This window comes from Streptomyces coelicoflavus, from assembly GCF_045041415.1.
Lineage (GTDB): Bacteria > Actinomycetota > Actinomycetes > Streptomycetales > Streptomycetaceae > Streptomyces > Streptomyces coelicoflavus.
This window is the reverse complement of sequence record NZ_CP108218.1, coordinates 1,939,748-1,997,418: the sequence shown is the minus strand read 5'-3', so window position 1 is coordinate 1,997,418 and position 57,671 is coordinate 1,939,748. Positions and strand designations below refer to the sequence as shown.

Below are 57,671 nucleotides of genomic sequence, written 5' to 3'. Positions count from 1 at the left end.
CGTGGCCCGCGGCGGACCGGCGCACGGCGGCGCACCCACCGTCGCCTTCCTCTTCGGCGGCCAGGGCACCCAGTACCCGGGCATGGGCCGCGAACTGTACGACAATCACCCCGCCTTCGCCCGCACCCTGCGGCGCGCCGACGAGGTGCTGCGCGGCCTGGGCGAGATCGCTGTGACCGACCTGCTCTTCGACCCGGGGCACGCCGAGGACCTGGCCCGCACCCGCTACTGCCAGCCCGCCCTGGTCGCCCTCGAAGTCGCCCTCGCCAACCTGTGGGAGAGCTGCGGAGTGCGCCCGGCCGCCGTGCTCGGGCACAGCGTCGGAGCCTTCGCCGCCGCGTGCGTCGCCGGCGTCCTCTCCCTGGAGGACGCCCTCACGCTCGCCGTCGTCCGCGGACGGGCCATGGACGAACAGCCCGGCGAGGGCGCGATGATCGCCTGCGTCGGCGACCCCGACACGGTGCGGGGCGCCGCGGCCGGTCACGGCCGGGTGGCCGTCGCCGCCGTCAACGCGCCCCGGCACCTGGTGCTCTCCGGCCCGGTGGACCGGATCGCGGAGCTGCGCGGGGACCTCGAGCGCGAGGGCGTCACCGTACGGCCGCTCGCCGTCTCGCACGCCTTCCACTCACCGCTGATGGCCGGCGCCGCCGAACCGCTGCTCGAGGCCGCCCGCGCCGTCGAGTTCCACGCCCCGCGCGTCCCCTGGATCTCCGACGCCACGGGTGAACCGGTGGAGCGGGTGGACGCGGAGTACTGGGTCCGGCACCTGCTCGGCACCGTGCGCTTCGCCGAGGGCTTCGCCCGCCTGCGCGACCGGAACACGGAGGACGGGCCGTTCTGCGACGCCTTCGTCGAGATCGGCCCGCACCCGACCCTGCTGAACCTCGGCCGCTCCGCCGTCGCCGACGCCCCGGCGGGCGACGCGCGCCCGACGCTGTGGCTGCCCTCGCTGCGCCGCGGCGCCCCCGACCGGCGCACGCTGCTCCGGTCGCTCGGCGCCCACCACTGCGCCGGCGGAACCGTGGACTGGTCCGCCCTGGACGGCGAACGCCCGCCCGCCCGGGTTCCGCTGCCGCACACGCCCTTCGAGCGCCGGACCTACCGGTTCCAGGCCCCCACTCCCCACCAGGAAGGCGATCCCATGCCGCCCCAGCCCACGGCGACGGGCACGGCCCTGCCGGACCCGGCGGGCGAGGTCTCCCGCACCGTGCTCGACACCGTCGCCCGCGTCTGCGGTTTCCCCGTGGCCGATCTGCCGGTGCACGCCCGGCTGGGTCTCGACCTGGGGTTCGACTCGCTGATGCGGACCGACCTCCACCGCCGGCTCACCGCCCGCTACCCCCAACGCATCCACAGCTTCCAGGACTTGCCGGAGGACCCCACGGTGCAGGACATCATCGGCCGGCTCTCCGCCGGCGACGACCGCGACGGCGCCCCCACCGTCGGCGCCCCCACTGGCGGAGTCCACACCGTCGGTGCCGGCACCGACGCGGGTGCGCCGACGGCCCACCCCGCGGCCGCAGCGGCGGTACCGCCCGCCCCGGCACCGCAGTACGGGCCCTACGGCGCCTTCCCGGCCCCGCCCCACGGCTACGCCGTCGCCGCCCCGGTCCCGCAGCCCGGCGTGCCGTACCCGTACCCGTACGGCTACCCGCCGCACGGCGCCCCCGCGTACGCCTACTACGTCCCCCAGCCGTATCCGCCGCAGCCGTACCCGCCGCAGGCGTTCCCGGCCCAGGCGGCCCCCGCCGCCGTACCGTCTGCCCCTGCCCCTGCTCTCGTACCGGCTGCCCCCGCCCCCGACCCGGCCCCGGCGCCCGCCGCCCCCGTGCGGCAGGAGCGCGCCTTCGAGGACTGGGCGGAGTACGCCGAACTCCAGGGCAGGCTCCGGCAGACCGAGTCCAGCGGCTCCAACCCCTACGGACGCACCCACGAGGGCTTCAACTCCGCGCTCGCCACGGTCGACGGCACCAAGGTCGTCAACTTCGCCGCCTTCAACTACCTCGCCCTCTCCCACCACCCGCGGGTGCGCCAGGCCGCCAAGGACGCCGTGGACCGCTACGGCACCTCGGCCTCCGCCACCCCGCTGCTGTTCGGCGAGACCCCGCTGCACCACGAACTCGAGGCGGAGATCGCCGGGTTCGTCGGCGCCGAGGCGGCCATCGTGTTCTCCGGCGGCCACGCCACCAACGTCGCCACCGTCGGCCACCTGTTCGGCCCGGAGGACCTGGTCGTGCACGACGCCTGGATCCACGACAGCACCGTGCGCGGCTGCATCCTCTCCGGCGCCCGGCGCCGGTCCTTCCCGCACAACGACTGGGCCGCGCTCGACCGCATCCTGACCGGCGCGCGGGCCTCGCACCGCCGGGCGCTGGTCGTCATCGAGGGTGCCTACAGCCAGGACGGCGACATCCCCGACCTGCCGCGCTTCATCGAGGTCAAGAAGCGGCACGGCGCCATGCTGATGATCGACGAGGCGCACTCCATCGGCGTCCTGGGCCGCACCGGGCGCGGCGTGGGCGAGCACTACGGCACCGACCCGGCCGACGTCGACCTGTGGATGGGCACCCTCAGCAAGGCGCTGGGCAGCCTCGGCGGCTACATCGCGGCCCGCCGCCCGATCATCGAGTACCTCAAGTTCACCGCGCCGCTGCACATCTTCTCCACCGGCATCTCCCCGGCGAACGCCGCCGCCGCGCTGGAGGCGCTGCGCGTCGTCCAGGACGAGCCCGAGCGGGTCGCACGGGTGCAGGAGCTGGCCGAGTTCTTCCGGGCCGGCGCCCGCGCCCGCGGCCTCGACGTCGGCGTCTCCCGCCTCTCCGCGGTGATCCCCGTGATCACCGGCGACTGGGAGAAGACGATGGCGCTCTCCAACTCGCTCCTTGAGCGCGGCGTCAACGTCATGCCGATCGGCTACCCCGCCGTCCCGCGCGACCAGTGCCGGCTCCGCTTCTTCATCAACGCGGACCACAGCGAAGCAGACCTCGAACACTCCCTCGACCTCCTGGTGTGATCCATGTCCTCACTCAGCCAAGACAGCCCGTCCGCCGCCGCCCCCGACATCCTGGTCACCGGCGCCAGCGGCTTCATCGGCGGTCACCTGGTGCACCGCCTGGCCGAGCGCGGGCACCGCGTCCGCGTCCTGGCGCGCTCCACCAGCGACCGCGCCGCCTTCGCCGGCGCCGCCGCCCAGGTCACCATCGGCGACCTCGGTGACACCGACAGCCTGCGCCGCGCCACCAGCGGAGTCCGCCACGTCTACAACTGCGCCGGGCTGTCGGCCGACTGGGGCCCCTGGGACCGGTTCCGCGCGGTCAACGTGGACGGCGCCAAGAACCTCGTGGACGCCGCCCACGAGGCCGGGACGGTCGAGCGCCTGGTCCACCTCAGCACCACCGACGTCTACGGCTACCCCGAGCGGCCCTGCGACGAGACCACCGCCCCGCGCGACATCGGCCTGCCCTACAACCGCAGCAAGATGCTCGGCGAGCGCGCCGTGTGGGCCGCCGCGGAGCGCACCGGCCTGCCGGTCACCGTGGTCCGCCCCGTCTCCGTCTACGGCCCCGGCAGCAAGGACTTCGTGATCGAGATCGCGAACCTGCTGCTGGGCAAGCAGATGGTCTACATCCGCGGCGGCCGGGTGCCCGCCGGACTGCTCTACGTCTCCAACGCCGTGGACGGCATCATCGCCGCCGCGACCGGCGAGCACACCGCGGGCCGCGCCTACAACCTGCGCGACCCGCACGACACCACCTGGCGCGCGTACGTCGAGGCGCTCGCCGAGGGCCTGGGCGTGAAGGCCCCCCGGCTGAGCCTGCCCACCCCCGTCGCGACCGCCGTCGCCACCGTCTCCGAGAAGCTGTGGAGCGTCCTGCGCATCGACTCCCGGCCCGTGCTGACCCGGCACGCCGTCCACCTCTTCGACCGCGACCAGTCCTACCCGATCGGGCGCGCCCAGGAGGAGCTGGGCTTCAAGGGCGAGGTGGACTTCCAGGAGGGCATGCGGCGCACCGTCGCCTGGCTCGACTCGGCCGAGGGGCGCGCCCATGTCGCCCGCTGACCTGCTCTCCCAGCGGTCCGCCTGGTTCCCCCGCCCCGTCGCGTCACCGGCCGCCGGGCCGCCCGACCCGGCGACCGCACCGCTGCGCCTGGTCTGCTTCTCCTACGCCGGGGGCACGGTCTCCGCGTTCCGCGGCTGGCAGGAGCACCTGGGCGACACCGTCGCCGTCGTCCCCGTACAACTGCCCGGCCGCGGACTGCGCCTGCGCGAGCGCCCGTACGACACCATGGAACCCCTCGCCGAAGCGGTCGCGGACGCCCTGGACGAGCACCGGCTGGCCCACGACTACGCCCTGTTCGGGCACAGCATGGGCGCCCTGCTCGCCTACGAGGTGGCCTGCGTGCTGCGCCGGCGCGGACTGCCGCCGCCCCGGCACCTGTTCGTCTCCGGCAGCCGGGCCCCGCACCTGTACGGCGACCGCGCCGACCACACCCTGCCCGACGCCGCGCTGCGCGAGGTGATCCGGGACCTGGGCGGACTCGGCGACGCGGACACCCTCGGCGCCGCCTACTTCGACCGCAGGCTCCCGGTGCTCCGCGCCGACCTGCAAGCCTGCGAGCGCTACGGCTGGCACCCCCGGCCGCCGCTGGACTGCCCGACGACGGCGTTCTCCGCCACCGAGGACCCGATCGCCACGCCGGAGATGGTCGAGGCCTGGCGGCCCCACACCACCGGCTCGTTCCTGCGGCGCCACCTGCCGGGCAACCACTTCTTCCTGAACGGCGGCCCGTCCCGCGACCGGCTGCTCGCCCACCTGGGCACCGAACTCGACGCCCTCGGCACCACCCCGCACAGGAAGGCAACAAGGGAAGCAACATGGACATTCTGAGCCTGGCCAAGAGCGTCGGCAGCCGCGTGGAGGCGCCGCTGACCGACCTGCGCACCGTGACCAAGGTGCTCGGCAACCCGCACATGCCGCTGCTCCTGGCCCTGTCCAAGGGCTTCGTGGAACCGGTGTACCGGGCCGCCTTCCTGGCCTCGGCGGCGAGTTCGGGCGTGCTCGCCGCCCTCGCCGTACGCCCCTGCGACCTGGAGTCGCTGGCGGAACGGCTCGGCGTCGCGGACGAGGACCTGCCGCGCCTCAAGGAGTGGCTGGACATGGGCATCCGCCTCGGCGACCTCGCCAAGCGCGAGGGCTGCTACAAGCTGCGCAGCCTGCCCGCCAAGGCGCTCGCCCAGCCCGGCAACGACGCCATCGCCGCCGCGCTGGAGGAGGTCCTGCGCTTCCACGTGCCCGCCCTGCTCAACGGGCCCCGCATGCTGCGCGAGGGCCGCCGCTTCTCCCTCGACGACCAGGACGGCCTCGTCATCGCCCGCTCCACCCGGGTGATCCAGCCGCTGGTCGAGGAGGCCATCGCCCGAACCCTGGACCGGGACGCGCCCGTCCGGCTCCTGGAGGTCGGCTGCGGCAGCGGCGCCTACGTCCGCTACGCCGCCGGACTCAACCCCCGCCTGTCGGCACTCGCCGTCGACCTCCAGCAGGACGTGGCGGACAGCGCCGCCGCGAACATGGCCGAGTGGGGGCTGACCGACCGGGTCGAGACCCGCCAGGCCGACCTGCGCACCCTCGACGCGCAGCCCCAGTTCGACCTCGTCACCCTGCACAACAACATCTACTACTTCCCCGAGGCCGAGCGCGTCGACGCCCTGCGCCGGGCCCACGACCTGCTGGCACCCGGCGGCAGGCTGCTGCTCACCACCTCCTGCAAGGGCGGCAACGTCGGCCTCGAGGCGCTCAACCTCTGGTTCACCTACGCCGACTTCGGCGGCCCGCTGCCGCAGGCCGACGCGCTGGCGGACCAGCTCCGCCAGGCCGGGTTCGACGACGTCGAGGCCACCCGGATCGTCCCGGGCGAGCAGTTCCACGCCTTCACGGGCACCAGCAAGCGCGTCGCGCACGCCTGACCGCCGAGGAGACACACCCGCCATGGACACGCACGTCAGCGACTCGACGACCCCCACGGAGACCGGCACCCCGGTCACCGGCCCGACCGGCCAGACCGGCCACGCCGCCTGTGTCGTCACCCTGGGCGCGGGCGCCCCGGCCGGAGGCCACCGCGGGGAACTCGGCGGCAAGGGCACCCGCCTCGCCGAGCTCTCCGCCGCCGGACTGCCCGTCCCGCCCGCGTTCTGCCTGACCACCGCCCTCTTCGACGCCTACCTCCGGGAGACCGGGATCGCCGCCGAGGCCCCGGGCGCCGACCCCCGCACGATGCGCGAGCGCATCCTGGGCACCCGGATGCCCGCCCCGATCGCGGACGCCGTCCTCGACGCCTACGGCAGCATGGGCCGCCCCCGCGTGGCGGTGCGCTCCTCCGGACTGCGGGAGGACTCCGCGGCCCAGTCCTTCGCCGGCCAGCACGACACGGTCCTCGACGTCTGCGGCGACGAGGACGTCCTCGACGCGGTCCTGCGCTGCTGGGCCTCCCTGTGGTCCGACCGCGCCACCGTCTACCGGGACACCGACGCGCCCGACTCCCTCGCCGTGGTCGTCCAGGAGATGATCCACACCGACGTCAGCGGCGTGATGTTCACCGTCGACCCGGTCAACCCCCGCCCGCACCGCCTCGTCGTGGAGGCCTGCCAGGGCCTGGGCGAAGGACTGGTCTCCGGTCAGGTCTCCAGCGACTTCTTCGTCGTCGACGACGAGAAACTGGAGGTCGTCGAGGAGCGGGTGCGCTACAAGGTCACCAAGTGCGCGCCGCTGGAGCCCGGCCGCATCGGCATGACGAAGGTCGACGCCGCGTCCCGCAGCGTCCCCTGCCTCACCCACGACCAGCTGCGCGAACTCGGCGCCCTCGCCGTCCGCATCCGCGACCTCTACGGCAGCGAGCAGGACATCGAGTGGGGCGTGCGCGACGGCGTCTTCCACCTGTTCCAGACCCGGCCCATCACCACCCGCCCCGTCGCCCCCGCCGCCCCGTCCGGCGCGCTCAGCCCCTACGTCGCCCCGCAGCCGGAGCCGGTCCTGAACGGCACCCTGTGGTCGCGCATGGACATCGGGGAGATCTTCGTCGGCCTGATGTCCCCGCTCGGCCTCAGCTTCGCCCGCTACTACCAGCGCAACGTCCACACGGACTGCGCCGGCGCCCTCGGCGTGCGCGACACCGGCGACGCCGACCTGCACATGGGCTTCTACCAGGGGCACGTCTACCTCAACATCTCCTACAGCTCCTACCTGCTGGCCCAGTGCCTGCCCACCCGCGACCAGCGCCACTTCACCAGCCGCTTCGTCAGCGAGGAGGTGGACCTCGCCTCCTACGAGAACCCGTTCGGCACCTTCCCCGGCGGCATGGAGGACCTGCGGTCCGCCCTCCACTGGCTCCAGCACACGGCCCGCGAGATGACGCAGATGAAGTCCCGCTCGCAGCAGATGGTCGACGCCCGGCTCTACGAGTTCGACCGCGCCCGCGGCCTCGACCTCACCCGGATGAGCCGGCGCGAGCTGCACGGCGAACTCCACCGCGACCTCGCCTGGTTCCACGACATGCACGTCGGCTACATGCCGTACTACATCAACGCGTTCGCGTTCTACGGCCTGCTCACCGAGCTGTGCGCCCGCTGGCTCGGCAGCGACGGCACCGGCCTCCAGAACCGCGTCAAGACCGACATGTCCAGCCTGCGCACCGTCGAGTCGGCGAAGGAGGTCTGGGCGGTCGCCCAGGCCGCCAAGAACGACCCGGCCGTCCTGAGGATCATCAAGGACGAGCCGCTGGAGGACATCGCCCGGCTGCTGCGCGAGGACCCCGCCGGACAGCGCTTCTGGGACCGGCACATGGAGCCCTTCCTGCGCGCCAACGGCACCCGCGGCCACCAGGAGATGGAGATCACCCACCCGCGGTGGATCGACGACCCCTCGTACATCTTCCAGATGATCCGGCGCTACGTCGCCGACGGCTTCTCCATCGACGACATCCTGCGGCGCAGCAGTGCCTGGTCCGACGACTCCCGCGAGGTGCTGGACCGGCTGCCGATGCCCAAGCGCCAGATCCTGGACACCGTCATCTCCCTGTACGCCCTGTGCAGCGAGCTGCGGGAGACCACCCGGATGTCCATGATCACGTCCATCTGGCTGGTGCGGAACGTGGTCTACGAGGTCGGCCGGCGCCTGGTCGCCGACGGTGTCCTGCACTCCCTGGACGAGGTCGCCCACCTGGACTTCGAGGACGTCCGCCGCTACCTCGCCGGCGACGAGGACGCCGTACGGGTCTTCGACCGGGCCCGCGTCGACGCCGCCCGCCGGCTGCACGAGCACAACAAGCGGCTGCCGGAACCGCCGTTGACCTTCGTCGGCGTGCACGACATCACCGCCTCGGTCCGGCCCGCCGCCGACGGCGCCCGGCTCGAGGGCCTGGCCGCCAGCCCCGGACGCATCGTGGGCCGCGCCCGCATCGTCGAGGACCTGGTGTGGCAGGCCGACGAGTTCGAGGCCGGGGAGATCCTCGTGACCCGGTACACGGACGCCTCCTGGACGCCGCTGTTCGCCATCGCGGGCGGCGTCGTCACCGACATCGGGTCGATGCTCTCGCACAGCTCCATCGTGGCCCGCGAGTTCCACGTGCCGTCGGTGGTGAACACCAAGGACGCCACCCAGCGCATCCACACCGGCGACCTGATCGTCGTCGACGGCGACGCGGGCACGGTCGAGGTCGTCGAGAACGCGGACGCCGAGGCGGGCGGGAGCGCCGACACCGACCCGCGGAGCACGCCCGGAGCCGAGGCCCCGGCCGCCGGCGACTGAGCGCCGCCCCCACCGCAACGCAGACCACGGCCGCCCCGCACGGGGCGGATTCAAGGAATCCCACCCAGACGGGAGACGACCCGATGATCCCCAATCAGTGGTACCCCATCGTCGAGACGCAGGAGGTGCGCAACGACAAGCCGCTCGGTGTGCGCCGCATGGGCCAGGACCTCGTGCTCTGGCGCGACATCGACGGCAACCTCGTCTGCCAGGGCGCCCGCTGCCCCCACAAGGGCGCCAACCTCGGCGACGGCCGCATGAAGGGCAACACCATCGAGTGCCCGTACCACGGCTTCCGCTACGGAGCCGACGGCGCCTGCCGCGTGATCCCCGCCATGGGCGCGCAGGCCCGCATCCCCGGCTCGCTGCGCGTGGCCACGTACCCGGTCCGGGAACAGTTCGGACTGGTGTGGATGTGGTGGGGCGACGAGCGACCCGCGGCGGACCTGCCGCCGGTCCAGGCGCCGCCCGAGGTGACGGACAACCAGAAGCTGTACGCCACCAAGCGCTGGACCCGCCCGGTGCACTACACCCGTTACATCGAGAGCCTGCTCGAGTTCTACCACGTGACCTACGTGCACCGGGACCACTGGTTCAACTACATCGACTACCTGCTCCTGTACGGCACGCCGAGCAAGCTCGGCCTCGACGGCCGCGAGCGCTACCTCGCCGCCACCCGGATCACCAACCACCACGTGGAGACGGAGGCGGAGGGGCAGACCATCCGCTACTCCTTCGACCACTGCCAGGAGGACGACCCCGCCAACACCACCCACTACGTCATCACGTTCACCTTCCCGTGCATGGTGCACGTGCAGACCGAGCAGTTCGAGACCACCTCCTGGCTGGTCCCGATCGACGACGAGAACACGGAACACATCCTGCGCTGGTACGAGTACGAGCAGGTCAAGCCGGTCCTGCGGATCGAACCGCTGCGCCGGCTGCTGCCGTGGGCGTCCCTCTACATGGAGAAGTGGGTACAGGACCCCCAGGACGTGCGCATCATGGAACACCAGGAGCCCAAGATCAGCGCCGGCGGCGTGAACAAGTTCATCCCCGTCGACGAGATGAACGCCAAGTACGTCTCGATGCGCGCCAAGCTGATCGCGGACGCCGCCGCGGCACGGGAGCCGGCACCGGCGCCGACGACCACCTCGGCCGGGGAAGCGGCCCGGGAACCGGCGCCCGCACCGGACGAGGCCGGGCGGGAGGGGGCACCGGCCCGTGCCACGGCCGCGGGCCGGGGAACCGGCGGCGGACGGCGCGGCACGAAGCCCAGGGAGGACGCCGCCGCGCGCCCGTAGACCCGAAGACGGGGGACGGACAAGAGAGAGCGAGAGTGAGAGATGTACGGCGGATACGACGCGTCGACCGGCCCCAAGACGCTGGTGACGACCTTCAACACCGTCGCCGTGGCCGGCGCGGTGTGGTTCCTCTTCGGCGGTGCGGACACCGTGGCCGACTGGTTCGGCACCGACTTCGACGAGGCGGCGACCCTGCGCCGGGCCCTGCTGGCCGCGTTGTCGGTGCTCTACCTGTTGCGCTTCATCGCCACGAACTTCGTGATGCTGCAACGGAAGATGGACTGGTCGGAGGCGTCCACCATCGGCGTCTGGGTCCTGGTGATCCACGGCACGATGGCGTACTTCGGCGGCACCAACGACGCCGGCGTGAGCGTCTTCACCTGGCTGGGCGTCGTGCTGTACCTCCTCGGCTCCTACCTGAACACGGGGTCGGAGTACCAGCGCAAGCTCTGGAAGAAGCGCCCGGAGAACAAGGGCAAGCTCTACACCGAGGGCCTGTTCAAGCACTCCATGCACATCAACTACTTCGGTGACGCGGTGCTCTTCTCCGGGTTCGCGCTGGTGACCGGCACGGTGTGGGCGTTCGCCATCCCCTTGATCATGGTCTGCATGTTCGTCTTCCTGAACATCCCCATGCTCGACAAGTACCTCGCCGAGCGCTACGGCGAGGCGTTCGACGCGTACGCGGCACGGACGGCGAAGTTCGTCCCCTACGTGTACTGACACCACCCGCACACCCGTCGCACGGGTACGGCGGCCCGCCCCGGGCGAGGCGGGCCGCCGTACCGGGCGCGACACCCGACCCCACCCACAGATCCGAGACGAGGCACGCATGACCGGAGACATCCCCTTCGGAGAGGCCGAGGCGTCCCTGACCGCCGAGGTGCTGCGCGAGGTCCTGGCCGGCGGCGCGGACGCGTTCGCCCGGCTGACCTCCGACGAGGGCGCCGTCGACGACTTCGGCTTCGACCCGGAGCTGACGGACGACTACCTGCTCCCCGCCCTGCGGCTGCTGTACGAGAAGTACTTCCGGGTCGACCTGGAGGGCCTGGAGCACGTGCCCGCCGACGGGGGAGCGCTCCTGGTCGCCAACCACTCCGGCACCCTGCCGCTGGACGCCCTCATGCTCCAGGTGGCCCTGCGCGACCACCACGGCGCACACCGCAGGCTGCGGCTGCTCGCCGCCGACCTGGCCTTCGACCTCCCCGTCGTCCGCGACCTCGCGCGCAAGGCGGGCCATGTCCGGGCGTGCCCCGAGAACGCGCTGCGGCTGCTCGGCTCCGGCGAACTGGTCGGCGTGATGCCGGAGGGGTACAAGGGGCTCGGCAAGCCCTTCGAGGAGCGCTACCGGCTCCAGCGCTTCGGCCGGGGCGGCTTCGCCGCGGTCGCGCTGCGCTCGCGGCGCCCGATCGTGCCGTGCTCGATCGTCGGCGCCGAGGAGATCTACCCCATGATCGGCTCGGCCCCGACCCTGGCCCGGATGCTGAAGCTGCCGTACTTCCCGATCACTCCGACGTTCCCGCTGCTCGGCGTGCTCGGCCTGATCCCGATGCCGACCAAGTGGACCATCCGCTTCGGCGCCCCGATCCACACGGACGTCTTCCCCGAGGACGCCGCGGAGGACCCGCTGGTGGTCGAGAAGCTCGCGGGCGAGGTGAAGGACACCATCCAGCACACGCTGAACGAGATGCTGGAGGGCCGCGACTCCCCGTTCGCCTGAGCCGCCCGCCTGAGCCGCGCGCCTGAGCCGCTCGCCTGAGCCGCCCGTGTGAGCCGCTCGCGTCAGCCCTCCGCCGACGATCCCCGCCGGCCGATGCTGCGCACGCTGGCGAAGGCCAGGATGCCGAGACCGACGAGCGTGACCACGCCGCCGATCAGCTCCGCGGACAGATGCATGGGATCTCCCTCACAGGGCGACGGGCGGTGTTCGTCATATAGCCATGCGAACGCCGCCGCCCGCTCCATCCGCTGCCGCACCGCCCCGGGAATTCACCCGGAGAGCAGACGGAGGGCGGGCGAAGAGCGGACGGAGGGCGGGCGAAGGACGGTACGGGGGTGGCGGTTGGGCGGTCGCCCGTTCGAGCCCTTACGATCCTCTGTTGTGTCCAAACTGACCGACGTGCCCAAGCGGATCCTCATCGGGCGCGCACTGCGCAGCGACCGGCTGGGGGAAACGCTCCTGCCGAAGCGCATCGCCCTGCCCGTCTTCGCGTCCGACCCGCTGTCCTCAGTGGCGTACGCCCCCGGTGAGGTGCTGCTCGTCCTGTCCATCGCGGGCGCGTCGGCGTACCACTTCAGCCCCTGGATCGCGGTCGCGGTCGTCGTCCTCATGTTCACCGTGGTCGCCTCCTACCGGCAGAACGTGCACGCCTACCCGAGCGGCGGCGGCGACTACGAGGTGGCCACCACCAACCTGGGCCCGAAGGCCGGTCTGACCGTGGCCAGCGCCCTGCTGGTGGACTACGTCCTGACGGTCGCGGTCTCCATCTCCTCCGGCATCGAGAACCTCGGCTCGGCGATCCCGTTCGTCGTCGAGCACAAGGTCCTGTGCGCCGTCGCCGTCATCCTGCTGCTGACGCTGATGAACCTGCGCGGGGTCAGGGAGTCGGGCACCCTGTTCGCGATCCCGACGTACGTGTTCGTCGCGGGCGTCTTCATCATGATCGTGTGGGGCGCGTTCCGCGGTCTGGTCCTGGGCGACAGCATGCGCGCCCCGACCGCGGACTTCGAGATCAAACCGGAGCACGGCGGCCTGGCCGGCTTCGCCCTGATCTTCCTCCTGCTGCGCGCCTTCTCCTCCGGCTGCGCCGCCCTCACCGGCGTCGAGGCGATCTCCAACGGCGTCCCGGCCTTCCGCAAGCCCAAGTCGAAGAACGCGGGCAACACCCTCGCGATGATGGGCCTGCTCGCCGTCACCATGTTCTGCGGCATCATCGCGCTCGCCTCCGCCACCGACGTGCGCATGTCCGAGAACCCGGCCACCGACCTCTTCCACAACGGCGTCGCCGTCGGCGCGGACTACGTCCAGCACCCGGTGATCTCCCAGGTCGCCGAGGCGGTCTTCGGCGAGGGCAGCTTCCTGTTCGTCGTCCTGGCCGCCGCCACCGCCCTGGTCCTCTTCCTCGCGGCCAACACCGCCTACAACGGCTTCCCGCTGCTCGGCTCGATCCTCGCCCAGGACCGCTACCTGCCCCGCCAGCTGCACACCCGCGGCGACCGCCTGGCCTTCTCCAACGGCATCGTGCTCCTCGCCGGTGCCGCCATGCTCCTGGTCGTCGTCTACGGCGCCGACTCGACCCGGCTGATCCAGCTCTACATCGTCGGCGTCTTCGTGTCCTTCACGCTCAGCCAGATCGGCATGGTCCGCCACTGGAACCGCAACCTGGCCGGTGAACGCGACCAGGCCAAGCGCCGCCACATGATCCGCTCCCGTGCGATCAACACCTTCGGCGCCTTCTTCACCGGACTCGTGCTGGTCGTGGTCCTGGCCACGAAGTTCACCCACGGCGCCTGGGTCGCCCTGCTCGGCATGTGCATCTTCTTCGCGACGATGACGGCGATCCGCAAGCACTACGACCGCGTCGCCGAGGAGATCGCGGCCCCCGAGGACCCCGAGGAGGCCCAGAGCGACGACATGGTGCGCCCCTCCCGCGTCCACTCGGTGGTCCTCATCTCCAAGATCCACCGCCCCACGCTGCGCGCCCTCGCCTACGCCAAGCTGATGCGCTCCGACAGCCTGGAGGCGCTCAGCGTCAACGTCGACCCGGCCGAGACCAAGGCCCTGCGCGAGGAGTGGGAGCGCCGCGGCATCGCCGTACCCCTCAAGGTCCTGGACTCGCCGTACCGCGAGATCACGCGGCCGGTCATCGAGTACGTCAAGAGCCTGCGCAAGGAGTCACCGCGCGACGCGGTCTCGGTGATCATCCCCGAGTACGTGGTGGGCCACTGGTACGAGCACCTGCTGCACAACCAGAGCGCACTGCGCCTCAAGGGCCGCCTGCTGTTCACGCCGGGCGTCATGGTCACGTCCGTCCCGTACCAGCTCGAGTCCTCCGAGGCGGCCCGGCGCCGGGCCCGCAAGCGCCAGAACTGGAACGCCCCCGGCGCGGTCCGGCGCGGCCCGGCCCACCACCCCCACCAGGACCGTCCGAAGGACTCCTCCTCGTCCACGTAGACTGGACGGCTGTTGTCCTTTGTCGCCCCCGTTCTCTGGAGTCACCCCGCCATGCAGGCAGAACCGAAGAAGTCGCAGGCGGAGTCGCGAGCGGCAGCGCCGTCGGTCTCGCAGCCGGTCTCGCTGGTGGGGGAGGAGTACGAGGTCGAGGTCGGCCCCGTCGCCCACGGCGGACACTGCATCGCCCGTACGTCCGAGGGGCAGGTGCTGTTCGTCCGGCACACGTTGCCCGGCGAGCGGGTCGTGGCCCGGGTCACGGAGGGCGAGGAGGGCGCCCGCTTCCTGCGCGCGGACGCCGTCGAGATCCTGGACGCCTCCAAGGACCGCATCGAGGCCCCCTGCCCCTTCTCGGGCCCCGGCCGCTGCGGCGGCTGCGACTGGCAGCACGCCAAGCCGGGCGCGCAGCGCCGTCTGAAGGGCGAGGTCGTCGCCGAACAGCTTCAGCGTCTGGCGGGCCTCACCCCCGAGGAGGCCGGCTGGGACGGCACGGTGATGCCGGCCGAGGGCGACAAGGTGCCCGCCGGCCAGGTCCCGTCGTGGCGCACCCGCGTGCAGTACGCCGTGGACGCGGACGGCCGCGCCGGTCTGCGCCGCCACCGCTCCCACGAGGTCGAGCCGATCGACCAGTGCATGATCGCGGCGGAGGGCGTCAGCGAGCTGGGCATCGAGGCGCGCGACTGGCCCGGCATGGCGTCCATCGAGGCGATCGCGGCGACGGGCTCCCAGGACCGCCAGGTCATCCTGACCCCGCGCCCCGGCGCCCGCCTGCCCATCGTCGAGCTGGACCGCCCGGTCTCCGTCATGCGCGTCGAGGAGAAGGACGGCGGCGTCCACCGCGTCCACGGCCGCCCCTTCGTCCGCGAACGCGCCGACGGCCGCACCTACCGGGTCGGCTCCGGCGGCTTCTGGCAGGTCCACCCGCAGGCCGCCGACACCCTGATGAAGGCGGTCATGCAGGGCCTGCTGCCCCGCAAGGGCGACATGGCCCTCGACCTCTACTGCGGCGTCGGCCTCTTCGCCGGAGCCCTGGCCGACCGCGTCGGCGACCAGGGCGCGGTCCTCGGCATCGAGTCCGGCAAGCGCGCCGTCGAGGACGCCCGCCACAACCTCGCCGCCTTCGACCGCGTCCGCGTCGAGCACGGCAAGGTCGAGTCCGTCCTGCCCCGCACCGGCATCGACGAGGTCGACCTCATCGTCCTCGACCCGCCCCGCGCGGGCGCCGGCCGCAAGACGGTCCAGCACCTGTCGTCCCTGGGCGCCCGCAGGATCGCGTACGTGGCCTGCGACCCGGCGGCACTGGCCCGCGACCTCGGGTACTTCCGGGACGGGGGGTACCGGGTGCGGACGCTTCGGGTGTTCGATCTGTTTCCGATGACCCATCATGTGGAGTGTGTCGCGATCCTTGAACCGGTCGCAAAGGGCGCCTGACCTGCGGTTTCGTGCGTGCGCATTATATGCGGTGTGGGCGTTACGGGCGATATCTTGACGCTGAAATGACGCTCGTGACGCTCAAATGACGCTCGTTCTGACGGGGTGTCACCTGACTGATCGCGTAGGTCGTGCCAGTTGGAGGGCGCGTTCCCGCGGGCTGTCTTTGCAGAGACTTGAAGACATTAAGCCGAGTTCCTGCATGCCGTAGTTCGGCGGGCCGGACGTTGGCGGAGCGGGCGCTCAAGAGGTCGGTCCGTAAGGGCTCCAGCGCCCGAGGAAGGGCCTTAGGTCGTCGGCTCGCGGTTCGGGGACGTCGGGCAACCGGGGTGGTGAGCTCAGCGGGTCGAGGTGCTCGACGGTGGTCGCTGCCCAGCTGATCCATGCTTCAGCGTCGGTTCTGGCCTGCCCCGGCGGCATGGCCTCGACTCGCGCGCACAGCGTTCACGTACTCGGTCAATCGGGTGGCGTGGTGCCAAGCCGCTTCCTGCGCTTCGAGGTGCCTGATGCGGTACACCTCCGCGTACTGGATGCGGGCTTCTTCCATGGCGGCTTCCCAGCGGATGCGCTTCTGGCGTGCCGCTTCGATCTCGTCCTGGCGTCTGCGTTCAGCGGCCTCGCCGCGAAGAGTGACCTCTTGGGCGATCTCGGCGAGCTGCTCTTCGAGGGAGTGGCCGGGGGTGTCGGCCCATTCGCTCGCCCGGTGCGGCTGGCCGCCGCTGAGGACGAAGCGGAGCCGTTCGGACGGGGTGTGGTCGAAGCGGGGGATCCTGACCCAGGAGTCCTTCTTGGCCGTGGCGAGTTCCTTCTGGGGGGCGACGTGGGGCCTTGACCCCTGATGTTGAACACACGAGACACTGGATCCTGAGGATCTGAGAACGGACATCTCGTGGTGATGAAGAACTACCCGCCGGAGTTCAAGGCGGACGCGGTCGCGCTGTACGAGTCGCGGCCGGAAGCGACGATCAGGTCGGTCGCAGCCGATCTGGGGATCAACCCGGAGACGCTTCGGAACTGGGTTCGGGCGGCCGGCGCGAGTCGTCCTCGGGGACGCCGGACGCATGAACCGGCCCAGCCGCCGGCCCCGCTGGAAGCGGAGAACGCGGCCCTGCGCAAGAAGGTCCGCGAGCTGGAGGAGGAGCGCGAGATCCTGCGCAAAGCGGCGAAGTATTTCGCCGGGGAGACACGCTGGTGAACCGCTTCCAGTGTGTCGCCGACCTCCAGCGCCGTTACGGCGTGAAGCGGCTCTGCAGCATCCTCGGCGTCAGCCGCTCGAGCTTCTACTACTGGCGCCGGACGGTTGCGGACCGGGCGGCCCGGCAGGCGGCCGACGCGAAGCTGGCCGCCCGGATACAGGCCGTGCACCGGGAGTCGGACGGCACCTACGGGGCCCCGAGGATCACAGCCGAGCTCCGTGAGGAGAACGGCGAGGCGGTCAACCACAAGCGCGTCGCCCGAATCATGCGGGCGTCCGGGATCGAAGGGATCCGGTTGCGCCGCCGGCACCGCACCACCGTCCCCGACCCGGCCGCCGCCAAGGCGCCGGACCTGATCGGCCGCGATTTCACCGCCCAGAGGCCGAACGCGAAGTACGTCGGTGACATCACCTACCTGCCCATCGACGGCGGGAAGTTCTGCTACCTGGCGACCGTCATCGACCTCGCCTCACGGCGCCTGGCCGGCTGGGCGATCGCCGACCACATGCGCACCGGTCTCGTCACCGACGCCCTGGCCGCGGCGATCCGCACTCGCGGCAGCCTCGCCGGATCGATCATGCACACCGACCACGGAGCCCAGTACACCAGCAGGGCATTCGCCGAAGCATGCAGGTCAGCAGGGGTGCGGCGAAGCATGAGCGCGGTCGGCTCCAGTGCGGACAACGCGCTTGCCGAGTCGTTCAACGCGACCTTCAAACGCGAGACCCTGCAAGGACGAAAGAGCTGGCCCGACGCGCGCGAAGCCCGACTCGACGCCTTCCGATGGCTGAACCGCTACAACACCCGACGCCGACACTCCCGCCTCGGACAACGATCACCGATCGCCTTCGAGGACGCCCTCCAACTCACACCAACTACGCTGGCACCAGCCGCATAACCCGTGTTCAGGATTCGGGGTCAAGGCCCGGCGCCGACGCCACCCCGTGGCTGATCAGAGGCGCCGGACTTTTGATCGCCGCAGGCGGGGGCGCCCTCGTCATGGCCCGCCGTCGGCGCACGGACCACTCCACCGACGACGGCTCCGCCGAGAGTTGACCCATCCGACCTACGGCACGAAGTCCCCGGTTCGCCTCGAGAATTCAGTCGCGTCGGCAAGCGGTGACGGGCGAGAGGGCTTCGGGGCGGCGTGCCGACCCCGGTGTCTGGCTCTACCTGGGAAGTAGGGCGCTCACGGTCTTGCCGCCGGTGGCCTGGCGGCTCACGGCGGTGGTGCGGGCGAGGCGGTTGACCATGGGCCAGCCGAAGCCTCCGGTGCCGTCGTTCAGGTCGGGGGTGCGCATGCGTGGCACCTGGGGCTGGGGTCGTGCACGGCCACCTCGATGCTGTCCGGGTGCGCGGTCAGGTCCATGGTGCAGCTGCCGCCGCCGTGGCGCAGGGCGTTGGTGACGAGTTCGGAGACGAACAGGACGACCGTGTCGGCGGTCTCGGGTGCGAGCCCTGGTACGAGACTTTCGAGGAACTGCCTGGCACTGTCGCGGGCGCCGGCTACTGATGTCGCTGAGCGGGGGGTTGTGACTTTGACGCTCGTCGTGTCCATCAGGGCACCCCGGTCTCTGGATCGTCGACGTCTGAGCCTGTCTGACCGGGGCTTGTGCCCCGGCTGCGGCCCGTTGACCCGGCCTCCCCGGGCACCCGTCACTGTTCGAGAGTGACTACCTCTCTGTCGAACACGCGAAAATCTGCATCAACCGGAGTAGACATTGGGTGGTGGTGTGGTTATGTTTCTCCTGTAACCCAGAAGGACCGCAGGGCCCGGCAGAGACGAACTGCCGGGCAGCAGTACCCGCAGTTGCAGGACGGTGCGGTGGTGGAGTGTCGAAGCCAGGATGGTTGCAGGACGGCGACGGGACTGACGACCGGACCGGGCGGCCCGCAGTGATCAGGGGCCGCCACCGTAGTGGCAGTACCCAGCAGCGAAGTCAGTGAGCGGTACCTCGGTGAAGGCGTCGGCTGCGGACGCGCGCACCGGGAGGTTCGGCAGTGGGGTTCCAAGCCAGAGCAGACGCAGGACGGGCGACGGGGCTGGCTGCCGAAGAGTGGCGCTGTCACAGGTCACTGAGAGGTTCGTATCACCAGCAGGAGAGCAGTACTAGAGGGAAGAACGGAGGAGCGAAGCGCCATCAGGATCGCCCGGGCGGATTGTGAGCCCGGGTACCGCAGGACATCGATAGTGAGGTGGTCTCCGGTCAAGCAACCGCGATCCCCACGCCCCCGGCAGCAGGCAGGTCGGGTCCGTGGACACAGAAGGCCGGCGCAGTATCAGGGCCGGCAGATGGTGTAGGAGTTCCTTCGGGGCCTTGGTGCCGTACGGCACCAAGGCCCCTCCACGTGTTCCGCAGAGAGGTGCAGATGACAGCAGACGATTCGTACGGCCGTCTCGACGACGACGACTATCCCGCCTACACCATGGGGCGGGCGGCCGAGATGCTCAACACGACCCCCGCCTTCCTGCGGGCCGTCGGGGAAGCCCGACTGATCACGCCGCTCCGCTCGGAGGGCGGCCACCGCCGCTACTCCCGCTACCAGTTGCGCATCGCAGCCCGCGCCCGCGAACTCGTCGACCAGGGCACTCCCGTCGAGGCGGCCTGCCGCATCGTCATCCTGGAAGACCAGCTCCAAGAAGCCCGGCGTATCAACGAGGAACTGCAGAGGCACCCCGTCGGCCTGGCGGACAAGGCCGACGCCTGAGGCCGCATCTGCCAGCCGGTCTTGTGAAGGTCCGGCTGTGAAGGTGGGAAGCTCATGCCGTAACCGAAGAGGTAGCTGTCCGCACCGATGTGCCGGGCCCGGTCCTGGCTAGGACTCCCGTCTTCTTGCCGGAGCGATGCGGCTGTGGACGCGGAACCGGACGGCTGTGTCGTCGGGCGCGGGGCGCAGGTCGATGGTGACAGGGCCGGCGAAGGTGTATCCCTGTTCGGCGGCGTGGCGGCGCACCTGGCCGGCGAGGGCCGGTGCCACGGGCAGTGGGCTGGCCGCGATCAGCCGGTGGATCTTCGGGAGCAGTTCGATGACGAAGTCGTTGGGGGCCACGACGCGTCGCCGGCCGACGATCAGGGTGTTGGCGTCACACTGCCGTAAAAGCGTGGTCAACGCTTCGCCCTGCTCTTGCCTGGCCGGCAGCATGCAGCGCCACATACTCGTTGTCCACTGCTCCATGAGGCGTTCACTTGTTCCGAGGAATCCCATCGCAGGCGCCTGCCCCACCGCGCCCTGAGCAGGCTCACCCGCATGGGTGCACTTCGGTATGAGGGGTTCCGACGACTGCCGGGTGTGCAGGGGAGTGGGGAGCAACGCCTGGGCCGAGACTGGCTCTGTGACGACTACGCCAGCCCTCCATGCGAAGCGTTAGGACGGCGTCTGTGCGGCGCGTCCCGGACGGGAGGGGAGGGCTGAGGCCGTGGACCGGAATGCGTTCGACTGCGACTTGGTATCGGACGGCGGGGGCGCAGGGTGTGTGCCGCGGGATCAGGGCACTGGGGAGATGTGGAGGCAGTTCGGCAACAGGGTTGGCCACAGGTCACATGAGTCGCCCTGCCGGGTGCCCGCCGGGATCGTCGGCCAGCACCATGGCGGTTTTGACGCGTTTACCCACCGGCTCGCGGCGGATCTCGAAGGTGCGGCACACGGCCATCACGATCTCCAGGCCGTGCTTGCCGACCCGGTTCGGGTCGGTCGCCTGGGGCACCGGCAGGCCCGGGTCGCTGTCCCAGACGCTGATCTCCACGGCACCGTCGTTGATCTCCAGGTCCAGCAGGCATGGGCCGGGCGCGTACTTGTGCGCGTTGGTCACCAGTTCACTGACCACCAGCTCCGCCAGGCCCATCGCGCGCTCCGACACCGGGATTCCGTGCACGGCCTGTGCCCGGGCCATGAAACGGCGGGTCACGTCCCGGGCCTCCCCGATGTGCTCTCCGCCCTCCAGGGCGACCGCGGACAGCAGAGGTCGGTCGGCCAGCGACTGATTCGCGGTTTCGTGCACCACTGGCCTCATACCGCCACCCTTGTCCTGAGCAATCCGGCTTGTGTTCGCCCAACTGCCCTGAAACCTCGACTACATGCAACCCTCGTGTCACGGTTGCATAAATCACTCAAGTGCGGCGGCGTCGGCGGGTGGGGAACGTCGGTGGGGGAGAGGCCGGGACGGCGCGGTGCCAGCGCCGACGGCGGAGGTGTCACGGGGGGGGACATCGATACCGACTTCCACCACCGGCCCGGGTTCCACCAGCGTGTCGTCCACCTGATCCAGGCTGCCCCCACAGGCGCTCGACGTCGGGAGTGTACCGGCGCAGTTGTACCGTTCCGCCCGCAAGGAGTGCCCCGGAAGATCACCGTCCCGCCCGGCGCCGTCGCCTGTACGGCGATATGAAGGAGACAAACCTCCTCGGGTGACCGGCTGGACTGTACGGCCAACGCCAGGGGGTAAGCGCGGTCCATGGTGAGTTCCATGGGGCAGAAAGGGGGGCAGTGGGACGTCCTTGCCGGAACCGTGCTGCTGGGTGTCCGCCAGATGGCAGGTGATCCATGCTGTCTGCGACCCAGGGCTGTCCTCCGTCTGGGCGAGGGTCCTCGTCTTCTGGGCGGCATCCCTTTAACGTGGGCGGCAGCCGCCGAAGGGAGGCGCCATGTCGGACGATTCGACGGGCCCGTTGGGTACGGCAATGCGGGAGGTCACGTTCCCGGACCAGTCTCGCGGGATCATCTTGGTGCGGGCGGGGACACCGCAGGACGAGGCCGAGGCAATGGCCGCCCGGATGTGGGCCGAGATGCCGGAAGGCTGATCCGCATGAATGCAGGTAACCCGTACTGCCCTCTCTCGCATTTGCCGAGCCGTCGGCCATGAACGGAACCAGCCGTACGGAGCCCGCACCGGTGCATGGCGCCATCTGTACGCGTCGATTGCCTGGGGAGGGTGCGCGGTGGCGGTCTCTGTGACGAGGTCGAGGCCACTCGGGGTGCGAGACGCCGCGCCGCGTTCCGCAGCATGGTGCGCCTGCTGGCTGTCCAGGAGAACACCGAGGGGAGCGTCGTCCGCCTCTTGCCCGGCGTGCGTTGCTGGGCCAAGAGCAGGCGGTGAAGGACGGGCTCGCCGAAGGCGGCCGAGGATGATGGCGCTCGTTGAAAGCGGCCACCCCCTGCTCGGGGCGACCCCACAGCTGCTCTCTGAATCTCTCCAGCCATCCGGCACCTGACCTGCGGACGGGCGCCACAAGGGAGGGGCCGCCCGATAGCCAGCCAGGTCCAGGGGCGGGTCGGACTGTCCAGGGTGGGCGAAGCCCATCGCGGAGCGACGCCGCAGGCGCCCTTGACCGGCCGGCACGGCCCGCACACTTCACGAGCGGGCGGCCCCGGCCGACAACGCGCGCCTCGCTCCTCACTCCGTTGAACGCCGGAGCGAGTGAGGCGACGAGTAGCCCTGGCCGAATTCAGAGATCCTCATCAAGGAGACCTCGTCGGTCAGCCGACTTGCACGGCTTTCACTGAACCAGCAGCGGCAGGTCGCAGGCGTCGCGCTTTCTCAATAGCAGCACTCGCCCCGCCTGGCGATGCCGGTCCGGCGGTGGAAGCTCGACCTTCCGCAGGGCTGTTTCGGGCATGCTTCTAGCATGATCGGATGGTTTTCGATGATGCCCACAGGGCCAGGACGGCACGGGGAGTTGTGGAGGGGGAGGCTGTAGCCGGTCTTCCCAGCGGGGCACACCGTGGCGATGCCGGGGAGGACTCTCGTCCTGTCGCCGACCTGGCCGGGTGGGCGGCGGACCTGGTCGAGCCGGTCAAGCCGAAGCTGCGTGGCTGGCTCCACGCCGCGATGGTCCCGGCCTCGTTGAGTGCCGGCATCGTCCTGATCTGCCTGGCCCGGACGCCGGCGGCCTGGGCCTGCGCCGTGTACGCCGTGACTGCCTGGCTGCTGTTCGGAACGAGCGCCGTCTACCATCTGGGCACCTGGGGGCCGCTGGGCGAGGCGGTTCTGCGTCGTCTCGACCACGCCAACATCTTTCTGATCATCGCGGGCACCTGCACGCCTCTGGCCGTGCTCCTCCCCGCTGACCGGCAGGTCCTGCTGCTGTGGATCGTATGGACGGGTGCCCTGGCCGGCATCGCCTTCCGTGTCCTGTGGGTCAACGCTCCCCGCTGGCTGTACACCCCCTGCTACCTGGCCCTGGGCTGGGCACCGGTGCGTTACCTGCCCGACTTCCTGCACACCGGCGGAGCGGCCGTAGTCACCCTGATAGTGACCGGCGGTCTCCTCTACAGCGCGGGAGCGGTGGTCTACGCCGTCCAGCGCCCCAATCCCTCGCCCCGCTGGTTCGGCTTCCACGAGGTGTTCCACGCTCTGACCGTGGCAGCCTTCACCGCGCACTACATCGCCATCTCCCTCGCCGTCTACTGACCCCAGCAGGAGGAATCGCCCCTGCGTCACGGTGCCGTCGCCCCACTCGCGCACCGACCGGAGCGTGCGGCATACGGTGAGGGCCCGACCGGCGCGCCGGTCGGGCCCTCACCGCTGTTCTGGTGTCAGTGTGCCTGTCGCGCCCGTCAGACGGACAGCGGGACGCCGAGCATCGCGGAAGCCCGCTGCAACGGACTTTCGATGCGCGCGGGGGCGGCCTCGGGCAGGGTGCGGCAGGTGAAGCCGAGCCCGGCCATGGCCCTCAGGACCTCGCCGGCGCTGAAATCGCGGCGGTCCTGGTGGGTGATGACCTGGCCGACCTGCTTGACGGGATAGTGACGCCGTCCGATGATCACGGACTCGCCGGTGACCGGTTCGGGCTTGACGCCCTTCATCGACTCCAGCACGCCGCTCTTGGTCAGGTCGAACGGGAAGCGGGCAATGACACAGCGCATGATGCCTCACAGGAAGAAGAGGGAACGGGGCTGTCCGCCGTCCGGCGGTTCAGCGGGAGAGAGCGAGGACGCCCAGGGCGCTGCCGTGGTCGTCGACCACGGGCACCAGCCCGAGCCGCCCGAAAGGCACCGTGTCCTCGGCTTCTTCCCTCGTGGCCAACGGTGAGACGAAGGGCTCGCTGCCGTCGGTGATGTCACCCAGGCGGAGCCGGTCGGTGTATCCGGAGCTGTCCCGGACGGCGGTGAGCCGGGCCTGGGTGACCAGGCCGACGCACCGGGCGTCATCGTCGCAAACGACCAGATGCTCGGCACGTGCGGCGGCCATCACGGACAGCGCCACCTCGACGGTCATGTCGTACCAGACCTGCGGCCCGGCCGCGTCCATGACGTCGACCACCGTGCCGTGCAATGAGCGAGCGCTTACGGAGCGATCCTGCAACTGTCCCAGCGTCAAGGGGTGCCTCCTGCGCAGACGGGCAAGGTTCCGGACCAACGGCGGTTCTAGGCGGCCGCACCGGCCGTGGACTGGAGTGCGGGGCGCCGGGTCGCCGAGGCGGGACGGCGTCGGCCGCGCGAGGTGGCACCGCGCTTCTTGGACCGTTCGGTCACCGGGGCGGTGATGACGACCGGGATGCCGGTCGGGGCCTGGGCTCCGGTGATCCGGCCCAGGGCCTCGTCGCCCGCGCGGACCTGGGTGGTCTGCGGCCGGATCCCGGCGTCCGACATGAGGCGGACCATGCCGCGACGCTGGCTCGGGGTGACGAGCGTGACGACGCTGCCGGACTCACCGGCGCGGGCCGTGCGGCCCCCGCGGTGGAGGTAGTCCTTGTGGTCGGTCGGCGGATCGACGTTGACGACGAGGTCGAGGTTGTCGACGTGGATACCGCGCGCCGCGACGTTCGTCGCCACCAGCACGGTGACGTGCCCGGTCTTGAACTGCGCCAGGGTGCGGGTGCGCTGCGGCTGCGACTTGCCGCCGTGCAGCGCGGCGGCGCGTACCCCGCTGCTCAGCAGGTCCTGGGTCAGCCTGTCGACGGCGTGCTTGGTGTCCAGGAACATGATGACGCGGCCGTCGCGTGCGGCGATCTCGGTGGTGGCCGCGTGCTTGTCGGCGCCGTGGACATGGAGTACGTGGTGCTCCATCGTGGTGACGGCGCCCGCTGAGGGGTCGACGGAGTGCACGACGGGATCGGTCAGGTAGCGGCGTACGAGCAGGTCGACGTTGCGGTCGAGGGTGGCGGAGAACAGCATGCGCTGGCCCTCGGGGCGGACCTGGTCGAGCAGTTCGGTGACCTGCGGCATGAAGCCCATGTCGGCCATCTGGTCGGCCTCGTCGAGGACCGTGACCCGGACCTGGTCGAGTCGGCAGTCGCCGCGGTCGATGAGGTCCTTGAGGCGTCCGGGTGTGGCGACGACGACCTCGGCGCCACCGCGCAGCGCGCTCGCCTGCCTGCCGATCGACATGCCGCCCACCACCGTGGCCAGTCGCAGCTTGAGGGAGCGGGCGTATGGGGTGAGCGCGTCGGTGACCTGCTGTGCCAGTTCACGCGTCGGTACGAGGACCAGCCCCAGCGGCTGGCGGGCCTCGGCCCGCTGCCCGGCCGTGCGGGCCAGCAGGGCCAGCCCGAAAGCGAGGGTCTTGCCGGAACCGGTACGCCCGCGGCCCATGATGTCGCGGCCGGCGAGGGAGTTCGGCAGGGTCGCGGCCTGGATCGGGAACGGCACGGTCACCCCTTGTTGGCCGAGCGCGGCCAGCAGTTCCCCGGGCATGTCGAGATCGGCGAAGCCTTCCACAGCGGGAAGCGCGGGGGTGATCGTCCGGGGGAGGGCGAACTCCCCCTGAACGGCGGCGGGCCGGCGGCCGTAACCACCGGAGCGGCTCGGCCCGGCCGACCGGCGCGGCGCCGGCGAACCGAAGCGGCTGCCGCCCTTTCCGGAGTCGGCACTGCCATTACGGGCGCGGGCGAAGCGGTCGTTCGTGCGTGTGCGGTACATGCGGAACCTTCCTCGATTCGGCACATATCAAGGAATTCCCGAAGCAATGAGCAGCACGGAGAATCGCAAGAATGAACCGGTGGGCCTTGCCAGCGGATCTGGCCAACAGAAAACCTGTGCGGCGCATGCGCTGGAATGATAATGAATGGGGGCGCTGTGGGCTCGATATTCGAAGCGTCCACTGCGCTGTAGCTATGAAGGCGTCTGCACCCTCGAAGGACGATCCGTGTGCGGTAAGCACACGATGTCCGGGTTGTCATCCACAGGCGAAATCACTGCGGGAAACGCATGTAGCTGGGGCCCGCACCCCGATGGATGCGGGCCCCAGCTACAAGTATGTGAGCGTCAGCGTCAGGCGGGAACGATGTTCTCGGCCGTCGGGCCCTTCTGGCCCTGCGCGATGTCGAAGCTCACCTTCTGGCCCTCCAGCAGCTCGCGGAAGCCCTGGGCGGCGATGTTCGAGTAGTGGGCGAACACATCAGCGCCGCCACCATCCTGCTCGATGAAGCCGAAGCCCTTTTCCGCGTTGAACCACTTCACGGTACCAGCAGCCATGTCATTTCTCCTTTGGGGCAGTGCATACGGGATTCGCACCGTGCGAACCGCGTGTCGCCGCGATGATCACCCCGTCCGGAAAAGACCGGATATACAAAAGCGCTTCCAGCGGCGCAGAGCCGAGGAGACTTGAAGTTTCGGGAACCACAACTGCAACTGACATCGACAGTAGCACGCCACAGCAGCCACTGTGCGGTGAAGAACGCCACCCTGCTTATTGCGGCAGAGAATCTATCCGCATGCTCCGTCGAAATCTCAGCCCCCGGGCACAGATATTTACCCACCCGCGCGACGCCATATTTTGTGTGCCGCGCCTGCATGATCCGGCCCCCGCACCGGACCTTGACCCCGGGTTTTGGACACCGGAGACACTTGGATCTTGATGGTCCAGGAGAACGGAGTCCCCGTGGGGATGAAGCATTACCCGGCCGAGTTCAAGGCGGATGCGGTCGCGTTGTACCGGTCGAGGCCGGGAGCGACGATCAAGTCGGTCGCCGCTGATCTCGGGGTGAACACCGAAACGCTGCGGAACTGGATCCGGGCCGCCGACGGCCGCGGACCTGGCGCCCACTCCGCACCGCCGGCCACCTCGCAGGCCGTCGGCGACGCCGTTCAGGCGGAGCTGGCCGCAGCCCGCAAGAGGATCCGTGAGCTGGAGGAAGAACGGGATATTCTCCGCAAGGCGGCCCGGTATTTCGCGACGGAGACGCGCTGGTGAACCGCCACCAGTTCGTTGACGATCACCAGCGCCGGCACGGCGTGAAGCGGCTCTGCGACATCCTCGGCCTGGCCCGTTCGAGCTTCTACTACTGGCGTCGGACCGCGGCCGCGAGAGCGGCCAGACAGAGCGTCGAGGCCGGGCTCGCGGCCCGGATACGCAAGATCCACCAGGACTCCGACGGCACCTACGGAGCCCCCAGAATCACCGCGGAACTCCGCGACGAGGGGGGTCCGGCGGTCAACCACAAGCGGGTCGCCAGGATCATGCGGACCATCGGGCTCGAGGGAGTCCGGTTGCGCCGCCGGCACCGCACCACCGTCGCGGACCAAGCCGCGTCGAAGGCACCGGACCTGATCGGCCGTGACTTCACCGCAGCCGACGTCAACAGAAAGTACGTCGGCGACATCACATACCTGCCGGTCAGCGGCGCGAAGCCGCTCTACCTCGCGACCGTCATCGACTTGTGCTCGCGCCGGCTGGCCGGGTGGGCGATCGCCGATCACATGCGAACCGAGCTCGTCATCGACGCCCTGGCGGCAGCCGAGCGGACCCGTGGAAACCTGGCCGGAGCGATCATGCACACGGACCACGGATCCCAATATTCGAGCAGGGCATTCGCTGAAATCTGCAGGTCAGCAGGGGTCCGCCAGAGCATGGGCGCTATCGGCTCCAGCGCCGACAACGCAGCCGCAGAAAGCTTCAACGCCGCCTTCAAGAGAGAGTGAACCGCGCCGGCTTCGGTAGAGATCTCATTCGGTGGTTGTGGCCTGACCTCGTGGCCTGCCCGCCGAAACCGTGCTGTCCGTGGTTGCTTGGGGACGTGATCATTAGAGTTCGCGACCGCGTCCTGCCGGCCTCCCAGCGCCGCTCGCTGGAGGAACTGACGCAGGATTTGGACCTGTCGACCGGGGACACCACGTCCAAGCGTTCGGCCTTCTGGACCATGCTGACGCTGTCGTCGGTCATCGCGGCCGGCGGAGTGCTCACGGACTCGACTGCCACCGTGATCGGCGCCATGATCATCGCCCCGCTGTCCACGCCGATCATGGGCATCGCCCTGGGCTCGGTGCAGCGCCGCCGCACCGGATCGGCCAGGACCGTCCTCCTCGCGTGCCTGTTGGTGATCGCCGTCGGGATGGTGATGTCGGTGGCCCTCCCCAATGACTACGACCTGCTGTCCAACAGCCAGATCTCGTCGCGGACGTCGCCCGGCCTGATGGATTTGGTCGCCGCCCTGGCGACCGGCTTCGCCGGCGCGGTGGCGCTGGCTCGCCGGGACGTCGCCGCCGTGCTGCCCGGGGTCGCGATCGCCATCTCCCTCGTCCCACCCCTGGTGGTGGCCGGGGTGTGCCTGGGTCAGCTTTCGGGTTGGCTGGCACTGGGCGCGCTGGTGCTGTTCGTGTCGAACCTCTTCGCCCTGGTCTTCGGGGGCATGGTGGTCTTCGCCTCGCTCGGCTACGGTGCGGAGGCCGACACGGCGGCCGGGCGGCCCGCCCGCAGGGCATACGCCGCCATGGCCCTGCTGTTCGCCGTAGTGTTCGTTCCGCTGACGGCCAACACCGTGCTCACGTTCCTGCTCAACTCATGGACCGGCATCACCAAGGACGCGGCGCAGCAGTGGCTCGCCGAGGAGTCGGGCGCGTCCGTCACGGGTGTCGACGCGACGTCCCGGACGATGTACATCCACGTGCGCGTCCCCGGGGACCTCCCACCGGTGAGGTCTCTGCTCGAACGGCTGGAGGGCCGGATCCCGGATGGCATCCCCGTCGTGGTGGACGCGTCGCGTGGTCGGCGCATCGATGCCGGGGTGGTCGGCGACTGAACGTGGCACCGGCCTTCGGGCTTACGATGAGCGGCATGTTGCCTGATGACTGCCCGTCCTCCGTCTGGCCGGTCCTGCACTACGACGACACGAGGGCGGCACTGCGCTTCCTGGTCGACGTGCTGGGCTTCACGGAGGTGGTCGCCGCGCCGGACCAGTACGGCGGGATCGGGCACGCCGAGCTGCGCCGGCCCGGCGGCGGTGCGCTGGTGTTCGGTTCGACCCGGCACACCGACAGCGTGCACGGGCGGTTGCCGGCGGGCACCAGCGCGGTCTACGTGGTGAGCGACGACGTGGACGCGGTGCACCGGCGGGTGGTCGATGCGGGCGGAGCGGTTCTCGAAGCGCCGCACGAGACCCGGTTCGGCTCGGGCGTCGCGGCGTACGTGTGCACGGTGCAGGACCCGGAGGGCAATCTGTGGACCTTCGGCACCTACCGGGGTCCTTCGCCGGAGTTAGGCCAGGAGCGGGACGGGGACCCCGGCCGGTTGGGCCGGGGTCCTCTGCTGTGTTCGTGCGGCTGCGGGGTCAGTGGCTGCCGACGAGTTCGCCGGTGAGCTTGCCGTGGAGGTCGGCGCTCGGGGCGTTCGAGCCGGTGATCTCCACCGTCTTGCCGCGCTGCTTGTACTTCGTCTCGATCACGTCGAGGGCGGCGACGGAAGGAAAGCGGACCCTTGCCGGGAGCGCCATCGATCTGGCACGGCAGAAGCGGGGCCGAGGAATCGCCCTCACCGCCGATAACTCTCTCCTTGACGTCGAGTAGGGGTGGCGGAGTCGCACGGGGCGTGGGCCCACCGCAGGGGGGCCACCAGAGTTGTCGGCGCGGACGACAAGTACATGCAGAGCGACGCGGTCGCCGCGCGGACGGAGCCAGAGACCGGCCTGGTCACCCCTTCCGCCTGCTCCCACAGCGGATTCCGCCTCTGCACGGAGCCCGACGTGCAGCGGCTCACGGTCATCCGCAGCATGAAGCCGCGGGCTTCACCCTGGAGCAGGTGCGCGAGGCTAACGACGCCGTCGAACGGCTCGACCGTGCGAGACACCCGGCGGTGCCGGGCGCGAGGCACTCCTGGAACAGGTGCGAAGCCACGAGAAGGACGCCAGTCGCGAGATCGAGGAGCTGCGCATCCAACTGACCCGCGCCGAGGACTTCGCCGCCACCCTCCGCGCTCGCCCTGGGCGCCGCATGCTCCAGCCGAAAGCGCCTCGGCCTGACCGCCGGTCACCCGTCGGCGCCGCGGACCGCACCCTGCTTCCCGGCAGGGCGGGACAACGCCTCCGTCGCCGGGGTGGTCGGACTCAAGGATTCATGACTTCCTGAATTCAGAAATGCGTGTACTCTCAGGGAGTGCTGACACTAGCCACTGACATCGAGGTGCTGGCGCGGTTCGGCCGCGCCCTCGCCGACCCCATTCGCTGCCGTATCCTGCTCGCCCTCCGTCAGGCGCCCGCCTATCCGGCCGACCTCGCCGACGCCTTGGGTATTTCCCGCACCCGGCTGTCGAACCACCTGGCCTGCCTGCGCGACTGCGGCCTGGTCGTCACCATTCCCGACGGGCGACGTACACGCTACGAGTTCGCCGACGAGCGCCTGGGGCACGCGCTCGACGACCTGAGGGCGGCCGTCGTCGCCGTCGAGACGGACAAGACCTGCCCGGACGCGGACGAGAAGGGCTGTTGCTGAATGACCGCGATCTTCCTCAGCCCCAGCCCTGCCCGTCGTGACCGGCTCACCCGGCGCATACGCCTGCTCGTCGCCGCGACCATCGCCTACAACGTCACTGAAGCCGTGGTCGCGATCACCGCAGGTGCCCTTGCCTCGTCGACCGCCTTGGTCGGCTTCGGACTCGACTCCGTCATCGAGGTCTCGTCCGCCACAGCGGTCGCCTGGCAGTTCTCCGCCAGCGATCCCGCCGTCCGCGAAGCCCGCGAGCAGCGCACCCTGCGGATCATCGCCGTATCGTTCTTCGCGCTCGCGGCCTACGTCACCGTCGATGCTGTCCGTGCGCTGACCGGCACCGGCGGGGCTGGCCATTCGATTCCGGGCGTCGTCCTCGCCGTTCTCTCGCTGGCGATCATGCCCTTCCTGTCGGCGGCCCAACGCAGGGCCGGCCGCGAGCTGGGCTCGGCCTCCGCGGTCGCCGACTCCAAGCAGACCCTGCTGTGCACCTACCTCTCCGCCGTGCTCCTGGTCGGCCTGCTGGCCAACCTGCTGCTCGGCTGGTCCTGGGCCGACCCGGTCGCGGCCCTCGTCATCGCCGTGATCGCCGTCAGGGAGGGCCGCGACGCCTGGCGGGGGAAGGGCTGCTGTGCGCCCACCCCTCACGTCCCCGCCGTGAGTACGGCAGCAGCCTGCGGCTGCGCCAGGGGTTGCGATTGCTGCTGAACCGTCGCGAGGGCGCCCGGGCTGCACCGGGCCGCCCTTGTTGAGCGCGCCGGGTAGGTGACCGCCCGCGTATGCGCCCGGGGTGCGCACGTCGACGGGGGTCGGTTCGTGCGGGCGGGCGCGCGCCTCGTCGGTGGCGAGGGTGGTGGGCGCGGTCATAGTCGGCCGCGCCCACCGGCGGTACGCCGGCGAGGATCTTCTGGAGGGTGGCGCCGGAGATCTCCGCCGCGAGCCGCTTGCCGTCCCGGGCACCCAGGATCGCGGCTCCGGTGAAGGGGCCGATGATCTCCCGGTGGAGTCCGCCGGCGGTGCCGGTGCGAGCGACGAGGGCGGCCGGCGAGCTGACCGTGATGACGAGCGACGACCACCGCGACGGGGCGGGAGGATCCGGGGGCGACCACCGACGAGGGCGGTCGCGGAGGTGGCTGCCCGCAGGCCGTCGGCGCAAGCGAGGACCAGCCGCGTGGTGACCGTGCGGTCACACAGTGCTGCATCGGCCGTCCCTTCGGCGTACAGGACGCGGGTGCCGCCCCGGCGCAGCGCGAGGTCACGTCGCGTAGCCCCGCCTCGGGCGGATGGGCCGAAAGGATTGCGAGCGGGCTGTTTCCCCCATGCCGGGGGCCTCGTGACCGAGTACCTGGGGGTGGTCACGCTCGTGCCACCCGTCCCGCCCCCCATCCCGTTCCACGCCGATTCCACGTCCGCTCCCGGGGAGGACGATGTGGCTCTGTCGGCGCGTTGCCGCGTGACCTGCGGGGAACGCCGCTGCTGCCTACGCTTGAGGCAGTACGTACTACAGGCGGCGCCGGGGACGGGTGGCAGTGTGAACGCACGAAGGATCGACTATGAGGCGGTCTTCCGGGCCATGCCGAGCGTGGTCGCACTCTTCACCGCGGATCTGGTGTACGCCGATGTCAATGAGGCGTTCCTGCGCAGCATGGGGCGTACCCGGGGCCAGGTGCTGGGTCGTTCCCTGTCCGATGCCTTCCCGGACAATCCGGGTGATCCGTCGGTGACCGGGATGCGTCACCTCGAGGCGTCGCTCCGGTGGGTGGCGGCCACGGGAGAGCGCGATGCCATGGCGTTTATCCGTTACGACGTGGAGCGCTCGGACCGGCCCGGAGTATGGCAGGAGCGTTACTGGAGTACGGTCAACGTGCCTGTGCTCGGCCCTGACAGGCAGGTCGAGCTTCTGCTGCACGCGGAGGAGGACATCACCGAGCTGATCCGAATCCGCAGAGGTGAGGATCCGGCCACGGCTGTGGGAGCCGAGCTGTACACCCGGGCCCAGGAACTGCAACAGGTCAACCAGCGCCTGCGTGAGGCGCACGTCCGCCAACGCCGGGTTGCGCTGATGCTGCAGGAGGCGATGCTGCCCGACAGGGAGTGCGCGAGGCGGCACGGTGCGGCGGTGCGCTACAGGCCGGCGGCAGGACCCCTGAACGTGTGCGGAGACTGGTACGACCTGCTCGACCTTCGGGACGGCCGCACCGTGGTGGCCGTCGGCGACGTCGTCGGACAGGGCCTGGAGGCCGCCGGTGTGATGGGACAGCTGCGCAGTGCCCTCAGTGCCGCTTCCCTCATCGCGACCGGACCCGCCCAGGCGCTGGAAGCCCTGGAACTGTACGCCCGCACCGTCGACGGCGCGGAATCGACCACGGCGCTCCTGTGCGTCATCGACCCCACTCGCCGCACCATTGCCTACAGCAGTGCCGGTCACCTTCCAACGGCCCTGCTGCAACCCGACGGCACCGTGGACTTCCTCGACCGGGCCACCGACCCGCCGCTCGGCGCGCGCCCTGAGCACAGCCCCCGCCCCCAGGCCGAGACCACCTACCCCACGGGCGCCACCCTGGTGCTGTACACCGACGGACTGGTCGAGCGCCGCCGCGAGGACATCGATGCCGGTCTGACCCGGCTTGCCGGCTCGCTCACCCGCCACCAGGGCGCACATCCGGAAAGGCTCGCGGACGCCCTCCTCGCCGATCTGACGCCACCTGCGCACGACACCGACGACATCGCCCTCGTGGTCCTCCCTCTGTGACGGAGCCGGCAGCCCGGCAGGCGTCGCCCGTTCGTTGACGACGACCCCACGTTCGTCCGGGTCCTGGGCATGCCGGCCACCCTCGCCGGCCGTCGGTGCGCAGCGGGCGACCGCGGTCGTCACACCCTCGACCGGGTGCCGCCCCGGACGCTGTCAGCGTGAGAGAGCTGAGGCCGACGCCGGCGAGCGGGATGACCTGCTCACCCTTGCCGGAGTCGGCCGTGAAGACGGTGTCCGGGCTCATCTCCGGCACCGTGTAGTGGTAGTTCGTGTCGGACCACTTGGTCATCCCCAGCGGCCCCACGTCCTGCGTGCCGCGCGCCATCGCGAAGTAGCCGCCCAGCGCGTCCGCTTCGACCGCGGCACGGTGTCGCTCGGGGATCGCGCCCACCATGACGGTGGTGTCCAGGACGTGGTCGTAGTACGAGAAGTCACCGGTGGGGATCTCGTCGATGCCTGTCGAGGCCAACTGCTGTCGGTTCGTGCGGCGCAGCTCCGCGGCGGTGGTGTGCGGGGCGTCGGCGTTGACGCGGCCCTTCCCGTAGCCCTCGACCGCCTTCTTCAGTTCCCGGTTCTGTCCCTGGCGGGGGTAGTCGTACACGGTGGCCCGTGCTGCCGCGGCTGCGGACTTCGCTGTCACGGAGATCTCCTTCGCGAGATGAGTCCCTGAAATCCCGGGGACCGGACGAGAGCACGAAGGGGTGACGCACCGGACGGATCCGACTTCGCGCGGTGAAGCGCGGTTGTCCGCCTGATATACAAGCCGACCCGCCCTCGAGGTCACCGGGATCTCCGCGCGCGGGCGGGTGGCAGGTCTTCGGACTTGCTGGCACGCCCTCCGTTTCGGAGGACGCCTACTGGCCGTCGCTTCCCAGGTCCGGTACGTCGGACCCAGTGCGTATGACGGCGGTCGTTCCCGCTCACCGCTGCGGGGCAGTCCCGGATTCCCACCGGGTTCCCCCTCACGGCGCGTCCCGCCTGGCTAACGGGGGCGAACCAACTGCACCGGCCGGATCCACGATGCCGGTCCCGTGCCCAGGAAGTGGATAAGGGGCCGGTCGCCGGGCCCCGGGCGGGTGATCTCGGCGCGTACGCCGTACACGTGGGCGATCAGGGACTCGGTGGCTTCTCTGACGCTCGTTTGACGCTCCGAGGCTCGGACAAGCCGTCGGTCGGGCCGGAGTGCCGCCGCTGGCCTGGTACTTCTTTACTTCTCGCGTGACGTGACATGTTTCCGATGACGTCGCACGTTGAATGCGTGGTGGTTATGGAGCCTGCCGCAAAGGGGACCTGACCTGCGGCTTTCTTGGGTTTTCAGGTTTGTCCGGTGGTCCTCGACCCTTTTCCCTCCGCGGAGCGGTTCGAGCGGTAGGGTCGATCTCCACGACTCGCTGACCCGCGGTTTCGCGAGCGGGAGGCTTCTGCGGGCGACGTTTTCTGAGGGGCGTTCGGAAATTCTTGACGCTCGGATGACACTCGCAGTGGAAGCCTCAGCCGCACCTCCGCAGGCGCTGCAAGCCGCCATCCTGGGCCCACATTGCCAGGGGCGAGGATTGACCGCGACCGACATGATACCGGTCCGGTATCATGACTGTATGGCGATGACACTCCGACTCCCCGACGACCTTGACGCGAAGCTGTCCGAGCGTGCTCGTCGGGAGGGCCGCAGCAAGCAGGAACTTGCCATCGAGGCCATCCGTGATGCCCAGGACCGGGCCGAGCTGAAGGTCGATGACGTTCTGGCCGAGCTGATGGACAGCGATGCGGAGATTCTGGACTATCTGAAGTGACGGGCGTGCGCTACCTGCAGATCGACGAGATCCTGGCCATCGCCCGCACGGTCAACGGTACCGAACACAGCGTGCGTGACATGGGCCTCCTCGTGTCGGCGATCGAGCGCCCCCGGACCAACGTGTTCGGGGCCGAGCTGTATCCCACGCTGCACGACAAGGCGGCGGCACTGCTGCACTCCGTTGCCCGCAATCACGCGCTGATCGACGGCGACAAGCGCACCGCCTGGCTCGCCATGCGTGTCTTCCTGCGGTGCAACGGCGTGAGCGCCAGCACCGTCCCGCCGCACGTCTCCTTGGCTGGCCCGTTCGTCGAGGATGTCGCGCAAGACAACATCGACGTACCGGCCATCGCCAAGCGCCTCTCGACCTGGTTCCCCGTGTCCTGATCATTCAGAGACGGGGACGGACATGGTCTGTGAGAGGACCGCCAAGGTCTGCAGCGGAGCCGCCGTCCCCGGTGCCGTAGCGGGTCGCGACGTGCAGCGTGTCCCGGCCGTGCCCGGCCACGAGTTCGATCAGTTCCCGAGAGTGCCGGCGGCGGAGGGTCGCGGCAGCGTGGACGGCCGCAGTGGACGGTTCGGCCCCGTTCGTGCAGGGGTGGGTGGTGGATGTGTCCTGCTGGTGCTCCCGCTGGGCATCAGCCAGATCCGGCTCGTGGTCCGCCACGGGCGTCGTCCTCTCGTACGGATGAAGCGAAGCTTGGAGCGAAGGCTCACCAACCATGATCCATGGTGCCCTGAATTCAGAAATCTATGTACTGTCGTGGGTGTGCTGACCGTCGCCTCCGACATCGACGTGCTGGCCCGTTTCGGCCGCGCGCCCGCCGACCCGATCCGGTGCCGGATTCTGCTCGCTCTGGGTCGGGCGCCCGCCTATCCGGCCGACCTCGCCGACGCCCTCGGTGTTTCCCGGACCCGTCTGTCCAACCATCTGGCGTGTCTGCGTGACTGCGGGCTGGTCGTCACCGTCCCGGACGGGCGCCGCACCCGCTACGAACTCGCCGACGACCGCCTCGGGCACGCCCTGGACGACCTGCGGGTCGCCGTGGTCGCGGTGGAGGCGGACAAGACGTGCCCCGACGCCGATGCGCGGGGCTGCTGCTGATGGCGTCCCTGTCCCTCGGTCCTGCCCGGCGCGCCGCGAGGTGCTCACCCGCCGGATACGGCTGCTGGCCGCCGCGACCATCACCTACAACGTCGTCGAGGCCGTCGTCGCGCTGGTCGCGGGCACCGTCGCGTCGTCGACCGCGCTGATCGGCTTCGGTCTGGACTCGGTCATCGAGGTCTCCTCCGCCGCCGCCGCGCTGTTCTGGCAGTTCTCCGCCCGCGAGCACGCCGTCCGCGAGGCGCGGGAGAAGACCACGCTGCGGATCATCGCCGTGTCGTTCTTCGTCCTCGCCGCCTACGTGAGCGTCGACGCCGCCCGCGCGCTGGCCGGCACCGGCGAGGCGGACCGCTCGTTCACCGGCATCGTGCTCGCCGCCCTCTCGCTGGCCGTGATGCCGTTCCTGTCCGCCGCCCAGCGCCGCGCGGGCCGCGAACTCGGCTCCGCCAGTGCGGTCGCGGACTCCAAGCAGACCCTGCTGTGCACCTACCTGTCCGCCGTGCTGCTGGCCGGGCTGGTCCTCAACGCCACCCTCGGCTGGTCATGGGCCGACCCGGTCGCGGCCCTCGTCATCGCCGCCGTCGCCGTCAAGGAAGGGCGTAACGCCTGGCGGGGCGAGGGCTGTTGCGCCACTCCGGCGGCCGCACCGCGTGTTGTGGCCGCGGAAGCGTGCGGTTGCCGACCGGGCTGCTCCTGCTGCGCGTGAACATCGCATGCCCACGTCGCAGTGGGTTGACGGGCGTGGCGCGAGCGCGTGGGATCGGCGCACGGGTGTTCTCGGCCGGGGCTCGGGTCTACTTCACCGGCCTGCCCCGTGCGGACAGGTGCTTCTGGAACCAGCGGTAGGAGTCCTTGGGTGTCCGCGTCTGGGTGTCGTAGTCGACATGAACGAGGCCGAACCGGGGCTCGTAGCCCAGGGCCCACTCGAAGTTGTCCAGGAGTGACCAGGCGAAGTAGCCGCGCACGTCGACGCCGTCCGCGATCGCCCGGGACACCGCGGCGAGGTGGTCGCGGTGGTAGGCGATGCGCCGTGGGTCGTGGACGGCACCGTCGGGGCCGGGCCGGTCGTGGAAGGCGCAGCCGCTCTCGGTGACGTGCAGCGGCGGCAACCGGTCGCCGTACCGCCGCGCGAACGTGGTCAGGATCTCGTGCAGCCCGTCGGGGACGACGGCCCAGCCGAGGTCGGTGGTGGGTGTGCCGGTCAGGACGCGCGGCTCGAACGGCAGCCCCTCCGGCAGGGCGGCGCCCTCCAGCGCGGGCGAGTTCGCGGACGCGGTTCCGGGCGCGCCGACGGGTACCGGCTGGTAGTAGTTCACACCGAACCAGTCCAGGGGGGTGGAGATGATCTCCAAGTCCCCGGCCAGAGTGCCGTCGGCACGGCCGGGCATCAGCGAGGCCAGCAGTTCGTCGGGGTAGCAGCCGCGCAGAACCGGGTCCGCGAAGAGCCAGTTGACCAGGGTGTCGTACGACGCGGCAGCTTCCCGGTCGGCGTCGGAGTCGGTCGCCGGCCAGGTGGGGGCGTGGTTGGAGGCGATGCCGATGTTGCCGACGCCGGCGGCGCGCAGCGCCTGTACGGACAGGCCGTGGCCCAGGAGCATGTGGTGGGCCACCGGCAGCGCGTCGAAGCCGAGAGCCAGGCCGGGGGCGTGGGTGCCGACCGCGTGCCCGAACATCGTCGCCACCACCGGTTCGTTGACCGGCATCCACATACCGACCCGGTCGCCGAGCCGCTCGGCCACCACGGTGGCGTAGTCCGCCATGCGTTGAGCCGTCTCCCGCACCTGCCAGCCGCCGCGGTCCTGGAGCGCCTGGGGAAGGTCCCAGTGGTACAGGGTCACCGCGGGAGTGATGCCGGTGGCCAGCAGGTCGTCGACGAGCCGGTCGTAGAAGTCGAGCCCGGCCGCGTTGACGTCGCCCGCCCCGGTCGGCATGACGCGCGGCCATGAGATCGAGAAGCGGTAGGCGTCCACGCCCAGTTCCCGCATCAGGGCGACGTCTTCCTTGGACCGGTGGTAGTGGTCGCAGGCGACCTCACCGGTCTCGCCGTTCCTGACCCTGCCGGGCTCGGCGCAGAACGTGTCCCAGACGGAGGGTCCCTTGCCGTCCTCGGCGGCGGCGCCCTCGATCTGGTACGACGCCGTCGAAACACCGAGGACGAAGTCCTCGGGAAGGCGGGGGAAGTCGCACATGGTCACACCTTTCGCGGCGCTGACGGTCAGGGGTCGGTCTGCGGGGAAAGGCTCTGTGGTGGCCCTGGTGGCCCTGGTGGCCCTGGTGGCCCTGGTGGCCCTGGTGGGCGGCGGCGGTGCCGACGGTTCGGCCCGGCCGCCGCGGCCTCGGTGACGAGAGCGGCGACCTCGTCGGCGGAGGCGGGAACAGTGATCCGGTCCAGTACGGCTGATTCGATGCGGACCCGGTTCTCCCGCGCGTGGTCATCGCGGCCTCCGGCGGACGAGTCGGTCGGTGGCGCGACTATCGCAGCAGCCGAAAGTCGGGTCAAGCGTCCTGGTCGATCGTCCAGGACGAGGGCGAGGACAATGGAGCCGGCGTCGGCGCTCGCGCCCCGTCACCCCCGAGAGCAAGTGAGGAGCCGAGTCATGAGCCGGATGGCGGCGAGCGAACGACGCGGGCGGCTGGTCGACGCCGCGATCGCGGTCATGGTCAGGGAAGGGGTCTCGGCCGCCACCACGCGCGCGATCACGGCCGAGGCCGACATGCCGCTGGGCTCCTTCCACTACTGCTTCCGTTCCAAGGAGGAGTTGCTGGTCGAGGTCATCGAGGTCATCACCGGCCACACCCTGGAGCGAGCGCTGTCGGAGGTGACCGGCGCCGGCGACCTGGAGGAGCGGCTGCGTCGCGGCATGCGCGCCTACTGGCAGCACGTCGTCGAGGAGCCGGACGAGCACCGCCTCACCTACGAGCTGACGCACTACGCGGCGCGGCAGCCCGGGCTGGCCGTCGTCGCGGAGCGCCAGTACCAGACCTACCTCGCGGCCAACACCCGCCTCATCGAGGCCCTCACCGACGACGAGGGCGGGCGGCTGGAGTGGGGGGCGCCGGTGCCGGTCCTGGCACGCTACGTCACGGCGGCGCTCGACGGCGTGACGCTGCTCTACCTCAACGAGGGGAACGCGACCGCGGCCGCCGAGGCCCTCGACCTCGTCGCCCGGCATGTGGCGGGGCTGGCGCACCCGGCGGCCTGACCCGGGCGCCGACGGGGCCCCGATGGCTCAACTGGACTCTTGACCGGGTCACTTGACCAACTCTAGGGTGCGCCCCACCCCATGCCTCGGGAGAGCCCATGAAGAGAGCGCGTCCGGGTGGCGCCGCCGCCCTTGCCCTGTCCCTCCTCGCCGCACTGCTCCTCTCCGGCCTGGGCGCCGGCGGGGCCGGTGCCGCCGAGCGACCCTGGTGGGAACCGGCCGACCGGCCCGCCCCCGACTCCCAGGTCAACGTGAGCGGCGAGCCGTTCACCGGCACCGACGCGAACGGCGACGTGCGCGGATTCGTCGACACCCACAACCACCTGATGACCAACGAGGCGTTCGGCGGCAAGCTGGTCTGCGGCAAACCGTTCTCCGACAAGGGTGTCGCCGACGCCCTCAAGGACTGCCCCGAGCACTACCCCGACGGAGCCGGCGCGCTGCTGGAGAACCTCACCGTCGACCCCGACGGCCACCACGACCCGGTGGGCTGGCCGACGTTCAAGGACTGGCCCAGCCACACCACGATGTCGCACCAGCAGAACTACTACGCCTGGCTGGAGCGCGCCTGGCGGGCCGGGCAGCGCGTGCTGGTCACCGACCTGACGTCCAACGGTGTCATCTGCTCCATCTACGTCCGCGACCGCGGCTGCGACGAGATGGACTCGGTGCGGCTGCAGGCACAGAAGACCTACGACATGCAGGACTACGTCGACCAGATGTACGGCGGCGCCGGCAAGGGCTGGTTCCGGATCGTGACGTCCCCCGCGCAGGCCCGCCAGGTGATCGAGGCGGGCAAACTCGCCGTCGTCCTGGGCGTGGAGACCTCCGAGCCCTTCGGCTGCAAGCAGGTGCTCGACGTCGCCCAGTGCTCCAGGGCCGACATCGACGCCGGCCTCGACGAACTCCGGGCGCTCGGCGTGAGCAGCATGTTCCTGTGCCACAAGTTCGACAACGCGCTGTGCGGCGTGCGCTTCGACCAGGGCACGCAGGGCACCGTCATCAACGTCGGGCAGTTCCTCTCCACCGGCACCTTCTGGAAGACCGAGAAGTGCATCGGCCCCCAGCACGACAACCCGATCGGCGCGGCCAAGGTCCCCGAGATAGAGGCCAAGCTGCCGCGCGGGACCAGCGTGCCGTCGTACGACGAGAACGCGCAGTGCAACACCCGCGGCCTCACCCGGCTCGGGGAGTACGCCCTCAACGCCATGATGGACCGCGGGATGATGGTCGAGGTCGACCACATGAGCGTCAAGGCCGCAGGCCGGGCGATGGACATCATGGAATCGGTGCGGTACCCCGGCGTGATCTCCAGCCACAGCTGGATGGACCGCAACTGGACCGAGCGGCTCTACCGGATGGGCGGCTTCGTCGGCTCCTACGACATGGACTCGAAGAGCTTCGTCCAGGACACCGCAGCCACCGCCGACCTGCGTGAGAAGTACGACGTCGGGCTCGGCTACGGCACCGACTTCAACGGGCTGGGCAGCCACCCCGCACCCCGCGGGGCCGACGCGCCCGACAAGGTCACCTACCCGTTCCGGTCCTACCCCGACGGTCCGCTCGTGGAGCGCCAGCACACCGGCGAGCGGGTGTGGGACGTCAACACCGACGGCGGCGCCCACGTCGGACTGATCCCGGACTGGATCGAGGACGTACGCCACCTCGGAGGAGACACGGTCGTCGACGAACTCCTGCACGGCGCGCAGTCCTACCTGGACACGTGGAACGCCACCCGTACCTGGGACCGACCGGCCAACCTGGCCCGGAGCGGCGCCGCGTCGGCCAGCAGCAGTGAGTTCTCGGTCGTCACCAGCTACCGGCCCGACCGTGCCGTCGACGGGAACTCCGGCACCCGGTGGGCCAGTGACTGGAGCGACGACCAGTGGTGGTCCGTCGACCTGCGCAGCCCCCAGCGCGTCGGCCGCGTGGTCCTGGACTGGGAGAAGGCCCACGCCGCCGCCTACCGCATCGAGGCGTCCGACGACAACCGGACCTGGCGCACGGTGTGGCAGACCGCGCAGGGGCGCGGAGGGCTCGAGACCGCCGAATTCACCCCGACGACCGCCCGCTACCTGAGGGTGCACGGCACCGACCGGGCCACCAGGTACGGCTACTCGCTGTGGGAGGTGGCCGTCCACGCACGGTGAGTGCCGCCGCCTACGGTGCGTCCGGGGCCGGGAGGTCCCAGACGCACCGGAAGCCGGCGTTGGCGGCCGACGCGTTCTCTTCGTTGGCCGAGCGCGCGGCCACCCGGTAGCGGTTGCACCAGGAGTCGTGGCACAGGAACGAACCGCCCTTGATCACCCGGCCGCCGCGCCACGGGTCGGCGCACCACTCCCACACGTTGCCGACGGTCTGGAAGAGACCGAAGCCGTTGGGAGGGTACGTCGTGACCGGAGCGGTGCCGGCCCAGCCGTCGGCCCTGCCGGCACCGTGGGGGAAGTCGTCCTGCCAGATGTTGCACCGGTGTTCCCCATGGGGGCGCAGTTCGTCGCCCCACGGGTAGCGCGCGCCCTCGAGCCCGCCGCGGGCGGCGTACTCCCACTCCGCGTTCGCCGTGGCGCCCCGGTGAGCAGCAGGGGCCGCTCACAGTTCGGCCAGTTCGTCGGCGATCCGGTGCAGTGTGGCGGTGGGGATGAGTCCGACGGCCACGTCGGCGACGTCCAGCAGCCCCAGCTCGAGCACTTCGTCGGGCAGCGGGCCGTCGACGAGGTCGCCCAAGTGGGCCCGGAGCGGCGAGACCGCGGCGGGGTCGGCCAGCAGCGTCGCGATCGGTGTGGTCACGCCGATCCTGGAGCCGGGGAAGTCCGCGGCCCGCAGCGGTCGTCGGCGGCTCGTCTCCACCTGGGCGGCCTGCTCTCGGCACAGCAGGTGCCCGGAGGTCAGCGGCCCGGTCGCCGGCAGTCCCATGCGCGCGAACTGCTCGGCCGGCGCCTCGCTCGCGACCATCAGGTCGCGCATCAGGGTGGCCATCCGCAGTTCCTGCTCGTCGTCGACGACCGGGTGCCGCTGCCCCGGGTCGGCGTCGAGGTCGAAGAGCATCGAACCGAAGGCGTAGGGGTCGGTGTAGGCGGTGCCCGGCACCCGCAGCGGCGACACGCCCTTGGTGAACCCGAAGGGAGCGGCGAGAGCGGCCTCGCGCAGCACCTCGACCGGCATCCGGCCGCGCATGAGTGTGGGCATCAGCGTGTATTCCGCGAGCGGCGGGTTGCCGGGGCGCGCCGGGGCACGCAGATAGACCCAGCGGCCGTCGGTGACGTTGACGTGTCCCCCGAAGATGCCGAACAGACCCGCTTCGCGGACGGGTTCGTCCTCCGCGACGGTGTGTGCGAGGGACACCCCTTGGGCGTCGGGGGGCGCGGGCTGTCCGAAGAAGTCGAGCAGGGTCGGAGCGAGGTCGATGGTCTGCACCAGCGAGGTGCGTCGCTCACCGCGGCGGCGCGAGCGCGGGTCCCACACGAACAGCGGCAGGTGGATGGTCTCCTGGAAGTACGGCGGGGTGTTCCTGCCCCACCAGTCGTGCTCGCCGAGCAGGAAACCGTGGTCGGTGCCCACGATCAGCATCGTGTCGTCCCACATGTCGTGCTCGTCCATGGCGGCCAGCACCCGGCCCAGACTGTGGTCGCACATGGTGAGCAGCGCCGAGTAGAGCGAGCGGGTGTGGTCGACGGTCTCCTGCGGCTCCGAGACCCGCACGTAGTCGGGCCAGTCCGGTTCGGGGCCGTCGTAGGCCGTGCCGGAGAGCTTCCGGTAGTCGTCGTAGGTGAAGAAGGGCTCGTGCGGGTCGAAGGTCTCGATCTGGAGGAACCAGTCGTCCTCGTAGGCGTTGGTGCGGAGAAGTGCAGCCCTGCGTCGAAGGTACGCGTCTGCGGGTGCTCCGCCTCGCTGGCCATGTACAGCCGGTTGACCCGGTCCTGGCGGCGCAGTTCCCCGTTCGTCACGGTCGGCGCCTGGTTGTCGGGCACGGGCGGGTCGGCGACGTGCCCCTTCCACTCGTCGCCCTCCTGGCCCCGGAAGAACTCGAAGGTCCGGAACCGCGGGTGGTAGGTCGCCCCGCCGTCGGCCCAGTAGTGCTGGTGGTCGGTCACCAGGGGCGTGTAGACGCCGGCGCGGGTGAGCAGTTCGGGCATCGAGTCGTCGAACGGCTCCAGCGGGCCCCACCACATGCCGGCTCGGCGCGAACTGCACACCGGCCGGCACAACTTCCTGCACCCGGGGTTGAGCGTGTCGAAGAGGACGAAGATGGCGCGCATGTCAGGACACCGACCCTATCCGCGTCACCGACCAGGCGCCGAGCAGCATGATCAGTGCGCTGACGGCGTAGAGGGCGCGGTAGTTCTCGTGGGTGAGGGTGAGGGTGAGGACCGTGAAGCCGACCACGGGCGCGATCGGCAGGTTCTGTGCGGCGTTGACCAGGCCCAGATCGCGGGCCCGGGTGCGCTCGTCGGGCAGGACGTCGGTGGTGAGCGCCTGGTCGACGGAGAGGAAGGTGCCGTATCCGACGCCCAGGAGGGCCGCGGCCAGCAACGCCGCCTGCCACGTCGGCGAGAGAGCCAGGCTCAGCGCCGCCGCGGTCTGCAGCACGGCGCCGACGAGCACCAGCGGCTTGCGGCGCAGTGTGCGGTCGGCGACCAGTCCGGCGGCGTACGTCGCGACCACACAGAACGCCAGGTAGACGAGGGTGAGCGTGAGCGCCGCGGTCTCCGGGTCGGGACGGTGCAGCGCGTCCTCGACGTAGTAGAGCAGGTACGCCGTGCCGACCAGGTTGCCGGCGTTGATCAGCACCCGTGTGGACATGGCCCAGTAGTAGTCCGGTGCCCGGCGCGGACGGGGCGGCGTCAGGTTGTGCAGCAGACTCCCGGTCGGTGCGGCCCGCGGGAGCGGTGCCGGTTCGCCGACGCCGAGCAGGAAGGGCAGACCGCAGACCACGGCGAGCAGGGCGATCACCCACCACGCGGTGGGCACGTCGTCGATGACCTCGGTGACCAGTGCCATGCCGCCCGCCAGCGCGATCACCTGCGGCACGCCGAAGGCCGCCGACGCCCGGCCGCGCTGGTTCACGGGTACCCGGTCGGCGATCATCGCGCTCAGGGCCACCAGAACGCACGCCTGCCCGATCGCGACGAGCACGAGCAGCGTGCACACCACCGGCACCGAGTCGACCTGCCCGACAAGAGCGAAGGCCAGTGCGGCGAGGGCGAACCCGGCCAGCGCCCACACGCGTCGGCGGCCCCAGACCAGGCGGGTGCGGTCGCAGAGGAAGCCCATCAGGGGGACGGCCACCACGATGGTGACCAGCAGGACACCCTGGAAAACGCTGGCCAGGCGGACCTTCCGGCCGGGGTCGACGTCGCGGGCCAACTGGGCGAGCATGACCTGGCTGGGCAGCATCACCAGGAGCCAGAACCCGAGCCACGCGAGCGCGAACAGCCACAGCCACGTCAGGGTGACGGCGGTGCCGGGTACCGAGGAATCCTCCGCCGGGCGGGTCGGTTCCAGGGGGCCGGGCCGGCCTTCGGGCGGTGCGGTCACCGGCGCCTCCTGGTCCGGACGGGTGCCGGGAGTCTAGGTTGCGCGCTTCGGGTGGTCAATCGTCCTGGACGGATGACCAATTGCGCCGCTCGGCACCGGTCACGGGTCCAGGGGCTGCTTGAGCGACGGCCTGTGATCCGGCCGCGTTCGGCGAGGTCACCTCGGAAGCGGTCGTCTGCTGCCGGGGCCGTCCGTGACGGGAGCGTCCGCACGTGTGGGACGGTCGCGGTGACCGATACGGCGAGTGCGGTGGACGGCGACGGCGAGGAGCTCGGCGGCGGGCCCGGCGAGATGACGTCCGGCCGGCCACACCGCGCGCAGCGAGCGGCGCAGGTCGACGCCGTCCACCTCGACCGGGACCAGACGCCCCTCGGCCAGATCGCCTCCCACCGCGAGCTCACTGAGGACGGCGGGGCCGGCCCCCGCGACGACCGAGCCTCGCACGGCCGCTGCCGAGCCCAGTTCCAGCAGCGGACGGGCCTCCTCGGCGCCCGCCCGGCGAAGGGCGTGGTCGAGGGTCTCCCGGGTGCCCGAGCCGCGCTCCCGGACGACGATGGGGGTGGCCGCGAGTTCCCGGATGTGGAGAGGCTTCCGGCGGCGGGCCCAGGGGTGGTCCGGGACGACGACGATGATCAGCCGGTCGCGGGCGACGACCCGCTGGGACAGACCCACGGGTGCCCGGGGCGACTCGACAAAGCCCATCTCCACCGCGCCGTCGTGCAGGAGTTCCCGTACGTGCTCGCTGTTGGTGACCTGAAGCCCGACGTAGAGGTCGGGACGCGTCTGGCGGAGCTCGCCGATCCAGGTCGGCATCAGGTACTCGGCGACCGTCATGCTGGCCGCCACCCGCAGCTCGGCGTCGCGCTTGCTGCGCAGCGCCTCGGCGCCGGTCATCAGCGCGCCGACGTCGTCCAGGACGAGCTGCGCCCACCCCGAGACCATGTGGCCGGCGGACGTCAGCCGCGATCCGCGCCGGGTGCGGTCCACGAGCACCAGGCCCAGGCGCCTCTCCAGCGTGGACAGACGCTTGCTGGCCGAGGGCTGGGCGATGCCGAGGCGGGTGGCCGCGCCACCGAGACTGCCCAGCTCGCCGACGAGCACCAGCAGCCGCAAGGACTCCAGGTCCGGCACCTTACTCATTGCTTCAGGGTATGAGCGGGTGCGTCCCGCCCGGTCTCGGCCTGTCATGGCGTTTGGCTATGACCTCCTCACGATCGGCGGGCTAGCGACCTGGTCAGCGGCGTACGACAGTCGCAAACATGAGTCAGCAGGAAGAACCGACGGCCCCCCGCGGTCGGCTCTCGCCGCCCCTGCCACCGGACGGGCGCCGGAACGGCGGGCGGACAGCCGTGTCGCGCGCTCCCGGCGCGGCGCTGAGGGCCCGGTTGCCCGGCCTCGCGCTGGCCGTGGCGATCGCCGCCGTGGCCACGGCCGTGGGCAGCCAATTCCCCGTCGTCGGTGGTCCGGTCACCGGCATCGTCCTGGGTGTGGTGCTCGCTGCGATGCTCCGGCCCGGCCGGCGGCTGAAGCCGGGGATCGCGTTCGCGGGCCGGTCCGTGCTGCAGGTCTCGGTCGTGATCCTCGGCTGTCAGCTCTCTCTCGCCCAGGTCGCGCGGGTGGGTGGCGGGTCTCTGCCGGTCATGCTTGGCTCTCTGACCGCATGCCTGGTCGCCGCGTACTTCGTGGGCAGACTGCTCGGCATCGGAGGCGACCTGCGCACTCTCATCGGGGCGGGCACCGGGATCTGCGGGGCCTCCGCCATCGCGGCGGTCACCCCGGTGATCGGGGCGGCGAGCGCGGAGGTCGCCTACGCCGTGTCGACCATCTTCGTCTTCAACATCGCCGCCGTGGTGACCTTCCCCTTCCTGGGACACCTGATGGGCATGGGACAGCACGCCTTCGGGCTCTTCGCGGGAACCGCGGTCAATGACATGTCGTCGGTGGTGGCCGCCGCCACCACGTACGGGGACGAGGCGGGACAGTACGCGGTCGTCGTCAAGCTCACCCGCACTCTCCTGATCATCCCGATCTGCCTCGGGCTGGCCGCACTCGCCGCCCGTAAGGCCGCCAGGCGGGCCGATGCGCCGGACGGTCCCGCGGCCGTACCCCTGTCGCAGGGAGGCCCGTCGGCTCGCGTCCGGTCCCGCATCGGTGTCCTCGGACTGGTGCCGTGGTTTCTCGTCGGCTTTCTTCTCACCGCGACGGCCAACACGATCGGGCTCGTACCGGACGGCTGGCACGACGGACTGGACTCCCTGGCCGTCTTCCTGATCACGGTGGCGCTCTCCGCGATCGGGCTCTCCACCGACCTCGCCGGTCTGCGCCGGGCCGGATTCCGCCCACTGCTCCTCGGCGCCTGCCTGTGGGTGGTCGTGTCCGGGACGAGCCTCGGACTGCAGTTCCTGACGGGAACCGTATGAGGCGGAGGCCGTCGCCGCGCCGCCGCCCGTGCGGGCCTCAGCGACCATCGGCGGGCGGCTCGTAGACCCGGCGGATGCTGGTGCCCAGCCGAGTGATGTCGGCTCCGTACACGTGCAGGGATATCGCCTTGCCCGAGCCCGCGTTGCGGACGCGGTGGATGTCGCCGGGGGGCGCGAAGCCGCACACGTCTCCCTGTGCGTTGACCACGTCCCGGGTGAAGACGAGACGTCCGGTGCCCTCCCCGGGGCGCATCTCGTACCGGCGTTCGTCCTCGCGGCCGATGTGGACACCGGTGACGCACCAGGATACGTGGTCGTGGACTGCGGTGCGCTGGCCGGGGAGCCAGACCAGGGAGACGATCGAGAAACTGCCGTCACCTTCGGCATGCAGCACGTGCTGACGGTAGTGGTCCGGGTCGCCCTCGCTCTGTCGCCCGGTCAGCAGGTCGGCGGCCCCCAGGTGGGGTCCGAGGCACTCACCGACCAGACGGGCCGTGCGGTCGTGCGGAAGGCCGCGCCGGACGATCTTCCTCACCTCGTCGACGAGGCGGTCGAGGCGGGCGGTGGTCTCCGGACGTGGTGTGGTGGTGTCGGCGGTCATGGCCGCAGCCTGCGAGCCGAACGCGCCCGCGTCCAACGACGATTGCTTGGGTTCACAGCAACGGGGGCTTATAGGTCGAGGCACGCGGGCATGCGGGATCGTGTCCGGCGACGGGTCAGCAGCCGATGCGCCTCTCGGCGACCGTTCTGAGCGCTTCGACGACTCGGACGGTCGCGGGGACCCGCAGATGCCCGCGCAGCACGTAGGCGGAGATCCGTCGGTGCACGGCCGGCCTCAGGGTGCGCCCCGCCACCCGGTCGAGCCGGAGGAAGGGCAGCACCAGACTCGGCACCAGCGCGAGGCCCAGGCCCTGGCCCACCAGCGACTGCACGACCAGGCCGTCGTCCGTGGTGTAGGCGATGTCGGGGGCGAAGCCCAGTTCCGCGCACGCGTGGAGGAAGTGAGTGCGGCAGCGGGCGCAACCGGCGATCCACCGCTCCCCGGAGAAGTCCGCGAGACGTACGGAACGACGCCGCGCCTGAGGGTGCGTGACCGGCATGAGCACCGTGAGCTGATCCCCCATCAGCGGGACGGCGACCACGTCCTCGGGGAGCTCGTCGGACGCTCCGGGATACGCGAAGGCGAGCGTCACGTCGCACTCGCCGCGCCCGAGACGCCCGAGCGAGTCGGGCGGTTCGTCGTCGAGCAGACTCACCCGGATCCCGGGGTGTTCCGCCGAGAGAAGTGCCAGTGCCTCCGGGACGAGCGTTGCGTTGGCACTGGGGAAGCCGCAGACCCTGACCGTTCCGCTGCGCAGCCGGGTGATCGCCGTCACCCGCTCCTCTGCGAGGTCCAGGCTCTCCAGGATCGCCTCGGCGTGCCGGGCCAGGGTCTCGCCGGCCTCCGTCAGCCGCATGCGCCGGCCCACCCGGACGAACAGCGGACTGCCGACGGACCGTTCCAGCGCCTTCATCTGCTGGGTCACAGCCGGCTGCGTGTAGCCCAGGAGGGAGGCCGCCTTCGAGTACGTGCCGGCGTTGACGACGACGTGGAAGGTCCTGATGTGCCGTGAATCGAACACGCGTCGAATGATAAGCGGAAGTTGGGGTCCCCAACGCGCCGCCCGCCGGTCCGGGAGCAGCGCCCCGTACGGTCCGGCGCGCGGACCCTCTGCCCGGTGGAGGTGCCCGCCCGCGGTTCGCTTCGCGATACGGAGCCGGGGCCACCTCGTCGACCTGGACGTTGGCACCCGCCCGAAGGGTGCGGCGCACTGCTCGGTCGGGCGGCGGCGGGGGCCGGTGGAGGGTCCCGCGGGCGGCTTTGCCACTTGTGACAGCGTGACCCCGCCTTATCGCTCCCACCGACCGACGTCTCATGCCCCCGGCGGGGTCCGCGCACCCGGTGCGCGGCCGGTCCTGCCCACTCTGCCTGGTGAGCGCCCGGTGCCCCGGGTGAAGGGAGGGCCGGTGCGGGGGTGGCACGGGTTTGCCTGTGTGTGCCGGTCAGCCGTGTGCGGCGCCTTCTTCGTTGACCCGGGTCCGAGTTGATGCGAGCTTGCCGCCTTGTCGGTCGTGGACATGGCAAGAGGCTGTCGTCGGCTCCCCGTGGACGTCAGGCCGTCATGCCCCGCCGAGTGTTCGCCCGTCCCGCGTACGACACACGATGTCAAGGAGCACTGGTGAAACGAAGACTCGCCACGGCCGGCCTGTCCATGGTCGTAACCATCGGCACGGTGGCACTTCCCGCCGTGTCCGCCGCCCGCGCCGCACCGACCGACTCCGTCCGCGCCGAAGCCGCCGCCGAACCGAAACCCGTGGACCGGGCCGTCGCCGCCGCCGACAAGGTCACCGCGAGCGGCTTCGACGCGCTCGCCAAGGGGCCGGAAGAGCGCTACGACCGGCGCATGGTCACGCCCTGGCTCAAGGGGCTCTACTCCGTGGCGTACGAGCGGACCTACCGCGGTCTGCCCGTGGTCGGCGGCGACGCCGTGGTCCTGGCCGACGGCGAGGGCGACGTCCGGGCCGTGCGCGCCGCGAGCGACGTCCGGATATCCGTCGGCACCGAGGCCAGGGTCAAGGCAGCCTCGGCGGCACGCACCAGCCGCGCGAAGCTGAAGGAGGCCGACAAGACCGAGTCCCAGCGGCTGGTGGTGAAGATCCAGGGCGACACCGCGCGGCTCGCCTGGGAGACCGTCGTCACGGGCACCACGAAGGACGAGCGCCCCAGCCGCCTGCACGTCTTTGTCGACGCCCGCAGCGGAAAGGTCGTCGACAGCTACGACGACGTACGCGCGGGCAGCGGCCACAGCGAGTGGAACGGCCCGAACCCGCTCTCCATAGACACCAGCCAGTCCGGTGGCCAGTACCGGCTGAGCGACCCGACGCGTCCCGGACTGAGCTGCGCCAACTACAGCGGCGGTGGCGTGTTCACCGGTCCGGACGACGACTGGGGCAACGGCGACGCGAGCAGCAGGGAGACCGGCTGCGTCGACGTAATGTACGCCGCCCAGAAGCAATGGGGCATGCTCTCCGCCTGGCTGGGCCGCGACGGCCACAACGGCAACGGCGGCAGCTGGCCCACCAGGGTCGGCCTCAACGACGTCAACGCCTACTGGAACGGCTCCAGCGTCTCCATCGGCCACAACCGTGCGAACGAGTGGATCGGCTCGATGGACGTCGTCGCCCACGAGTACGGGCACGGCATCGACCAGTTCACCCCGGGCGGGGCGAACAACGAGAACGGCCTCGGCGAGGCCACCGGCGACATCTTCGGCGCCCTGACCGAGGCGTACGCCAACCAGCCCGAGCCGTACGACACCCCGGGCGACTACGAGGTCGGCGAGACGATCAACCTGACCGGCAGCGGACCGATCCGCTACATGTACGACCCGTCCAAGCTGCGGGATCCCAACTGCTACTCCTCCTCGATCCCCAACATGGAGGTGCACGCGGCCGCCGGCCCGCTCAACCACTGGTTCTACCTGCTCGCCGAGGGCACCAACCCCGGCGACGGCAAACCGAACAGCCCGACCTGCAACAACACCACCCTCACCGGGGTCGGCATCCAGAACGCGGGCAAGATCTTCTACGGCGGCATGCTGCTCAAGACCAGCAGGATGACGCACAAGCGCTACCGCACCGCGACGCTCACCGCCGCCAAGAACCTCGACCCCACCTGCACCCTCTTCAACAGGACGAAGGCGGCCTGGGATGCGATCAGCATTCCCGCCCAGTCCGCGGACCCGACGTGCACCGTCACCCCGGCCTCCGACTTCTCCATGGCGCTCACCCCGTCAGCGGGCAGCGTGGAGCCGGGCCAGTCGGTCACCTCGACCGTCTCCACCGCCGTCACCGGCGGCAGCTCCCAGACCGTCGCGCTGACGGCGAGCGGGGCGCCGGCCGGGGTGTCGGTCTCCTTCGACCCGTCGTCGGTCACGGCGGGTGACAGCGCGACCATGAAGGTGACCGTCGCGGACTCCGCGGCCCAGGGCACCTACACCCTCACCGTCAAGGGCGACGGCAGCGAGGCGGACCACACCGCGCAGTACACGCTGACCATCGGCGGCGGGGGCAACCCCGGCGGCGAGGCCCCCGACATCGACGTGGACAAGGTGAGGACCCACCTGTCCGAGTTCCAGGCCATCGCCGGACGCAATGGCGGCAACCGCCACGCGGCCCGCTCGGGTTACGACGAGTCGGTCGCCTACGTCAAGGGCAAGCTCCAGGCCGCCGGCTACACGGTCACCGAGCAGCCTTGCACCTCCGGCTGCACCAGCGGGGCCGGCCCCAACCTGATCGCGGAGTGGCCGAAGGGCGACGCGGACAAGGTCTACATGTTCGGCGCCCACCTCGACGGCGTCTCCGCCGGGCCCGGCATGAACGACAACGGCTCCGGATCGGCGGCACTCCTGGAGAACGCCCTCGAACTGGCCCGGCAGAACCCGACCATGCTCAACCGCGTGCGCTTCGCCTGGTGGACCGACGAGGAACAGGGCCTCAACGGCTCCGACTTCTACGTCCGCTCGCTGTCGTCCGGCGAACGCGCGAAGATCAAGGCGTACTACAACTTCGACATGGTCGCCTCCACCAACGGCGGCTACTTCATCAACCACATCAACTCGGCCGCCGCCGCGCCCATGAAGGAGTACTGGGACTCCCTGGGCCTGGCACCCGAGGAGAACACCGAGGGAGCCGGCCGCAGCGACGACTACTCCTTCCAGCGCTACTCCATCGCCACCTCCGGCTACGCGATGGGCGCCGGCGCCCGCAAGACCTCGGCGCAGGCCGCCAAGTGGGGCGGCACGGCGAACCGGGCGTACGACCCGTGCTACCACTCCGCCTGCGACACCATCGACAACATCAACGTGACCGGCCTCAACCGGGGGTCCGACGGCGTCGCCTACACCCTGTGGGAGCAGGCGGTCGGCGGAGAGGCCCCGGCGAACGACTTCTCCGTCGCGGTCTCACCCGTCTCGGGCAGTGTCAAGGCCGGCGAGTCGGCCACCGCGCAGGTGACCACCGCCACCACCAACGGCGAGGCCCAGACCGTGCGTCTGACGGTCCCGAACGCCCCCGCCGGAGTGACGGTCGCCTTCGACCCGCAGTCCGTCGAGGCCGGCCAGAAGGCCGCCATGAAGGTCGACACCGCGGCCTCGACGGCGCCGGGCACGTACACCCTCACCGTCACGGCCACCGGTACGTCGGCCACCCACACCACGACGTACACCCTGACCGTCACCGGTGACGGCGGCGACTGCGACACCGGGCAGAAGATCGTCAACGGCGGCTTCGAGAACGGCACCTCCCCGTGGACCGGCAACACCGGCACCATCGGCGCCCACAACGGTCAGTCCGCCCACACCGGCACCCGCTTCTCCTGGCTGGCCGGGTACGGGAGCAGCCACACCGAGACCATCAACCAGACGGTGACCGTCCCGAAGGGCTGTGCCAAGGTCACGCTCGGCTACTTCCTGCACGTCGACACGGCGGAACGCACCAGTACCCCGTACGACTTCCTCCGGGTCAAGGTGGACGGCACCACCATCAGCACCAAGTCCAACGCCGACGCGCGGCAGGGCTACGTCGAGCAGTCGCTCGACCTGAGCTCCTACGCCGGCAAGCAGGTCACGGTGACCTTCACGGCCACCGAGGACGCCTACCTGCAGACCAGCTTCGTCATCGACGACGTGACGCTGCAGGGCAGCTGACGCCCTGACGTCGGGGCCCGGACCGCCTGCTGGCGGTCCGGGCCCCTTCGCGTGGTGCGGCCCGGCGCCGACGCCGACCCGGGGGTGGCTGTCACCGGGGCCCTCGCCGACCGTATGCCTGAATGTGCCTGTGCGTTCCACCGGGTGACCGTGCGGCAGCGGCCGGGGGAACGTTCTCACCCTGAGTGGTTGCCGACGGGTGTGTTTGCCGATGTGTGCCTCTCGTCGCCGAGCCCGTTGTCGTGCCCCTGCGGATCCTGCGACGGTTCCGCTCATCGGTCCGGTCCCGCGGCCGGCCGCCTCTGCCGACAAGGACGGACTCATGCGAAGACTCGGACTTCTGGGCGTCGCCGCTGTCATGCTCACGGCATCAATGTTCGGGATCGCCCCGCACCCCTCCCACGCGGCGCCCGGTGGTGAAGCCGGCGTCACCCTGGAGCGGCTGGCGTCCGGACGCGACCATGAGCGGCTCGTCCCGGTGGGGACCGCGGAGGGGCCGCGCGGACTCACCTACCACGCCTACGAGCGGGCCTACCGGGGACTGCCCGTGGTGGGCGGCGACTTCGTGGCCGTCACCGACTCCTCCGGCTCCCTCGTGGGCGCCCCCCTCGCGGGCAAGCCCCCCATCGACGTGGCGGTGACTCCCACTGTCACATCCAGCGCGGCCTCGGCCGCCGCCCGGACCCGGATGCCGGGGGCCACCGGGGCCACCGCGCCGCGGCTGGTGGTGTTCGCGCCCGACGACGAGGAGCGCCTGGCCTACGAGGTCGTCCTCAGCGGAGCGCGCGAGGGCCGGCCGAGCCGGCTCCACGTGATCGTGGATGCTCGTAACGGCTCGGTGCCGGCGGTCTGGGACGAGGTGCTGGACGGCACCGGGCACGGCTACTACTACGACGACACGTCGATCGACACCCGCCGTACCGGCTCCGGTTACGAGATGTCCGACCCGGGTCGCCGCAACCTGTTCTGCGGCATCCAGGGCAACGGGGCGGTCTCGGGGCCCGACGACTCCTTCGGCAACGGCGGCGGCACCGATCTGGAGACGGCGTGCGCGGACGCCTACTACGCCGCGCAGCAGGAGTGGAACATGCTCCGCGACTGGCTCGGCCGCGACGGCTTCGACGGTTCCGGTGGCGCCTTCCCCCTGTTCGTGGGCCTGAACGCGGTGAACGCCTACTGGAACGGCCACACGGTCAACATCGGCCGCACCAAGGACGACCAGCGCCAGCTGGCCGAACTCGACGTCGTGGCACACGAGTTCGGGCACTCGGTCTTCCAGTTCACCCCCGGCGGCTTCGACGGCTACACGGAGACGTACGCCCTGAACGAGGCCACCGGCGACATCTTCGGCGCTCTCACCGAGCACTACGCCAACCACCCCTCCGACCCGCCGGACTACGTGTACGCGGAGGAGGCCGACGCCCTGGGGCGCGGCCCGGAACGCATCATGTACGACCCGTCGGCGGGGCCGCGGGACGAGCCGAACTGCTGGTCGACGAAGATCCCCGACACCGAGGTGCACGACGCCGCGGGACCCGCCAACCACTTCTTCTACCTGCTGGCCGAGGGAACGAACCCGGGAGGCGGCGAGCCGTCCAGCCCCGTCTGCGAGGGCGGACCGGACAGCGTGACCGGCCTCGGCATCCGCACCGCGGGCCGGATCTGGATGACGGCGCTGCTGCAGAAGACGTCCTTCTGGGAGTACGCCGACGCCAGGGTGGCGACCCTGAACGCCGTCACCCAGCTGTACCCCGGTGACTGCGCGCGCTTCGACACCGTCAAGGGGTCCTGGGACGCGGTGTCCGTGCCCGCGCAGGCGGCCGAGCCCGGCAGACCCGCCGACTGCGGCCAACCCGCTCCCTCCTTCTCCCTGGACGTGACGCCCGCGACCGTCGAGACGACGCCGGGAGGCACTGCGTCGAGCACCGTCGTCACCCGTACGACATCGGGCGACCCGCAGGACGTCACCCTCACCGCCTCCGGTCTGCCGGACGGAGCGACGGCGGTCTTCGATCCGCCGTCGGTCGAGACGGGCGGCTCCTCCGTCCTGACCGTCTCCACCGCCGGGGACACCCCCGCCGGCACCCACCGGATCACCGTGACGGGCACGGGAACCGACGGCGGCACCCGCAGTGCCGCCCTCGCTCTGACGGTGCGAGGGACGACCCCCGGCACCTGCACCGGACACGAGGAGGCCCGCACGGGCAGCCTTCGGGCGGGCGCCACGGCCTACCAGCCGGACGGCGGTTACTACCGCACCTCCGTCACCGGCTCCCACCGCGCCTGCCTGCGGGCCCCGGACGGCGCCGACTTCGGCCTGGCCCTCCTGAAGTGGAGCGGCAGGGCCTGGACGGTCGTGGCCGAGGCCACCGGCCCGGGCACGACGCTCACCCACACCGGACCGGCCGGCTACTACCGCTACCGGATCCAGGCCCGCACGGCCGGCGGCGACTACACCCTCGGCTACGACACACCCTGAGCCCTTCAAACGCACCCCGGCCACCCCCCACCGAAAGGTTCATCTCTCCATGCGAAAACGCCTCGTGACCCTGGCGAGCGCCCTGGCGCTGGCCGTGGGCGCCCTCACCGCCTCCTCCGGCTCCGCCGTAGCGGGCGCCGACGCGCGGCAGGCCGCCCCGCCCGGCGCCACCGTCCGGTCTGCCCTGCCCGGCGCGGCGACGGACGCGCAGGCACCGGAGATCCCCGCCGACAACCTGATGGCCCACCTGCGCGAGTTCCAGGAGATCGCCGACGCCAACGGAGGAAACCGCGCCCACGGCCGCCCCGGCTTCAAGGCGTCCGCCGACTACGTCAAGGGACGACTCGACGCGGCCGGCTTCACCACCACGCTGCAGCCCTTCACCTACCGGAACGCGACCGGCTGGAACGTCGTCGCCGAATGGCCCCACGGCAACCCCGACGAGGTCGTCTTCGCCGGCGCCCACCTGGACGGGGTGCCGGAGGGCCCGGGGATGAACGACAACGGGTCGGGATCCGCGGCTGTGCTGGAGACCGCGCTCGCCGTCTCCCGGGCCGACCTGCGGCCCGAGAAGAGGCTGCGCTTCGCCTGGTGGGGCGCGGAGGAACTCGGTCTGATCGGCTCCCGGCACTACGCCGACGGACTGGGCCAGGCTGAGCTCGACAAGATCGACGTCTACCTCAACTTCGACATGGTGGGCCAGAAGGACACCACCAGGTGGGGCGTGTACAGTCACACCCCGTCCGTGGGCAAGGTCTTCAAGGACTACTTCGCGGCCCGCGACATCGGCACCTTCGATATCAAGTGGGACGGCAGCTCCGACCACAGCTCCTTCACCCGCCACGGAGTCCCGGTCAGCGGTATCGGCTCCGCCGACGACCCCTGCTACCACTCCGCCTGCGACGACATCGACAACGTCGGCCCGCGGGCCATGGGCATCGCCGCCAACGCCATCGCCCACACGGTGTGGGAACTCGCCGGCGAGGGCGGTACCCCTGCTCAGGACTTCTCGGTGTCGGTGGATCCGTCGGCGGGTTCGACGGATCCGGGTGGGAGTACGACGGCGTCGGTCGGGACGGCGACGACGGCGGGTGACGCGCAGCGGGTGACTCTGACCGCGGGCGGGCTGCCGGAGGGTGCCACGGCCTCGTTCGAGCCGGAGTCGTTGACCTCGGGGGAGAGCAGCGTGCTGACGGTCGCGACGACGGCCGGTACGCCGCCGGGTACGTATCCGGTGACGGTGACGGCCACCGGTGAGCACGTGACGCGTTCGACGACGTACACGCTCACGGTGCGGGGGTCGGCTCCGAAGGGTTGTGAGGATGCGGAGACGGTGAAGTCGGGTTCGCTGACGTCGGGTTCGAGTGCGTACCAGCCGGACGGGGGTTACTTCCGTACGACGGTGACGGGTCGGTTCGAGGCGTGTCTGGACGGTCCGGACAACGCGGACTACGACCTGTATCTGCAGAAGTGGAGCGGTGCGGGCTGGACGACGGTGGCGCGGGGGACCACGCCGGCGGCCGACGAGAAGCTGACGTACACGGGCGGTGCGGGCTACTACCGCTACCGGGTCCACGCCTACAGCGGCAACGGCGCCTACACCCTCGGCTACGACACCCCCTGAACCCTCTTCCCCCTTGTTTGTTCTCCCTCGTCGCGACGGCCCTGTGGCCCGACGGCAGGTCCGTCGCGGCACACCACCCCTCAGAAAGGGAATCGTTCCATGCCCAAGCTCTCCAGACGACGCCTGCTCGGCGCCGCCACCGCCGCCGCCGCGGTACTGGCTCTCGCGCCGCTCCCGGCCGCGGTGGCCGGAACCGCGGCACCCTCCGAGGCGGCCGGCCGGATCCTCGGCGAGGCCGGATCGGGTGCCATATCCGGGTCCTACATCGTGGTCTTCCGCGACGGGGCCGTGTCGGCCGCGTCCGCCGGTGACCGGGCGCTGCGCCTGGCCGCCGAGCACGACGGCACGGTGACCCACACCTACCGCACTGCCCTGCGCGGCTTCAGCGTACGGATGTCCGATTCGGACGCCCGCCGCCTGGCGGCGGACCCCGCGGTCGCCTACGTGGAGCGGGACCGCAGGGCGAGCATCTCGGG

General features: G+C 70.7%; 43 protein-coding genes, 7 pseudogenes and 1 riboswitch (2 of these 51 running past the window's edge). Of the genes and pseudogenes, 32 read left to right on the top strand and 18 right to left on the bottom strand.

The window, feature by feature from the left end; all coding sequences use genetic code 11:
- The 10 genes from OHA99_RS08585 to OHA99_RS08540 all read left to right on the top strand — a co-directional run.
- Nucleotides 1–3,013 carry the end of a type I polyketide synthase gene (locus tag OHA99_RS08585; protein WP_228126091.1) on the top strand. It extends 3,914 nt beyond the left edge of the window, so only the last 3,013 of its 6,927 coding nucleotides appear in the window; the start codon falls outside the window, past its left edge; it ends in the stop codon at nucleotides 3,011–3,013.
- Nucleotides 3,014–3,016: 3 nt separating this feature from the next.
- A complete protein-coding gene (locus tag OHA99_RS08580; RefSeq protein ID WP_405695099.1) occupies nucleotides 3,017–4,060 on the top strand; it encodes an NAD-dependent epimerase/dehydratase family protein in 1,044 nt (347 codons plus the stop codon).
- Nucleotides 4,047–4,889 (top strand): thioesterase II family protein, encoded by an 843-nt coding sequence (locus OHA99_RS08575; protein ID WP_153177550.1) that lies wholly within the window; start codon nucleotides 4,047–4,049, stop codon nucleotides 4,887–4,889. The genes OHA99_RS08580 and OHA99_RS08575 overlap by 14 nt, the downstream gene beginning before the upstream one ends.
- A complete protein-coding gene (locus OHA99_RS08570) occupies nucleotides 4,877–5,965 on the top strand; it encodes a cyclopropane-fatty-acyl-phospholipid synthase family protein (RefSeq protein ID WP_153177549.1) in 1,089 nt (362 codons plus the stop codon). The genes OHA99_RS08575 and OHA99_RS08570 overlap by 13 nt, the downstream gene beginning before the upstream one ends.
- A 22-nt stretch (nucleotides 5,966–5,987) precedes the next feature.
- Nucleotides 5,988–8,801, top strand: a complete 2,814-nt coding sequence (locus OHA99_RS08565) for a PEP/pyruvate-binding domain-containing protein (RefSeq protein WP_366473361.1) — start codon at nucleotides 5,988–5,990, stop codon at nucleotides 8,799–8,801.
- A gap of 83 nt (nucleotides 8,802–8,884) precedes the next feature.
- Nucleotides 8,885–10,105, top strand: a complete 1,221-nt coding sequence (locus tag OHA99_RS08560; protein WP_153177547.1) for an aromatic ring-hydroxylating dioxygenase subunit alpha — start codon at nucleotides 8,885–8,887, stop codon at nucleotides 10,103–10,105.
- A 42-nt stretch (nucleotides 10,106–10,147) separates the two neighbouring features.
- Nucleotides 10,148–10,828 (top strand): DUF1295 domain-containing protein, encoded by a 681-nt coding sequence (locus tag OHA99_RS08555; RefSeq protein WP_007445195.1) that lies wholly within the window; start codon nucleotides 10,148–10,150, stop codon nucleotides 10,826–10,828.
- Between the two features lie 109 nt (nucleotides 10,829–10,937).
- A complete protein-coding gene (locus tag OHA99_RS08550; RefSeq protein WP_153177546.1) occupies nucleotides 10,938–11,825 on the top strand; it encodes a lysophospholipid acyltransferase family protein in 888 nt (295 codons plus the stop codon).
- 381 nt (nucleotides 11,826–12,206) lie between these two features.
- Nucleotides 12,207–14,279 carry an APC family permease gene (locus OHA99_RS08545; RefSeq protein WP_405695096.1) on the top strand — a complete coding sequence of 691 codons (2,073 nt, stop codon included), beginning with the start codon at nucleotides 12,207–12,209 and terminating at the stop codon, nucleotides 14,277–14,279.
- 51 nt (nucleotides 14,280–14,330) lie between these two features.
- Nucleotides 14,331–15,707 carry a class I SAM-dependent RNA methyltransferase gene (locus tag OHA99_RS08540; protein WP_405695094.1) on the top strand — a complete coding sequence of 459 codons (1,377 nt, stop codon included), beginning with the start codon at nucleotides 14,331–14,333 and terminating at the stop codon, nucleotides 15,705–15,707.
- Between the two features lie 388 nt (nucleotides 15,708–16,095).
- Here the strand turns inward: OHA99_RS08540 and OHA99_RS08535 are convergent, their stop codons facing one another.
- Nucleotides 16,096–16,593: a hypothetical protein gene (locus tag OHA99_RS08535; protein ID WP_405695091.1), complete on the bottom strand. Its 498-nt coding sequence runs from the start codon at nucleotides 16,591–16,593 to the stop codon at nucleotides 16,096–16,098.
- 3 nt (nucleotides 16,594–16,596) lie between these two features.
- Between OHA99_RS08535 and OHA99_RS08530 the strand changes: the two genes are divergently transcribed.
- Nucleotides 16,597–17,801 (top strand): IS3 family transposase gene (locus tag OHA99_RS08530; RefSeq protein WP_405693772.1). Its coding sequence is split into 2 segments (ribosomal slippage): nucleotides 16,597–16,888 and nucleotides 16,888–17,801, totalling 1,206 coding nucleotides; the frame shifts between segments, so codons are not numbered across the junction.
- 271 nt (nucleotides 17,802–18,072) lie between these two features.
- Here OHA99_RS08530 and OHA99_RS08525 read toward each other — a convergent pair.
- Nucleotides 18,073–18,461, bottom strand: a pseudogene (locus tag OHA99_RS08525) (ATP-binding protein).
- An 812-nt stretch (nucleotides 18,462–19,273) separates the two neighbouring features.
- Between OHA99_RS08525 and OHA99_RS08520 the strand changes: the two are divergent.
- Complete coding sequence (locus OHA99_RS08520; protein WP_405695088.1) at nucleotides 19,274–19,612, top strand: MerR family transcriptional regulator; 339 nt, start codon at nucleotides 19,274–19,276, stop codon at nucleotides 19,610–19,612.
- Between the two features lie 108 nt (nucleotides 19,613–19,720).
- On the opposite strand, the gene OHA99_RS08515 is transcribed toward OHA99_RS08520, so the two are convergent.
- Together OHA99_RS08515 and OHA99_RS08510 are read right to left on the bottom strand one after the other, a co-directional pair.
- Nucleotides 19,721–20,080 carry an FhaA domain-containing protein gene (locus tag OHA99_RS08515; protein WP_405695085.1) on the bottom strand — a complete coding sequence of 120 codons (360 nt, stop codon included), beginning with the start codon at nucleotides 20,078–20,080 and terminating at the stop codon, nucleotides 19,721–19,723.
- 361 nt (nucleotides 20,081–20,441) lie between these two features.
- Nucleotides 20,442–20,915 carry an ATP-binding protein gene (locus OHA99_RS08510; RefSeq protein WP_405695082.1) on the bottom strand — a complete coding sequence of 158 codons (474 nt, stop codon included), beginning with the start codon at nucleotides 20,913–20,915 and terminating at the stop codon, nucleotides 20,442–20,444.
- A gap of 631 nt (nucleotides 20,916–21,546) precedes the next feature.
- Here OHA99_RS08510 and OHA99_RS08505 point away from each other — a divergent pair.
- Nucleotides 21,547–21,702, top strand: coding sequence for a hypothetical protein (locus tag OHA99_RS08505; protein WP_398911770.1), 156 nt, complete (start codon nucleotides 21,547–21,549; stop codon nucleotides 21,700–21,702).
- A gap of 833 nt (nucleotides 21,703–22,535) precedes the next feature.
- Nucleotides 22,536–23,312, top strand: coding sequence for a PAQR family membrane homeostasis protein TrhA (gene trhA, locus OHA99_RS08500; RefSeq protein ID WP_405695080.1), 777 nt, complete (start codon nucleotides 22,536–22,538; stop codon nucleotides 23,310–23,312).
- 146 nt (nucleotides 23,313–23,458) lie between these two features.
- On the opposite strand, the gene OHA99_RS08495 is transcribed toward trhA, so the two are convergent.
- The 4 genes from OHA99_RS08495 to OHA99_RS08480 form a co-directional block, all read right to left on the bottom strand.
- Nucleotides 23,459–23,767 carry an SCO5918 family protein gene (locus OHA99_RS08495; protein WP_405695078.1) on the bottom strand — a complete coding sequence of 103 codons (309 nt, stop codon included), beginning with the start codon at nucleotides 23,765–23,767 and terminating at the stop codon, nucleotides 23,459–23,461.
- A gap of 49 nt (nucleotides 23,768–23,816) precedes the next feature.
- Entirely contained in the window at nucleotides 23,817–24,221 is a 405-nt protein-coding gene (locus tag OHA99_RS08490) for a CBS domain-containing protein (RefSeq protein WP_405695076.1), read from the bottom strand.
- A gap of 47 nt (nucleotides 24,222–24,268) precedes the next feature.
- A complete protein-coding gene (locus OHA99_RS08485) occupies nucleotides 24,269–25,762 on the bottom strand; it encodes a DEAD/DEAH box helicase (protein WP_405695074.1) in 1,494 nt (497 codons plus the stop codon).
- A gap of 351 nt (nucleotides 25,763–26,113) precedes the next feature.
- Entirely contained in the window at nucleotides 26,114–26,317 is a 204-nt protein-coding gene (locus OHA99_RS08480) for a cold-shock protein (protein WP_023586105.1), read from the bottom strand.
- Nucleotides 26,318–26,723: 406 nt separating this feature from the next.
- Between OHA99_RS08480 and OHA99_RS08475 the strand changes: the two are divergent.
- The 3 genes and pseudogenes from OHA99_RS08475 to OHA99_RS08465 form a co-directional block, all read left to right on the top strand.
- Nucleotides 26,724–27,760 (top strand): annotated as a pseudogene (locus OHA99_RS08475) (IS3 family transposase); the annotation flags it as partial.
- Between the two features lie 86 nt (nucleotides 27,761–27,846).
- A complete protein-coding gene (locus OHA99_RS08470; RefSeq protein WP_405695072.1) occupies nucleotides 27,847–28,860 on the top strand; it encodes a TIGR00341 family protein in 1,014 nt (337 codons plus the stop codon).
- A gap of 35 nt (nucleotides 28,861–28,895) precedes the next feature.
- Nucleotides 28,896–29,417, top strand: a complete 522-nt coding sequence (locus OHA99_RS08465; RefSeq protein WP_405695070.1) for a VOC family protein — start codon at nucleotides 28,896–28,898, stop codon at nucleotides 29,415–29,417.
- Here OHA99_RS08465 and OHA99_RS08460 read toward each other — a convergent pair.
- Complete coding sequence (locus OHA99_RS08460) at nucleotides 29,389–29,550, bottom strand: hypothetical protein (RefSeq protein WP_159042889.1); 162 nt, start codon at nucleotides 29,548–29,550, stop codon at nucleotides 29,389–29,391. The two genes, OHA99_RS08465 and OHA99_RS08460, sit on opposite strands and share 29 nt — an antisense overlap.
- 147 nt (nucleotides 29,551–29,697) lie before the next feature.
- On the opposite strand from OHA99_RS08460, the pseudogene OHA99_RS08455 reads away from it, so the two are divergent.
- The 3 genes and pseudogenes from OHA99_RS08455 to OHA99_RS08445 form a co-directional block, all read left to right on the top strand.
- Nucleotides 29,698–30,034: pseudogene (locus tag OHA99_RS08455) on the top strand (MerR family transcriptional regulator); the annotation flags it as partial.
- A 174-nt stretch (nucleotides 30,035–30,208) separates the two neighbouring features.
- On the top strand, nucleotides 30,209–30,544 hold the full coding sequence (locus OHA99_RS08450; RefSeq protein ID WP_128127741.1) for a helix-turn-helix transcriptional regulator: 336 nt from the start codon (nucleotides 30,209–30,211) through the stop codon (nucleotides 30,542–30,544).
- Entirely contained in the window at nucleotides 30,545–31,246 is a 702-nt protein-coding gene (locus tag OHA99_RS08445) for a cation transporter (RefSeq protein ID WP_405695068.1), read from the top strand.
- Nucleotides 31,247–31,427: 181 nt separating this feature from the next.
- Here OHA99_RS08445 and OHA99_RS08440 read toward each other — a convergent pair.
- A pseudogene (locus tag OHA99_RS08440) lies at nucleotides 31,428–31,610 on the bottom strand (sulfite exporter TauE/SafE family protein); the annotation flags it as partial.
- A 501-nt stretch (nucleotides 31,611–32,111) separates the two neighbouring features.
- Here OHA99_RS08440 and OHA99_RS08435 point away from each other — a divergent pair.
- A complete protein-coding gene (locus tag OHA99_RS08435) occupies nucleotides 32,112–33,290 on the top strand; it encodes a PP2C family protein-serine/threonine phosphatase (protein ID WP_405698925.1) in 1,179 nt (392 codons plus the stop codon).
- A gap of 205 nt (nucleotides 33,291–33,495) precedes the next feature.
- On the opposite strand, the pseudogene OHA99_RS08430 reads toward OHA99_RS08435, so the two are convergent.
- Nucleotides 33,496–33,930 (bottom strand): annotated as a pseudogene (locus OHA99_RS08430) (5-methyltetrahydropteroyltriglutamate--homocysteine S-methyltransferase); the annotation flags it as partial.
- 171 nt (nucleotides 33,931–34,101) lie between these two features.
- A riboswitch (cobalamin riboswitch) is annotated at nucleotides 34,102–34,253 on the bottom strand.
- Between the two features lie 632 nt (nucleotides 34,254–34,885).
- Between OHA99_RS08430 and OHA99_RS08425 the strand changes: the two are divergent.
- The 4 genes and pseudogenes from OHA99_RS08425 (at nucleotide 34,886) to OHA99_RS08410 (ending at nucleotide 36,893) form a co-directional block, all read left to right on the top strand.
- Nucleotides 34,886–35,080, top strand: a complete 195-nt coding sequence (locus OHA99_RS08425; protein ID WP_125490113.1) for a ribbon-helix-helix protein, CopG family — start codon at nucleotides 34,886–34,888, stop codon at nucleotides 35,078–35,080.
- Nucleotides 35,077–35,469: a type II toxin-antitoxin system death-on-curing family toxin gene (locus OHA99_RS08420; protein ID WP_405695065.1), complete on the top strand. Its 393-nt coding sequence runs from the start codon at nucleotides 35,077–35,079 to the stop codon at nucleotides 35,467–35,469. Before OHA99_RS08425 ends, OHA99_RS08420 begins: the two co-directional genes overlap by 4 nt.
- A 382-nt stretch (nucleotides 35,470–35,851) precedes the next feature.
- Complete coding sequence (locus OHA99_RS08415) at nucleotides 35,852–36,187, top strand: ArsR/SmtB family transcription factor (RefSeq protein WP_405695063.1); 336 nt, start codon at nucleotides 35,852–35,854, stop codon at nucleotides 36,185–36,187.
- Nucleotides 36,187–36,893, top strand: a pseudogene (locus OHA99_RS08410) (cation transporter). The gene OHA99_RS08415 and the pseudogene OHA99_RS08410 overlap by 1 nt, the downstream one beginning before the upstream one ends.
- 88 nt (nucleotides 36,894–36,981) lie before the next feature.
- On the opposite strand, the gene OHA99_RS08405 reads toward OHA99_RS08410, so the two are convergent.
- Nucleotides 36,982–38,376 (bottom strand): GH1 family beta-glucosidase, encoded by a 1,395-nt coding sequence (locus tag OHA99_RS08405; protein WP_405695062.1) that lies wholly within the window; start codon nucleotides 38,374–38,376, stop codon nucleotides 36,982–36,984.
- A 408-nt stretch (nucleotides 38,377–38,784) separates the two neighbouring features.
- On the opposite strand from OHA99_RS08405, the gene OHA99_RS08400 reads away from it, so the two are divergent.
- Nucleotides 38,785–39,390, top strand: a complete 606-nt coding sequence (locus tag OHA99_RS08400; RefSeq protein ID WP_405695060.1) for a TetR/AcrR family transcriptional regulator — start codon at nucleotides 38,785–38,787, stop codon at nucleotides 39,388–39,390.
- A gap of 98 nt (nucleotides 39,391–39,488) precedes the next feature.
- Complete coding sequence (locus OHA99_RS08395) at nucleotides 39,489–41,540, top strand: discoidin domain-containing protein (protein ID WP_405695058.1); 2,052 nt, start codon at nucleotides 39,489–39,491, stop codon at nucleotides 41,538–41,540.
- A 10-nt stretch (nucleotides 41,541–41,550) separates the two neighbouring features.
- Here the strand turns inward: OHA99_RS08395 and OHA99_RS08390 are convergent.
- The 4 genes and pseudogenes from OHA99_RS08390 to OHA99_RS08375 all read right to left on the bottom strand — a co-directional run.
- Nucleotides 41,551–41,943: pseudogene (locus tag OHA99_RS08390) on the bottom strand (formylglycine-generating enzyme family protein); the annotation flags it as partial.
- A 36-nt stretch (nucleotides 41,944–41,979) separates the two neighbouring features.
- Nucleotides 41,980–43,386: a sulfatase-like hydrolase/transferase gene (locus OHA99_RS08385; RefSeq protein WP_405695056.1), complete on the bottom strand. Its 1,407-nt coding sequence runs from the start codon at nucleotides 43,384–43,386 to the stop codon at nucleotides 41,980–41,982.
- Between the two features lie 261 nt (nucleotides 43,387–43,647).
- Nucleotides 43,648–44,925: an MFS transporter gene (locus OHA99_RS08380; RefSeq protein ID WP_405695054.1), complete on the bottom strand. Its 1,278-nt coding sequence runs from the start codon at nucleotides 44,923–44,925 to the stop codon at nucleotides 43,648–43,650.
- Between the two features lie 156 nt (nucleotides 44,926–45,081).
- Nucleotides 45,082–46,065, bottom strand: coding sequence for a LysR family transcriptional regulator (locus OHA99_RS08375; protein ID WP_405695052.1), 984 nt, complete (start codon nucleotides 46,063–46,065; stop codon nucleotides 45,082–45,084).
- Nucleotides 46,066–46,184: 119 nt separating this feature from the next.
- Between OHA99_RS08375 and OHA99_RS08370 the strand changes: the two genes are divergently transcribed.
- Nucleotides 46,185–47,345, top strand: a complete 1,161-nt coding sequence (locus tag OHA99_RS08370) for a YeiH family protein (RefSeq protein ID WP_405695050.1) — start codon at nucleotides 46,185–46,187, stop codon at nucleotides 47,343–47,345.
- 37 nt (nucleotides 47,346–47,382) lie between these two features.
- Here the strand turns inward: OHA99_RS08370 and OHA99_RS08365 are convergent, their stop codons facing one another.
- Nucleotides 47,383–47,946 carry a cysteine dioxygenase gene (locus tag OHA99_RS08365; RefSeq protein ID WP_405695048.1) on the bottom strand — a complete coding sequence of 188 codons (564 nt, stop codon included), beginning with the start codon at nucleotides 47,944–47,946 and terminating at the stop codon, nucleotides 47,383–47,385.
- 115 nt (nucleotides 47,947–48,061) lie between these two features.
- Complete coding sequence (locus tag OHA99_RS08360; RefSeq protein WP_405695046.1) at nucleotides 48,062–48,967, bottom strand: LysR substrate-binding domain-containing protein; 906 nt, start codon at nucleotides 48,965–48,967, stop codon at nucleotides 48,062–48,064.
- Between the two features lie 630 nt (nucleotides 48,968–49,597).
- On the opposite strand from OHA99_RS08360, the gene OHA99_RS08355 reads away from it, so the two are divergent.
- From OHA99_RS08355 to OHA99_RS08340, 4 genes are all read left to right on the top strand, one after another.
- Entirely contained in the window at nucleotides 49,598–53,092 is a 3,495-nt protein-coding gene (locus OHA99_RS08355; protein ID WP_405698924.1) for a M28 family peptidase, read from the top strand.
- A gap of 322 nt (nucleotides 53,093–53,414) precedes the next feature.
- Nucleotides 53,415–55,571, top strand: a complete 2,157-nt coding sequence (locus tag OHA99_RS08350) for a M4 family metallopeptidase (RefSeq protein WP_405695044.1) — start codon at nucleotides 53,415–53,417, stop codon at nucleotides 55,569–55,571.
- Nucleotides 55,572–55,620: 49 nt separating this feature from the next.
- A complete protein-coding gene (locus OHA99_RS08345; RefSeq protein ID WP_405695042.1) occupies nucleotides 55,621–57,195 on the top strand; it encodes a M20/M25/M40 family metallo-hydrolase in 1,575 nt (524 codons plus the stop codon).
- Between the two features lie 99 nt (nucleotides 57,196–57,294).
- Nucleotides 57,295–57,671: the 5' portion of a S8 family serine peptidase gene (locus OHA99_RS08340; RefSeq protein ID WP_405695040.1), read on the top strand. 1,486 nt of this gene lie beyond the right edge of the window; the window shows 377 of its 1,863 coding nt (coding positions 1–377); its start codon is at nucleotides 57,295–57,297; its stop codon lies beyond the right edge, outside the window.

Coding starts and splice junctions, on each gene's coding strand:
- OHA99_RS08580 (WP_405695099.1), top strand. CDS start 3,017: ATGTCCTCACTCAGCCAAGACAGCCCGTCCGCCGCCGCCCCCGACATC.
- OHA99_RS08575 (WP_153177550.1), top strand. CDS start 4,047: ATGTCGCCCGCTGACCTGCTCTCCCAGCGGTCCGCCTGGTTCCCCCGC.
- OHA99_RS08570 (WP_153177549.1), top strand. CDS start 4,877: ATGGACATTCTGAGCCTGGCCAAGAGCGTCGGCAGCCGCGTGGAGGCG.
- OHA99_RS08565 (WP_366473361.1), top strand. CDS start 5,988: ATGGACACGCACGTCAGCGACTCGACGACCCCCACGGAGACCGGCACC.
- OHA99_RS08560 (WP_153177547.1), top strand. CDS start 8,885: ATGATCCCCAATCAGTGGTACCCCATCGTCGAGACGCAGGAGGTGCGC.
- OHA99_RS08555 (WP_007445195.1), top strand. CDS start 10,148: ATGTACGGCGGATACGACGCGTCGACCGGCCCCAAGACGCTGGTGACG.
- OHA99_RS08550 (WP_153177546.1), top strand. CDS start 10,938: ATGACCGGAGACATCCCCTTCGGAGAGGCCGAGGCGTCCCTGACCGCC.
- OHA99_RS08540 (WP_405695094.1), top strand. CDS start 14,331: ATGCAGGCAGAACCGAAGAAGTCGCAGGCGGAGTCGCGAGCGGCAGCG.
- OHA99_RS08535 (WP_405695091.1), bottom strand. CDS start 16,593: ATGTCCGTTCTCAGATCCTCAGGATCCAGTGTCTCGTGTGTTCAACAT.
- OHA99_RS08520 (WP_405695088.1), top strand. CDS start 19,274: ATGACAGCAGACGATTCGTACGGCCGTCTCGACGACGACGACTATCCC.
- OHA99_RS08515 (WP_405695085.1), bottom strand. CDS start 20,080: ATGGAGCAGTGGACAACGAGTATGTGGCGCTGCATGCTGCCGGCCAGG.
- OHA99_RS08510 (WP_405695082.1), bottom strand. CDS start 20,915: ATGAGGCCAGTGGTGCACGAAACCGCGAATCAGTCGCTGGCCGACCGA.
- OHA99_RS08505 (WP_398911770.1), top strand. CDS start 21,547: ATGTCGGACGATTCGACGGGCCCGTTGGGTACGGCAATGCGGGAGGTC.
- trhA (WP_405695080.1), top strand. CDS start 22,536: ATGGTTTTCGATGATGCCCACAGGGCCAGGACGGCACGGGGAGTTGTG.
- OHA99_RS08495 (WP_405695078.1), bottom strand. CDS start 23,767: ATGCGCTGTGTCATTGCCCGCTTCCCGTTCGACCTGACCAAGAGCGGC.
- OHA99_RS08485 (WP_405695074.1), bottom strand. CDS start 25,762: ATGTACCGCACACGCACGAACGACCGCTTCGCCCGCGCCCGTAATGGC.
- OHA99_RS08480 (WP_023586105.1), bottom strand. CDS start 26,317: ATGGCTGCTGGTACCGTGAAGTGGTTCAACGCGGAAAAGGGCTTCGGC.
- OHA99_RS08465 (WP_405695070.1), top strand. CDS start 28,896: ATGTTGCCTGATGACTGCCCGTCCTCCGTCTGGCCGGTCCTGCACTAC.
- OHA99_RS08460 (WP_159042889.1), bottom strand. CDS start 29,550: ATGGCGCTCCCGGCAAGGGTCCGCTTTCCTTCCGTCGCCGCCCTCGAC.
- OHA99_RS08445 (WP_405695068.1), top strand. CDS start 30,545: ATGACCGCGATCTTCCTCAGCCCCAGCCCTGCCCGTCGTGACCGGCTC.
- OHA99_RS08435 (WP_405698925.1), top strand. CDS start 32,112: ATGCCGAGCGTGGTCGCACTCTTCACCGCGGATCTGGTGTACGCCGAT.
- OHA99_RS08425 (WP_125490113.1), top strand. CDS start 34,886: ATGGCGATGACACTCCGACTCCCCGACGACCTTGACGCGAAGCTGTCC.
- OHA99_RS08405 (WP_405695062.1), bottom strand. CDS start 38,376: ATGTGCGACTTCCCCCGCCTTCCCGAGGACTTCGTCCTCGGTGTTTCG.
- OHA99_RS08400 (WP_405695060.1), top strand. CDS start 38,785: ATGAGCCGGATGGCGGCGAGCGAACGACGCGGGCGGCTGGTCGACGCC.
- OHA99_RS08395 (WP_405695058.1), top strand. CDS start 39,489: ATGAAGAGAGCGCGTCCGGGTGGCGCCGCCGCCCTTGCCCTGTCCCTC.
- OHA99_RS08375 (WP_405695052.1), bottom strand. CDS start 46,065: ATGAGTAAGGTGCCGGACCTGGAGTCCTTGCGGCTGCTGGTGCTCGTC.
- OHA99_RS08370 (WP_405695050.1), top strand. CDS start 46,185: ATGAGTCAGCAGGAAGAACCGACGGCCCCCCGCGGTCGGCTCTCGCCG.
- OHA99_RS08365 (WP_405695048.1), bottom strand. CDS start 47,946: ATGACCGCCGACACCACCACACCACGTCCGGAGACCACCGCCCGCCTC.
- OHA99_RS08355 (WP_405698924.1), top strand. CDS start 49,598: ATGGTCGTAACCATCGGCACGGTGGCACTTCCCGCCGTGTCCGCCGCC.
- OHA99_RS08350 (WP_405695044.1), top strand. CDS start 53,415: ATGCGAAGACTCGGACTTCTGGGCGTCGCCGCTGTCATGCTCACGGCA.
- OHA99_RS08345 (WP_405695042.1), top strand. CDS start 55,621: ATGCGAAAACGCCTCGTGACCCTGGCGAGCGCCCTGGCGCTGGCCGTG.